The sequence below is a fragment of the Deltaproteobacteria bacterium genome (assembly GCA_019310525.1).
Taxonomy (GTDB): domain Bacteria; phylum Desulfobacterota; class DSM-4660; order Desulfatiglandales; family HGW-15; genus JAFDEE01.
The window spans coordinates 1-42,400 of record JAFDEE010000017.1 but is presented as its reverse complement, the minus strand read 5'-3'; the positions used below and the strand labels follow the sequence as shown (position 1 = coordinate 42,400).

32 protein-coding genes, 1 pseudogene and 1 CRISPR repeat array are annotated in these 42,400 nt (G+C 56.2%); of the genes and pseudogenes, 8 read left to right on the top strand and 25 right to left on the bottom strand.

Annotation, left to right across the window (positions count from 1 at the left end; translation table 11 throughout):
* On the top strand, nucleotides 1-120 hold a 120-nt coding region (locus JRF57_04685), incomplete at its 5' end, for a PEP-CTERM sorting domain-containing protein (GenBank protein MBW2302991.1).
* A 147-nt stretch (nucleotides 121-267) separates the two neighbouring features.
* On the opposite strand, the gene JRF57_04680 is transcribed toward JRF57_04685, so the two are convergent.
* The 10 genes from JRF57_04680 to JRF57_04635 all read right to left on the bottom strand — a co-directional run bounded on the left by JRF57_04680 (nucleotide 268) and on the right by JRF57_04635 (nucleotide 11,389).
* Entirely contained in the window at nucleotides 268-1,743 is a 1,476-nt protein-coding gene (locus JRF57_04680) for a response regulator (GenBank protein ID MBW2302990.1), read from the bottom strand.
* Nucleotides 1,744-1,781: 38 nt separating this feature from the next.
* A complete protein-coding gene (locus JRF57_04675; protein MBW2302989.1) occupies nucleotides 1,782-3,287 on the bottom strand; it encodes a PAS domain S-box protein in 1,506 nt (501 codons plus the stop codon).
* On the bottom strand, nucleotides 3,277-3,888 hold the full coding sequence (locus tag JRF57_04670) for a hypothetical protein (GenBank protein ID MBW2302988.1): 612 nt from the start codon (nucleotides 3,886-3,888) through the stop codon (nucleotides 3,277-3,279). The genes JRF57_04675 and JRF57_04670 overlap by 11 nt, the downstream gene beginning before the upstream one ends.
* 36 nt (nucleotides 3,889-3,924) lie before the next feature.
* Nucleotides 3,925-4,449: a hypothetical protein gene (locus JRF57_04665; protein MBW2302987.1), complete on the bottom strand. Its 525-nt coding sequence runs from the start codon at nucleotides 4,447-4,449 to the stop codon at nucleotides 3,925-3,927.
* Nucleotides 4,450-4,486: 37 nt separating this feature from the next.
* Nucleotides 4,487-4,873: a response regulator gene (locus JRF57_04660; GenBank protein ID MBW2302986.1), complete on the bottom strand. Its 387-nt coding sequence runs from the start codon at nucleotides 4,871-4,873 to the stop codon at nucleotides 4,487-4,489.
* A 65-nt stretch (nucleotides 4,874-4,938) separates the two neighbouring features.
* Nucleotides 4,939-5,862, bottom strand: a complete 924-nt coding sequence (locus tag JRF57_04655; GenBank protein ID MBW2302985.1) for a methylenetetrahydrofolate reductase — start codon at nucleotides 5,860-5,862, stop codon at nucleotides 4,939-4,941.
* Nucleotides 5,859-6,527, bottom strand: a complete 669-nt coding sequence (locus JRF57_04650) for a methylenetetrahydrofolate reductase C-terminal domain-containing protein (protein MBW2302984.1) — start codon at nucleotides 6,525-6,527, stop codon at nucleotides 5,859-5,861. Before JRF57_04650 ends, JRF57_04655 begins: the two co-directional genes overlap by 4 nt.
* Nucleotides 6,528-6,919: 392 nt before the next feature.
* Nucleotides 6,920-7,366 (bottom strand): hydrogenase iron-sulfur subunit, encoded by a 447-nt coding sequence (locus JRF57_04645; protein MBW2302983.1) that lies wholly within the window; start codon nucleotides 7,364-7,366, stop codon nucleotides 6,920-6,922.
* Nucleotides 7,366-10,407, bottom strand: a complete 3,042-nt coding sequence (locus JRF57_04640; GenBank protein MBW2302982.1) for a CoB--CoM heterodisulfide reductase iron-sulfur subunit A family protein — start codon at nucleotides 10,405-10,407, stop codon at nucleotides 7,366-7,368. The genes JRF57_04645 and JRF57_04640 overlap by 1 nt, the downstream gene beginning before the upstream one ends.
* A 109-nt stretch (nucleotides 10,408-10,516) precedes the next feature.
* On the bottom strand, nucleotides 10,517-11,389 hold the full coding sequence (locus JRF57_04635; GenBank protein MBW2302981.1) for a methylenetetrahydrofolate reductase: 873 nt from the start codon (nucleotides 11,387-11,389) through the stop codon (nucleotides 10,517-10,519).
* 627 nt (nucleotides 11,390-12,016) lie between these two features.
* On the opposite strand from JRF57_04635, the gene JRF57_04630 reads away from it, so the two are divergent.
* Nucleotides 12,017-18,109, top strand: coding sequence for a VWA domain-containing protein (locus JRF57_04630; protein MBW2302980.1), 6,093 nt, complete (start codon nucleotides 12,017-12,019; stop codon nucleotides 18,107-18,109).
* 39 nt (nucleotides 18,110-18,148) lie between these two features.
* Here JRF57_04630 and JRF57_04625 read toward each other — a convergent pair whose 3' ends face one another.
* The 4 genes from JRF57_04625 to JRF57_04610 form a co-directional block, all read right to left on the bottom strand.
* Complete coding sequence (locus JRF57_04625; GenBank protein ID MBW2302979.1) at nucleotides 18,149-18,793, bottom strand: DUF3786 domain-containing protein; 645 nt, start codon at nucleotides 18,791-18,793, stop codon at nucleotides 18,149-18,151.
* Between the two features lie 56 nt (nucleotides 18,794-18,849).
* Entirely contained in the window at nucleotides 18,850-19,530 is a 681-nt protein-coding gene (locus JRF57_04620; protein MBW2302978.1) for a lipid-binding SYLF domain-containing protein, read from the bottom strand.
* Nucleotides 19,531-19,587: 57 nt separating this feature from the next.
* Nucleotides 19,588-20,619 carry a zinc-dependent alcohol dehydrogenase family protein gene (locus JRF57_04615; GenBank protein MBW2302977.1) on the bottom strand — a complete coding sequence of 344 codons (1,032 nt, stop codon included), beginning with the start codon at nucleotides 20,617-20,619 and terminating at the stop codon, nucleotides 19,588-19,590.
* A 300-nt stretch (nucleotides 20,620-20,919) separates the two neighbouring features.
* Entirely contained in the window at nucleotides 20,920-22,764 is a 1,845-nt protein-coding gene (locus JRF57_04610) for a LysM peptidoglycan-binding domain-containing protein (GenBank protein ID MBW2302976.1), read from the bottom strand.
* A gap of 327 nt (nucleotides 22,765-23,091) precedes the next feature.
* Between JRF57_04610 and JRF57_04605 the strand changes: the two genes are divergently transcribed.
* Together JRF57_04605 and JRF57_04600 are read left to right on the top strand one after the other, a co-directional pair.
* Nucleotides 23,092-23,865: a DnaJ domain-containing protein gene (locus JRF57_04605; protein ID MBW2302975.1), complete on the top strand. Its 774-nt coding sequence runs from the start codon at nucleotides 23,092-23,094 to the stop codon at nucleotides 23,863-23,865.
* Nucleotides 23,866-23,907: 42 nt separating this feature from the next.
* Nucleotides 23,908-24,966 (top strand): hypothetical protein, encoded by a 1,059-nt coding sequence (locus tag JRF57_04600; protein ID MBW2302974.1) that lies wholly within the window; start codon nucleotides 23,908-23,910, stop codon nucleotides 24,964-24,966.
* 9 nt (nucleotides 24,967-24,975) lie between these two features.
* Here JRF57_04600 and JRF57_04595 read toward each other — a convergent pair whose 3' ends face one another.
* From JRF57_04595 to JRF57_04570, 6 genes and pseudogenes are all read right to left on the bottom strand, one after another.
* Nucleotides 24,976-25,644: a zinc-ribbon domain-containing protein gene (locus JRF57_04595; protein ID MBW2302973.1), complete on the bottom strand. Its 669-nt coding sequence runs from the start codon at nucleotides 25,642-25,644 to the stop codon at nucleotides 24,976-24,978.
* 26 nt (nucleotides 25,645-25,670) lie between these two features.
* Nucleotides 25,671-26,843 carry a PilT/PilU family type 4a pilus ATPase gene (locus tag JRF57_04590; protein MBW2302972.1) on the bottom strand — a complete coding sequence of 391 codons (1,173 nt, stop codon included), beginning with the start codon at nucleotides 26,841-26,843 and terminating at the stop codon, nucleotides 25,671-25,673.
* Nucleotides 26,844-26,896: 53 nt separating this feature from the next.
* Nucleotides 26,897-27,979, bottom strand: coding sequence for a type IV pilus twitching motility protein PilT (locus tag JRF57_04585; protein MBW2302971.1), 1,083 nt, complete (start codon nucleotides 27,977-27,979; stop codon nucleotides 26,897-26,899).
* A 90-nt stretch (nucleotides 27,980-28,069) separates the two neighbouring features.
* Complete coding sequence (locus JRF57_04580; protein ID MBW2302970.1) at nucleotides 28,070-28,690, bottom strand: GNAT family N-acetyltransferase; 621 nt, start codon at nucleotides 28,688-28,690, stop codon at nucleotides 28,070-28,072.
* Nucleotides 28,691-28,805: 115 nt separating this feature from the next.
* On the bottom strand, nucleotides 28,806-29,852 hold the full coding sequence (locus tag JRF57_04575) for a histone deacetylase (GenBank protein MBW2302969.1): 1,047 nt from the start codon (nucleotides 29,850-29,852) through the stop codon (nucleotides 28,806-28,808).
* 636 nt (nucleotides 29,853-30,488) lie between these two features.
* Nucleotides 30,489-30,623: pseudogene (locus JRF57_04570) on the bottom strand (hypothetical protein).
* A gap of 256 nt (nucleotides 30,624-30,879) precedes the next feature.
* Between JRF57_04570 and JRF57_04565 the strand changes: the two are divergent.
* Nucleotides 30,880-31,197 (top strand): zinc ribbon domain-containing protein, encoded by a 318-nt coding sequence (locus tag JRF57_04565; GenBank protein ID MBW2302968.1) that lies wholly within the window; start codon nucleotides 30,880-30,882, stop codon nucleotides 31,195-31,197.
* A 257-nt stretch (nucleotides 31,198-31,454) separates the two neighbouring features.
* Nucleotides 31,455-31,745, top strand: coding sequence for a hypothetical protein (locus JRF57_04560; protein MBW2302967.1), 291 nt, complete (start codon nucleotides 31,455-31,457; stop codon nucleotides 31,743-31,745).
* On the opposite strand, the gene JRF57_04555 is transcribed toward JRF57_04560, so the two are convergent.
* From JRF57_04555 to JRF57_04535, 5 genes are all read right to left on the bottom strand, one after another.
* Nucleotides 31,731-33,593, bottom strand: coding sequence for an acetyl-CoA carboxylase carboxyl transferase subunit alpha/beta (locus tag JRF57_04555; GenBank protein MBW2302966.1), 1,863 nt, complete (start codon nucleotides 33,591-33,593; stop codon nucleotides 31,731-31,733). The two genes, JRF57_04560 and JRF57_04555, sit on opposite strands and share 15 nt — an antisense overlap.
* A 189-nt stretch (nucleotides 33,594-33,782) precedes the next feature.
* Complete coding sequence (locus JRF57_04550) at nucleotides 33,783-37,175, bottom strand: AsmA-like C-terminal domain-containing protein (protein ID MBW2302965.1); 3,393 nt, start codon at nucleotides 37,173-37,175, stop codon at nucleotides 33,783-33,785.
* Nucleotides 37,157-37,603 carry an NUDIX hydrolase gene (locus tag JRF57_04545; protein ID MBW2302964.1) on the bottom strand — a complete coding sequence of 149 codons (447 nt, stop codon included), beginning with the start codon at nucleotides 37,601-37,603 and terminating at the stop codon, nucleotides 37,157-37,159. The genes JRF57_04550 and JRF57_04545 overlap by 19 nt, the downstream gene beginning before the upstream one ends.
* 2 nt (nucleotides 37,604-37,605) lie before the next feature.
* On the bottom strand, nucleotides 37,606-38,277 hold the full coding sequence (locus tag JRF57_04540; protein MBW2302963.1) for a CDP-alcohol phosphatidyltransferase family protein: 672 nt from the start codon (nucleotides 38,275-38,277) through the stop codon (nucleotides 37,606-37,608).
* A 100-nt stretch (nucleotides 38,278-38,377) separates the two neighbouring features.
* Nucleotides 38,378-39,142, bottom strand: coding sequence for a DUF364 domain-containing protein (locus JRF57_04535; GenBank protein MBW2302962.1), 765 nt, complete (start codon nucleotides 39,140-39,142; stop codon nucleotides 38,378-38,380).
* A 292-nt stretch (nucleotides 39,143-39,434) separates the two neighbouring features.
* On the opposite strand from JRF57_04535, the gene JRF57_04530 reads away from it, so the two are divergent.
* Nucleotides 39,435-40,568: an SPFH domain-containing protein gene (locus JRF57_04530; protein ID MBW2302961.1), complete on the top strand. Its 1,134-nt coding sequence runs from the start codon at nucleotides 39,435-39,437 to the stop codon at nucleotides 40,566-40,568.
* A 78-nt stretch (nucleotides 40,569-40,646) separates the two neighbouring features.
* Nucleotides 40,647-41,882 carry a hypothetical protein gene (locus JRF57_04525; GenBank protein MBW2302960.1) on the top strand — a complete coding sequence of 412 codons (1,236 nt, stop codon included), beginning with the start codon at nucleotides 40,647-40,649 and terminating at the stop codon, nucleotides 41,880-41,882.
* A 356-nt stretch (nucleotides 41,883-42,238) separates the two neighbouring features.
* Nucleotides 42,239-42,400: a CRISPR direct-repeat array (repeat unit 29 nt; unit sequence TTCAATCCACGCCCCCGTATGGGGGGCGA).

Here is a 42,400-nt window from a genome sequence, read left to right as displayed (position 1 = left end):
GATGATTTGCAGCACGACGCGTTAGCCCCCGTACCTGAGCCGGCCACAATGCTGCTCGTGGGATCAGGCCTCCTCGGATTAGTTGGTGTCGGCCGCAAGCGCTTCGGCAAGAAGGGCTAAGAAGCACAGAGTTAAATATCCAACCTAATATTTATGAATGAAAAAGCCGCACAAGGGGTGTCCCCTGTGCGGCTTTTTTCAGGATAGGGGAATGGGATAATAAGAAGTGGGTTATGGGTCAAGGGATCAGGAATCGGCACTCCGAACTCAGGATGAAAAGATGGGCAGGTAGACGGTGAAAGTGCTTCCCTCGTCCACCTTGCTCTTGACGATAATCTTTCCGTGGTGGGCCTTGACGATACTGTTCACGATGGCAAGTCCCAGGCCGGTCCCGCTGATAAAGCGGGTTTTATCGTTTTTTACCCGGTAGAAACGTTCCATGATGTGGTCTACTTCTTCCTCCTCGATCCCTATACCCGTATCCTCCACGCGGATAAAGATGGATCCGTTTTCCGTCCCGGCCGAGACGGTTACGCGGCCCTTGTCAGGGGTATATTTGATGGCATTGCTGATCAGGTTGGTAATGACCTCGATTATGCTGTTTTTGTTGGCCAGGACAGGGGGCAGTTCGGGCGGCGCTTCCAGATCCAATTGGATCCCCTTGGCCCCGGCCCTGGGTTGAAAGAAGGCCACCTGGTCCGCCAGAATGGGAGCCAGGTCCACCTTTTCCTTCTCCTGGGTGATCAGGCCGGATTCGATCTTGGCCAGATCCAGTAGTTCCGAAGTGAGATGGACCAACGACTTGAGCCGATCGGATGTTCGATCAAGGATCTCCTTCTGTTTCTCCGTAACGACCCCTGCCAGCCCGTCCACTATCAGCTTGATCTGCATGAGGACCGTGTTCAGAGGCCCCCGGATCTCGTGGGCGACCATGGACACCAGGTCCGATTTCATCTGGTCCATCTTTTTCAGGGTCGTAATGTCATGGAGCAACATGATGGAGCCCAGGTTCCTCCCCACCCTATCCCTGAATGGGACGCACCGCACATCCAGGATCAGCTCCTCGGTTTCATCAAGGGGGTGGTAAGTGATTTCCTCCCTCAATTCGGAGAATTCGTCTTTCGGCATGGAAAGGGCCTGCTCGATCATCCGTTCCATTAACGGGTCCGGAAGGACCTCACCTGCCGGCCTGCCTGTGGCCTCCTTGCCGAAATAGCCGATCATTCTCAGGAACGCCGGGTTGACCAGGGCGATTTTTTTCTCCCTGTCAGTGGCCAGGACACCGTCCGTCAGGTGGTTGATGAGCACGCGCATTCGGGATTTTTCATGGGTGATGTCCCGAAGGGTCTGGAGATGATCTATGGCCTTGGAGATGACCAGCCTGAGGTCCTGGGGAGAAAAGGGCTTGGAAACAAAGTCAAAGGCCCCGTTTTTCATCGTCTCGATGGCATGATCCAAGGTGGCATATCCCGTGATGACGATCACGACCGTATCCGGATGGAGGGACTTTATACGGGCCAATGCCTCAATACCTGAAATGCCCGGCATCATCAGGTCGAGGAGCACAATGTCGAAATGTTCCTGCTCGATTCTTTCCAGGGCCGTTTTCCCGTCCTCTGCCGCCGCGACCTGGAAACCATCCTTGCTGAGCAGTTGGCGGCATCCGTCCCGGATATGTTTCTCATCATCCACCACCAGGACTTTCGTCTTAAACTCGTCGGAGCTGTTTTCCTGCATGCTCATTTGATCCTCGTGCTGTTTTTTTGTTTTATCCAGCGTGCCTATTTGCCGGGGATATCCTCTGACACCCGATAAAGAGGTAATTCAACAAGGAAGGTGGTCCCGTCCGGCCCGGTCTCTTTGACCGAAATGTCCCCGCCGTTTTCCTTGATGATCCCGTAAGAGGTGCTGAGCCCCAGTCCTGTCCCCTTTCCTGGCTCTTTTGTCGTGAAGAAAGGGTCGAATATCCGGGGAAGATTTTCTTCAGGTATTCCGCATCCGGTATCGGAAATCTCCAGGTAGGCCCTTTTCTTGGCAAGGTCCCGATAGGTTCGAAAGGTCAGGGTCCCATGGCCCTCCATGGCGTCGCAGGCGTTCATCACCAGGTTGATGAGCACCTGGGTGATCTGGTTTTTGTCGGCATGGATCAACATCATTTCATTGGACAATTCCTTTTTAACGACGATGTTTCGGAAGAGCCTTTGGTCACGGATGAGGTTTAGGCTCAGGTCCACGAGGGAGTTCAGCTGTATGATGTTTTTGGCGGGATTGGTCTGTCTGCTGTAAGCGAGGAGGTTCTTCACGATGTTCTTGCAGCGGTGGACGTCCTCGGTGATGTTCTTGAGGTTTTCAGTAAGGGGATGTCCCTCCTCGATACTCTCCAGGGCCAATTCAGCGTAAAAAAGGATCCCGGTCAGAGGATTGTTGATCTCGTGAGCGACGCCTGCGGCGAGTTGCCCTAAGGATGCCATCTTCTCGGACTGGGCCAGCTGGATTTGGGTCTCCCGCAGTTCCTGTTCCACGGCGAGCTTTTCCCTGAGGTCATTGAAGATGCCCATGGTGGCCACCTCCCGATCACCCTCGTACAGGATGGTGGCGTTGAGTTCCACAGGAATCTCTTCGCCCCTGGAGTTTATGATGGTTGTCTTTTCCCCCTGGAGTTTTCCTTTTCCTCCATAGTTATCATCCCTCAGTTTTCGCATGATTTCCCTGGCTATCCCGGGAGGATAGATTTGTTCCACGTTTTTCAATCGGTTGGCCTCCTCGAAGGTATACCCGAAGAGTTTCTCTGCAGCCTCGTTCATGATCAGGATGTTACCCTTCAGGTCCGCGGCTACGATGGCGCTGGCGGAATCCTGAATGACTTTTTCGAGAAATTCCTTGGTCTCCTCCAGCTTTTTTTCAAGGGACTTGAGCCGGGTGACGTCCCGTACACTCTCCATGACGTAGATGATTTCGCCATCGTCGTCCAGGATGGGAGAGAATACGCGGTCTTCCCACCGGGTTTCTCCGCTCTCAGAGCGGAGTTCAACCAGGGCTGAGTGTCCTTTCTTGTCTGCCAGGACCCTGGGAAGGGGACATTGCTCCTCCGCACAGGGGTCCTCGGAGTTGTAAAAGATTTCATGGCATTTTCTGCCGATGATTTTCTCCATGGGCCCGTAATGATCCACGAAGACCTGGTTGGCATGAATAATGACCTTATCCGGCCGGAGAATCAGGGTGGGGAAGGAAAGGGAATCGAACACCCTCATCCTCCAGTCTTTTTCTTTACTTAGTTTAGGGTTCATCGGCCGCTCCAGGGGGCCGGCGAGACGGCCCCTGCAAAGGGGTCCTTCTTTTGGGAATGATAAAGGCTTCTTCCAGCAAGGCCTTTGCCTTCTCCGCCCTTTTCGAGGGCAATACGAGATAAATGGAGGCACTGCTGCAAACCGATGCAAGGACGGAAACGCCCCCGTTTTTGAGGATTCGAAAGGTTTGCTGCGCGATGCCGTACCGGTCGCCGAAATGGGGCCCCTGAAAGTGGATCGCCTCAACGGGAGAGGTAATGGTGACGGATTCTCCCTCTCTTTCCGGAAAGAGGGTCTCAAGGGAGGCGGCCGGGATCTTTTTACCGCCTTTATCTAAAACCAGATATAGGCACAAACGGCTGTTCAGGGAGGGTTGAACCCATACAACAGCAAATTGAAGGCCCGTCCCCGTAAAGTACCGGATGGTTTCAGCCCAACCGGACAACCGATCCGGCCTTCCTTCCATCTCCACCAGAGAAAGGTTTCGGAACACTTGAAACCCGTATGTCTTGATCCTGGGTTCCCAGTACACGGCCGCCGTCTCCATGGCCTTTTGCCTGGAAAAACGGTTTCTCTTTTGGGGTTGCTTCAAGGGATCCATGGGGGAACTATACACTCATTGAAGACCGGGTCGGGTTTATACCGGGATCTCCTCCGGATTCTCAGCCGGTTGGGGTATCGGTTGCCTTATGGGGGCTTGGCCCGAGGGCAGTTCCAGGAATTCCAGCATGGCCGCGGCCGCGCTGTCAAGGAGATCGTAGTCGGTCAGAAAGGTCAGGGAAGATACGGAAGAGGCCAGACCGTGTAAAGGAATCCGAGCCTTTCCCAGGGCGGACAAGGACAGGCCGAACATTTCGAAAGAATACTGATGAGGGAATATGGAAAGCGGCCCCACTGCGGGAACAAGCCGCACCCGTGCCTTCAGGCGGCCGTCGGAATGAAGAAGGTCCCAGACGGGACCTTCATTTTCCTGTAAGATACAAAATGCCGTTTCTACGTGTGTGTTGGTACACACGGTGGTGAGATAGAAAAGATTTATTTTTCTTTCGGTCAGCTTCTCCCAGAGGTTCCATCTCAACGGGTCGCCGGTCGGTGGGTGCCGGATTTTTAGCAGATGGAGCCGGGGACCCAGTTTTATCCCTCCTATCGGGATCTTACCCATAACGACCGCTGAAGGACTTTCCCTGTAGAGATCTGGCTCAACCCAGATAATGGCGGATAATTTCCATAAGTTCATCCAGATCAATGGGCTTTGGAATGAATTCGTCAGCAAGGGACGTTTTCCCATCGATGTGGGTGTAATTCGTCGAGGTAACGGCCTCTCCCACCGCCGTCAGAAGAACAACAGTGATGTCCTTGTACTCGGGATCATTTTTCAGTTCATCGCAAACCACATAACCGTTCTTCTTCGGCATCATCACATCAAGGACGATGAGGTCGGGACGTTCTTCCTTGATTTTTTCCCAGGCCATGACTCCGTCATAGGCCTTTGCTACACGAAAGTTTTCACTCTCCAGCTTCATGGAGACGGCTTCCACCAAATCAGGATCGTCATCTACCACCAGGATAAGTTTTTTGTCTCCCATTCCATCTGCCTCCTAAAAGAAACCCGCGAAAAGGATTTTTTCTTGCGGTGAAAAAAACGAACACATTATACCTGAGGCCTGGGAAGGAGTCCAGCCCTCTCGACGATCTCCGGAACTTTCTGTTCCCACTCGATGGCCATGATATGAAATCCTCGAACCCCTTCCACTTCTTTCAGTTCTTCGATCGTCTCCACGCACATCCGAATGCCCTCTTCGGCCTGTTTTTCCTTCGGTACTCCTGCGAGCCGTTTGACGACCTCGTCGGGAACATCCATCCCCGGGACCTTGTTTTTCATGTACTTGGCCATGCCGGCGGATTTCATCGGGGTAATCCCGGCAAGGATGCTGACCTTTTCATGGAGCCCCCGGTCCCGGACTCCCTGCATCCACTGTTTGAACTTGGCTACGTTGTAAATACACTGGGTCTGGATGAAATCCACCCCGGCCTTGATTTTCTTTGCAAGCCGGGCCACGCGCAACTCGAAGGGGTCGGCGAAGGGATTGGCAGCAGCACCGATGAACATTCGTGGGGGGTTGACGATGTCGTCCCCTCCCTGGAACTTTCCCTCGTCCCGCATTTTTTTGACGATTTGGATAAACTGTATGGAATCCACATCATACACGTTGGCTGCCATGGGATGATCACCGAAGGTGGGGTGATCGCCGGAAAGACAGAGCATGGTATTGATGCCGTGGGAATAGGCCCCGAGGATATCGCTCTGGAGGGCCAGGCGGTTCCGGTCTCTCGTCACCATCTGGAGGATGGGATTGAGACCCATCTGTTTAAGGATAATACAGGCCGCCATGCTGGACATTCGTACGACGGCCGTCTGGTTGTCCGTCACGTTCACCGCATCCACGTAACCCTTCAGCAGTTCGGCCTTCGCTTTCACCTTTTCAGGTGCTGCACCCCTTGGAGGTCCACATTCGGATGTGACCGCCAGCTGACCCGATGCCAAAACCTTCTCAAGCGCACTTTCCGTCTTCATTGTGCCAAATCCTCTCTTATGATTTTTCGGGGGCCACCGTCCCTGCTCGTCCGCCAATCTTTGGCTTCCATGATTTCTTCGTACTTGTCCTCCAGGCCGAGGGCCTTGAGGCGATCCCAGATCAGTTGCCAGGCGCAGTCCACCTCAGGGTTGATTTCACATTTCCCGTTGGAAGACCCGCCACAGGGGCCGTTCATGAGTCGCTTCGAACACCTGGCGATGGGGCAGATCCCCCCGGTCAGGCCGAGAATGCAATTCCCGCAACCCTGGCATCGTTCCGCCCAGACTCCCTGGCGTTCCGAGGCCCCCATGAATTCCGTGTTCACGGCCGGGAAAACGGGTTTGTTCTTGAATCGCTTTGCGATTTCCTGAACGCCGCAACCGCAGGCCATGGAAAGAACGGCCTCGACCTGGTCGATGACGTTGACAAGCTCTTCCACGTATTCCGGATCGCATTGCCTCTCGAGGGTTATTTCCTTGATCTCGAGCATCTTGCCGCTCTGCATGGAAGCCATTTGAAGGGCGGAGGCGAGAAGGGCGACTTCCTTTCGGCCTCCAGCCGCGCAAACCGTGACGCACTCGTTGCAACCCACGAGAAGAATACGCCGGTAAGGTTCAATGTATTCCATGATTTCCTCGAGGGGTTTCCGTTCGGCAGTAATCATTGCTTTCGCCTCTCCTTTTTTTCTTGACGACCCTGAAATTTCCTTCCCGGGATCTTGCCGCGTCCCGCGGTGTCATTCTGAGATCTTTGAAAAACGTCCTCTTTTGCCCAATATCAGCGTCAGGCTCAAACCGGGGACCCACCCGAAGGGTGGGGAGTCCAAACGAAGTTCGGACAAATTTAAATCCTCGAAATACTCTGTGTATTCCTGCGGTTAAAATTTTCGCCTTCCTTGATCTTGAATAAAATTGAACATCTTTCAAAGATCTCATTCTGCAGGATCAGCCTGCTTCACGTAACGAGAATCACGGCGAACAGAATCCCGGACCTTTTCATGGGCCGTCCAATTTCAATCATTCCCCGGGGCCACCCCAATTAATTGTGAACCTGTCTTTAGGAGCCAGAAGCCTCACGGGCATGGTCCTGCAAGAATGATTTGACGGGGTTAGGTCCCATTTCCCTTATTTTTTCAGTGAAATCGATCGCTACGCGGGCGAAACGCTCTCCCATTCCGGCAGACATGGTGAACATTTCCAGGCGCTCACCCCCGATGCCGATTTCGTCCAGTAGTTTTTTAAGGTAAGCTACACGCCGGGCCGCGTTCACGTTTCCATTTTTGAAATGGCAATCACCTTCCAGGCACCCGGCCACGTAGACCCCGTCCGCACCCTTTTGAAAGGCCTTCATGATATGAATAGCATCCACCTTTCCGGAACAAGGCACTCGGATGATACGGACGTTGGGCGGATAGGACAACCGCATACTGCCGGCCATGTCCGCGGCAGTATAAGCGCAATAATGGCAACAAAAGGCGACAATGAGGGGTTCGAAGGTTTCCATTATTTTGCAATCCTTTCAAAAAGCCCGTCCAGCTTGGCCATGATCTGGTCGTCTTCAAACTGCATGAGCTGAATGGCCTTGGCCGGGCACTCCGCAGCGCAGACGCCGCATCCATGGCATTTTGCCGGATCGATCTCTGAATAGCCATCGGCGTTGATATAGGGTACGTCGAAGGGACAGGCCCGGACGCAGATAAGACAGGCCGCGCATTTCTTCCCGTCGACCCTGGCCACCACTGCCCCCAGACTGATGGCGTCCCTGGCCAAGAGGGTCTGGGCACGCCCCGCGGCGGCCTGGGCTTGGGTGATGCACTCCCGGATGGTCTTGGGGGAATGGGCCGTGCCTGCCACGAAGAAACCAGGCACAGGCAAGTCCACCGGCCGGAGCTTTACGTGATCTTCCAGGAAAAAGCCATCCAGGGTCCTGGGAAGCCTGAAGATCATCGAAAGGTCTTCAGTACCTTCATCATCGGCCACCAGGCCCGTACTCAGCGCCAGGCAATCCGCCGGGATTTCCACCTCCCTGTTCAGGATCTGTTCACGAAAGGCGACGGTGACCCGATTTCCATCGGCATTGACGACCGGCTTTTCATCGGCGTCATACCGAAAGAATTTAACACCCCGCTCACGGGCCTTCCTGAAATAGTCTTCCTGAAAACCGTATGTCCGCATGTCACGGTATAGGACTGAAATCTGGACCTCGGGATTGAGATCGAGAATCCTCAGAGCATTCTTCACAGCGGACTGACAACAAATCCGGGAACAATTGGGGTTCTCGGGGGTACGGGATCCCACGCACTGGATCATCACCACCTTTTCCCACGCCTTGATCTTATCCGGTTCGTCGTCAATCAGGCGATCAAGGTCGAACTGGGTCAGGACAGCCTCGTGCTGCCCGAGAAGGTATTCGGATGGTCGGTTCGCCAAGGCGCCCGTGGCCAGGATCGTAACTCCATGGTTGATCTGCCGGTAAAACATGCGGCGGCCGACCTGGAGCCCCGTCTTGAAAAATCCAGGCATCCCGGTATGGTCCACGATGATGGCCCGGGTGATGACCTGGATATTCTCATGGTTCAGGGTCCTCTCGACCAGATCCTTCATGTAAGCCTGGACGTCCTCGCCTTCGAGGGTCCGGTGAATATCCTTGGCCAGGCCTCCCAGTTGATCAGATTTTTCAACGAGGTAAACCTTGAAACCCTGGTCCGCCAAGCTCAGGGCGGCGTTCATCCCGGTGACTCCTCCCCCAACGACCAAGACGTCCTTGTTCATGGGGAGGACATGTTCGGTGAGTGGATGGGCCAGGGCCACGGCCGAGACCGCCATACGTATGGCATCCTTGGCCTTGTCCAGGGCCTCTGAGGGATGGTCCTGGTGCACCCACGTATCCTGGTCACGGATGTTGGCCATTTCCAGGAGGTACCTGTTGAGGCCGGCCCGACGCAGGGTGTCCTGGAAAAGGGTTTCGTGGGTCCTCGGGGAGCACCCTCCGATGACTACCCGGTTGAGGCCCTTTTCCCAGATAATTTGCTGGATCCGGCGAAGCGACTCCGCGGAACAACCATGGCCGACTTCCTCCGCCACTACTACTCCAGGGAGCTTTCGGGCATAGGAGACCAGCTTTCCGACAGGGATCACGCCTGCGATGTTGAGGCCGCATTCACAGACGAAGACCCCGATCTTCGGTTCCTCCGAACTCACATCCCTTTCGGGCGGAAATTCTTCCTGCTCTTCCGACCCGGCTTCAAGGCTGCGAATAGTCCGGGAGGCCATGCAGGCAGCGGCACTGGCCTGGACCATGGTTTCGGGAATGTCCTTGGGACTCTCAAAGAGTCCGCAAACGTAAATTCCCGGTTTGGAAGTGGCCACCGGAGAGAATCCCGGGGTCTTGACAAAGTGATGCTCGTTCAATTCGATGCCCAGCTCCCGGGACAGTTCCACCAAGTCCTCCGGAATGCGGAATCCGGTGGAGAGGACCACCATGTCGAAGGCTTCCTGGCTGGGGATAGGGTCTTCATCGGTGGCATAGGTGATGGTCAATTTATGGGTTTCCGGATCGGATTCGACCGTATGGGGGCGGCTTCGGACAAAACGGATGTTGAAATCCTTTTTCGCCCTTTGATAGTAAAGCTCGTAATCCTTGCCGGAAGTCCTCATGTCCATGTAAAAAACAACGGTTTCAATGTCGTTTTGAAACCGTTCCTTTGTGACGATGGCCTCCTTGAGGGCGTACATGCAACAGGCGCTGGAACAATAGGAAACGCATCCCGATTTTATCCCCCGGGAACCCACGCATTGTATCCAGGCGATTTTTTGAGGCTGCCTGCCGTCCGACGGACGCTTCAATTCCCCGTGGGTGGGACCGGAGGCGGAAAGGATGCGTTCGTATTCCAGCCCCGTGACAACGTCGGGGTAAGCCCCGTACCCGTAACCTTCCAGAACGCCGGGATCAAAGAGTTCCGCCCCTGGAGCCAGGACGATCGCCCCGAACTCCATTTCGCGGGTTTTCGGCGTATCTTCCGGAAGAATGGCTCCGTCTCGGCATACCTGGACCAGACCATCCATGTCCTTGCACTTCTCGATATCGACGGAGAAGGCGTTGGGGGTGGACTGGGGGTAACGCATACAGGTAGGGGCACGGTGATCCAGGCCGGGGGTGAATCGGATGCACTCGGGGAATTTTTTCAGGCATTCTCCACAGGCCGTGCATTTTTCCACATCGATGTAACGGGGTTCGGTTTTAAGGCTGACCTTGAAGTTGCCTTCCTCTCCCTCCACCTTGATCACCCGGGTAAGGGTCATCAGTTCAATGTGCAATTTCCTGCCGCTTTCCGCCAGGTGGGGCGAAAGGGTGCACAGATCGCAGTTGTTGGTTGGAAAGGTTCGATCCAACTGAGTCATCAGACCCCCGATGGCCGGGGCCTTGTCCACGATCACCACGTTTTTTCCAGCCTCTGCGAGATCCAGGGCGGCCTTGATGCCCCCGAGGCCCCCTCCTATAACAAGTACTCTATCGCTCGTTGGGTAATCCTTCTTTTCTTCCATGGTATCTTCGTTCTCATATCATTGCATTGATGGTGTCTTTTCGGCCGGGTGCCGGAGTGTTCCGTTTGCCCGGGGCCGGCAAGGGAACCGGCGTTATTTTGATGCCGGTTTAGAGCCCCGCCGCGTCAAGGATTTCCGGCAACCGATGTTCCCATCCCAGGGTGATGATTCGAACTCCCTTGGCCATGTCCTTCAAGCCCTTGATCGTTTCGCCGGCGATAAGGATACCTTCCCTTTCGCGGTCGTCGGCTCCCCGCATGCGCTTGATCAGGTCCTCGGAAATACGGGCCCCGGGCTCGTAGGTGGCCATGTACCTGGCGATTCCAACCGTTTTCAGCAGGAATACGCTTGGAATTATGGGAACTTTCAGGTCTTTTACCTTGTTCAGAAATGAAGAAAACCACTCGAGGTCGAATACCGCAGGGGCGAGAACGAAACTGGCCCCCTCTTCCACCATTTTCCGGATCTTTTCGATTTCCCCCTCCAGTTTGTCTTCATCGGGCCAAGCGGAAATGGCGCACCCTATGCAAAAGGACGGAGTGCCGTTCAGTTCGAAGCCGGCCATGTCCGAACCCTTCTCCAGGGAATGAATCACCCGGATCAACCCCAGTTCGTCCAGGTCGTCCACCGTCCTTGCATCCACATGGTCTCCGGCGTTCATGGGCTCCCCTTCCACCACGACGAGGTTCGGAATGCCCAACACGTAAGCCCCCAGGATATCACCTTGCAAGGCCATGCGGTTTCGGTCCCGCCCGTAAACATGGATGATCGGCTCGATACCGTTCTGCTGCATGAGGGCTCCCCCGGCCAAAGCACTCATCCTCATGACGCCGTTGTCCATGTCCGGAATCACTGCGGCGTCGATGCGTCCTCTGATGCGACGGGCGTTGGTTACGAGTTCCGAGATGTTCACCCCTTTGGGAGTGTTCAACTCGGCCAGGACTACGAATTTTCCTGCCGACAGTCGTTTCTGGAAGCTCATGATTCCCTTTCCTTTTCTAACCTTCCAAGTTTTTCAAACAAAAATGCGTTGGTTGTATATTCTCCGGCAGCGGTCCGAGGCCTTTGAAAAACATCCCCTTTTGCTCAATCTCTGCGTCAGACTCAAATTCCAATCCTCGAAATACTGTAATGTATTCCTGTGGTTGAAATTTCCGTCTTCCTTGACCTTGAACAAAATCGAACGTTTTTCAAAGGCCTCAGTTGATGCCGACGAAGAATTCATACTGTTTTAGTAGTTCTATTTTGCCCCAAAAAAACGACAGGACCGCGTGAACGGTCCGGAAAAGTACTTACTGCTCAAACGGAGCGATCATAAATAATTGGTGCCACGAAATGCAAGAAAAAAATACGGGAAAGGGGCCTGGGCGGATATTCAGAAGGAGGGCTGGAAGGAACGGCGGGGATATTCATGTAAGCGAAGGAGGAGTGGGGCACGCCCTGGAAACCGCGGGTTTTTTCATGGAATCATCCATGCTATATTGTTTTACGGCAGCTTTTCCGGGGTCAGGGCAATAGTGGGGTGCCGAATGTCTTCGGCCCTCCCCTCTTTACCCTTGAATGAAATCACCAGTTTGCGGACGGACCCAAAATCGAAGGAGATTTTCCCATGGGCGCACCAAGAGTCTGTCATCGTTCCATAGTTTTTATCGGGATGATTCTTTTTTTTGCCTTTCCCTTCAACCTTTGGGCAGAAGCGCCTCCCCTCCCCTTCAACCCGGTGGGCGACGGGACGGTGCCCGAAGAAGTGGAGTACAGGGTGGACGGACAAGATACCTTTCCGGATACGACCGGGAGAGAAGGCCTTTCCAGGGATATTTCCGGGTCGTCCTGGAGCTTTTCCTTGCCCTGGATGGACCGTAGTCAAGGCCGGGAGGAATTGCTCCGGAGGCTCCGGGAAAAGGGCGCAGAGATTCTGTCCGAAACGGAAGAAGAGATCGCGGCCCGGCTCAAGGAATCGGAACAGAGGACTCTATGGATGAAATTTTTCCCCACGCAGGATCGTTGCGATGTCCTCATCATCCGGGAGACCGTTCTCAGGGAGGGCGAGGGGCTTACCTTTGTTTTGGAAGAGGATGATCGAGAAGCCTTTGTCTTTTACACGGAGCACCCCGGTGATCGGTATTTGCGACTGGATGTGACCTGCGAAAAGGCTGATATCGAGTTCGAGGGCCGATACGAGCGCTGCGACGGAGAACTCCGGCACGAGGTGGATTATGGTCATGAATGCTACCGGGTCCATGGTCCCAGGCACGAGCTTTCAGATATCCCTCAGTTTGCGGGTCGAACCCTCTGGACGGCGCGATGGGTGGAGGGAGAGGGCGGAGCGGAAGTCTCGGTCAGCCTTGAACCCGGTCCTGCCCTTTCACCACTTAAAAAGGGGGATGCCCTTGGCGGGATCCTGCTCAGGAACGTCCCGTTCGGATCTGCGAGAGCCTTGCCCGAGTTCGACGGAGACTACGAGTACCCCGGGTTTACGGAGGCCTCAATGGAGGGGGACCGCACTCCGACGGGTGAGGCCGTCTTCTGGCTCCCCCCTGGACTTTGGAAGCTCCAGGTGGATCCGAGGAAGCAGGAAAATATCACTTACCTTGAAAGCCACATGATACCGGTACAGGCCGGGCGGACCACCATCGTGGATTGGCCCCCGTCCCTTGCCGAGGCCTTTGTGGAGGAGGGAACGGGCAGACTCGAGATATTGAAGGCGGGGGCCGACGAAGGGAAAGGGGTCGTAGAGATCTCCCTGGTGGGAGAGGAAAGGAAGAAGGTTGTTCCCACCCCCGAGAACCTGACCGTGACCGAGTCAGGGGCGGAGGCCAAAGTCTTGTCGGTCGAGCCCCTGAAGACGCCCCTGGAGGTAACCCTGCTCCTCGACTCCTCCGGGTCCATGAAGGGGCAGATGAAGAAGGCCTTGAAGGCCGCGGCCCGCTTCATCAAGGGCCTTCCGGGGGATGCCCGTATCACAGTGATTGATTTTGATACCAGGCCAAGGAGACTTCCCGGAAAGAGCAAGAAGGACCTGCTGGCAGCCCTCAAAAAGGTCCGTGCAGGCGGGGCCACGGCCCTCTATGATTCCATCTTGATGGGGCTCGAGACACTCCGGGGAAAGAACAGGCCGGCCCTGGTCGTTTTCACCGATGGGGTGGACGCCAATTTCAACGACACGGGTCCCGGCAGCAAGGCCACCCAGGAGGAGGTTCTCGCCGGAGTCCAGGGGGCCGGAATTCCGGTTTTCACCATCGGATTCGGCGAGAAGTCCGACGTGGACACCCTGAAGAGAATCGCCTCCCTGGGAGGAGGGGCCTATTACCGGGCACGGGATCTCGGTGATCTGGAGGTGATCTTCGATCGGATAGCCAGAAACCTCGGCAACCAGTACAGGGTGGTCTTCGAGCGGCCCAGGCGGGCGCAAATCGCTGACATACCGGTCATGAGCCTTGTGATCGACAACAGCGGCTCCATGGATAAATCCCCTGAAAATGAGGGTTGTGACTACCGGATCGAAAAGGTGAGGCAGACCCTGCGATCCTTTGTCACCAAGCTCCCGGAAGACTTCCTGGCCCAGATCATGACCTTTACGGATGAGTGCACGGTCCGTCAGGTGTTGACCCGCGACAAGACCGCCCTGATTCGCGCCCTGTCCCTGATGCGGGGGGAGGGGGGCACCGACATCCTCAACTCGGTCCGTACGGCCCTGTTGACCCTCAAGGCTGTTCCTTCCTCCCGCCGGTACCTGGTCTACCTCACTGATGCCGCATTGAGGGTGGACGAGGAGCAGGAGAAGGAATTCGACGTACTTTTAGGTCAATTAAGGGACGCCAGGATCCGTTGCCTGTGGCTGGGGATGGTGGACGAGGACAAGGACGGAGTCTTCGCCCACGCGGCTGATCGGACCGGGGGACGCTTCGTCATCTCCACGCGGCCGGAGGAGGTGGCCCGGGTTTTCCGGGAACTCGCCTCCAGCATCCAGCAGGAGGTGTCGGAGGAGGGCCGGACCACCCTCCGGGTGGTCCTCTCCCACCACAACCCCGACGGGGAAAACACCCTTTATTCCGCTGCCAGGGAAGTGGATTTTCCCAGAGCGGCCCTGGGCGGAGAGATCGCCGCCCCGGAGGCGGTCACCTGGAAGATCGGCCCGCCCCTCAGGCCCTATGACCCGGAAATAGCACGATCGGTCTCAGGGGAGGACCGGGTGGGATTCGAGGTGCAGGTCACCAAGCGGATCCCCCTGGATTTTACGGCGGCCAACAAGGCCGTCCGGTTTCGTCTCCGGGAGGCCCTATTCCTCTCCCGACTCCGGGGTATCGATGCGCCAGACGGATTTCGGTACCTGGCGCTGACCCTGTCCCTTGAAAACATTCTCCCCTCCCAAAGGGTGGCTGTTTACCCGGACGGGTCCAACCACCCCGCCGCCTGGGTCAAGGGAGGCGGTGAACCCCTCCGCTACGAGGAGCGGGTGCCGACATACCTGATCCCGGACCTCAAGCGGCATCTTTTCCTGAGATGGAACAATGAACGCTCCTACCCGGTCTCCGAGATCACTTGGCTGGCGGAGGCTCCCTTGATCCTACCCGGTGAGACGGCCCTTGCCGTGGAGCCGGGGGAACCGGTGGAGGGGACGATCCTTTTCATGGTCCCATCGGAAAATATGAGGCAGGCCTCCCTTCATTTCTACGATACCCGTTACGGCCACCTGGATCTTCCCATATCCGGAATCATGGCACCGAAAGAAAAGGGCGCCCTGGAGAGACTTCCGACCCGTGAGCCCACGCGCCTCTCCGATGCCTTCTCCTTCAGGGTGACCGGATACGAGGACCTGACGAAGATCGACACGGTCGAGGCAGGGGATGACTGCCTGTTCAGGGTGGTAAGGGGCGTCTTTACTTCAAAGCTCCAGGCGCACCTGAATGTCCACCCTGCCGAGCGGTTTCTCTTGCGGTTGCCGACACCCAAGGGGAGTTTCTTTTTCAGGCTCCACCCTGTAACCGGCTGCATCCCCTTGGGCTATTACAGGCCCACCTTGTTCACGCCGGGCTCCAGCAATCCGGTCCGCCTGGTGTTCCGTATTCCTAAGGAACTGGCCGATACCGGGGTGAAGGGAGAGATAGTCGTGGATCTCAGGGGTGGATCCGTGGCGGTTCCCCTGGGGAACCCCCTCCCGCCCGACCGCCTCCCCCAAAAACCCGATGCCGAAGGCGAAGGTGTGGAAGTGGTGATCCACCGGGCCGGCCCCATCGAGGATATCAGCGGACTTGGAAGCCGTCTTGTGGCCGTTGAGGCGACGATCCGGGATAAAGGGGGCCGGGGACATGCCCGGGTCGGGGAGCTGATCGTTCTCAAGAACAAGAACCGGGCTTTTGATCCGGAAAAGGCCGCGGCACGCGAAAAGGAATTGGAACGGCTCCGGCACGAGGCGGCGATGCTTCCCCACCGGAGTCTTGCAAACTTCGCGGCATCGGTGGGAACGAAGGACATTCCCGGGCTCCTCTTCCCCCTTTCCGCGGAGGATACCCTGATCTTCGGGATGGATGGGAACACGGTGATCCCTGCCGGGCACACCCGCCGGGGGATCTTTTTCTTTTCCATACCGGAAGATACGCAGCTGGATGATTGGGCCGTGGGATCCCTGATGCTCCCGAAACTTTCAAGGCCTCTAAGCAATGAAGCAGTGGATGATGGGATCTTCAGAATCGCCAGGCTCGATGTGGAGGATTCTCTCGGGTCTTCTTTCTGGGAGGAGGTGGAAGAGAAGGTGGAGGCCCTCATGGCCCGGCGAAGGGTGCTGGATTTCAGGCGACCTGGAGGGGTTCGGGCCAAGAAGGTAGGACTGGAGGGGGGAGTTGAGGGGGGAGAATACATCCCGCCGCCGGCCATGACCCTTGCGGGTCGGGAAGACCTCAAATCCCTCAAGAACCTTGGGGATCTCAAGAAGCGGCTTTCAGGCTGTCGCTGGCTGCCCTCAAAGGGGTCGCCCTGGGCGGTACGTTACTGTCCCGAGGCGGTCCTGACCCAGAACTGGGGAACGGAGTCCGATTTCGCCCGGCTGGCTGAGATCGTTCTCAACCGGCAGGGGATACGGACCGAACGGGTGATTGTCAAGCTCACGGAAAAGGGCCGCCAGACCCTGGTACGGCTCGCAGGGCTGGAAAAGATCGCCATGATTGAGTGCCCGGGGCTCCGCTACCGGGACGCTGAAGGCCGGGAGCGGGTGCTGGTCGCCCCTTTCATGAAAAACGTCAGGGAACTCCAGGGCCTTGTGGATTACCGGGTGAAACCCGTTGAGGATGAACAGACGGAAGTGGTGGGTATCTCGGTCGATTTCATCGTGCGTCCAAAGGGAAAAGGCCGGGAGCAGCAGATGCGCGAACTCTCAGGTGCCTTGGCCGGGGGAGGAGAAGAGGAGGAGACGGTAACGGTGCTTACCGCCTCCTTGAAGGTTCCTGATCTCAGCAGGGGGGCATTCGACATAGGATACACCAAGGCTCCGGGAAAGGGGCGGATCCTTTACAAGGCCGTCCTGGACGGGCCCTCGGGGCGGATCGTAACGGACGATGAATCCGCGGTGGACACCTCCGCGTACCAGGTCTTGGGATGCGCCGTTCAAGTGGACGCCGACGGCGATACCTTTCGGCGGGTGATGAGACTCAAGGAGAACACCGATATCACGGGGGTGTTCCATACCCTGGGAATCAACCTCCCGGACCTGCCGGGTTACGCCCTTGCCGGGCTGGAGCAGGCCCGCAGGCGGTTCCGGAGGCAGATCCCGGGCCGGCCCGACGCCCTATCAGCCCTCAGGTGGTACGCCCGGGGTGTGCTGGCCCGCTTCATTGCCGCCCAGACGCGCTACGAGGAGGATTTGGAAAAAACCCTCGGCCTGGTGACGGGCCGTACGTCACTGGGGCGGTGTATCATGGTGACCTTGGTCAAACCGGAAGGAGAAACCCCGTTGGAAACCACTATGGACTTAATCCGCCCCTTTAACGAGATCCATCGTTCTCCGGATCCAAGGGCCGCCCGGGCCTTCAATATCCTCTCCGGTCTGGCCTCCGCCCGTTTTGAGGCAAGCGCCCTCTCCGGGGAAGCCAAGGGCCTTTTCCAGATCTGGAACCATTGCCCCGAAGGCACCCGCTTGATCGCCGTGGATTCCGAGAACCAGGAGGACTTCCTGCGTCAACTCAAGGAGAGGAAGTACCCAGAGCCCATCATCAGACATCTCACGGAGACGGATCGGATCGTCCTGTTTCCGAGCCGGCCGGCCTTTATCCACGGGAAACCGCGATGGGCCTGGCTGGAGGTGGATCCAGAGACATACAGGGTCGTAGCAGTACTGGATACAGGAGCCCAAGGGGCCATACTGGAGAGCCTGATCGGAAATCTCTACGAACAGGCCACGAGCTACCTGGTGGGTGCACTGGTGGGGATCGACGTCTCCATCTGGTCCGTGGCGGCGTTCAGCCTGGAACTGGAGGATTACGGGGAGATCGTGAAAGCGGCACGGAAATTCGCCGAAGACCTTGGGAAGAATTTCAGCCTGGGAGGCGATTCCGCCGGGATGGGGGTTGGGGGAAAGCCCGGAGTCAGCCTCGGCCGTGCAGTTCAGTTTGAATTGGATCCGAGCGGCGTTTCCATGGGCAACAATCTCCTGGGATTCGGAAATGGATACAACGACGGTGTGGCCTACTATTTCCAGCATGCAAAGTGAAGGGTGGGGAGGTTTCGCTAAGCGCAGACGAATTTTAATTCACGGTTGAAGGTGGAGGGTGGGCGGTTTGGTTTCATAGGCGCTGATCAAGGAAGTGAAAAGGAGCCTTCCCAGGATTGCCAGGCATTCACCGTCCAGGTATTTTTCAGCCCTTTTCTCGAAAAGGACGGAACAGGCGGCGGGAAATTCATCGTCCTCGTCGTTGAAAAGCATCAAGAGCGGGACCCGAGGGAGGGCCTGGAACCGTACGGTGATGTCATGGGGGTATTCCTCCGTGAGAGGTACCCCCCCCAATAAACCACTTGCCTTGGCCAAATCCCGGGTTTTCCGGGTAAATTCCTTTGTAATGGCCCCTTCTACCTCCTGCTTGAAGTAATTCCTCAAAGGGGCCGTATCCCTGAAATCCCTGAAGGATACCCACTCTGATTTTTTCGGCTCCTCCTCCGGGCACATAAGGAGGTATCGGCAGAGGATCACGCTGACTTCCAAGGGCGGCTGTTTCCCGAGGGGATCATAAACACCCTCGCCCGATACCCTGTAAGGTCTCCCGAACAAGGGGATGACGGCGCTCTCCCCCCGGACCTCAATGCCGAGCCTCTCCTGGAGGGCAGGAAGGGAGAGGTCCCGGATCCGTGAGAGGTAGTGTTCGTAAGTCTTGTCGAACACACTTTTTGGCCTTGTCATGGCAGATCACCGGCCGAAGGAAAGGGGTGGGATACCCGATTTTAAAAATCCTTCACTTACTTGATCTTGTTCAGGACGGCGATCAGCTCTTGCGCGGCTGGAGGGGCCTCGTGATCACCGAACAGGATATCCCTGGTGGTGCTCACGGAAGTATAGAGGGCCCGGTTCAGGTCAAAGTCGGTACCGATGCCTGCCCCTTCCAGGGAGATACCGGCAAAGAGGCCCTTTGCCCGGGAATAGGAGTAGATGCCCCCTTTAAGCATGATCTCGGTGGCCGCCGTTGCCTGGGCTCCTACGGGGCCGGCGGCGACGGCTACGTCCGCGCCCAGCTTGAACTGGGATTGCAAGAAGGATTCCAGGGTCTTTTGCCCGACTATGACCAGGATCAGGTCCGTTGACTGGACGCCGATCTGGAATCCGAAGCTCCCTGCACCGAGATAGATGAAGGCCGGCCCGGTCCATTTCCCGTCCTTATGGGCCATCACGATGCCCTTCCCATAGGAACCCCCTACCACGAAACCCCCCTTTATCATGTCGGGTATGATCGCGAGCCCGGCACATTTCTTGATGAGCCAGGTGGGAATTCCCCCGTCTCTGCTGAGCATCATCTCCTCCAGCACGATGCGGGCCTTTTCCACAATGACTTCCGCGTTCTCTTTTGTCTCGGCCCGCACGTCCCGGCAGAAAAGGGCGATCGGCAAAAGGGCTAAAACCAGGAGACAAGCGATCCTTTTCATGGGCGTCTCTCCTTTTGGATAAAAGTTTTTTAAGGTGAAAGCGGGGTTTCGGGCGCGTCAGGACCCGATCTTCAGCACCTTGGCCCCTCGGATCTTCCTGTCCTTGAGTTCAGCCAGAGCGTGGTTGGCCTCTTCCAGAGGAAACTCCTGGATTTCCGGTCTGATGGCCGTCTCGGCCGCAACCTGAAGGAATTCGGTGATGTCGATCCGAGCCACGTTGGCCACACTCTTGATCTCCTTCTCGAGCCAGAGGTGTTCCGGGTAGTCCAGACCCAGAAGGACCTCCTTGTCCACCGCTTCCTTTCGGATGGCGTTGATCACGAGCCTTCCTCCCCTCTCCAGGTTTTTCAGGGCCTCAAGAATGGGCTTCCACACCGGTGTGGTATCGATGATGGCATGGAGTTTTTCCGGCGAAGCATCTTCTGTGGCCCCGGCCCAGACTGCCCCCAGCTCCCTTGCAAAATCCCGCTCCTTTTTGCTTCGGGCGAAGACGAATATCTTTGAATTGGGGTACTTGTAAGCGGCCATCTTCAACACCAGATGGGCGGAGGCCCCAAAACCCGTCAGTCCCAGATTCTGGCCGTCCTGGAGTCCTGAAAGCCTCAGGGACCGGTACCCGATGGCTCCGGCACACATGAGGGGGGCCGCCTCGGAGTCCGACAGGTACTCCGGAATGGGGTAGGCGAAATCCTCCGGAACCGTTGTATATTCTGCGTATCCCCCGTGGGCGTCTCTTCCCGTGGCCTTGAAAGCGTGGCACAGGTTCTCCTTTCCATCAACGCAGAACTCGCACCTCCCGCAGGCCGAATGGATCCAGCCGATGCCCACCCTGTCTCCGACCCTGAACCTGCGGGCCCCGGGACCCATTTTCTCCACCCTACCGATGATTTCATGTCCCAGGACCATAGGAAAAGAGGGTGGAGGAGTCCTTCCCTCGATTTCGTCAATCTCGGTGTGGCAGACCCCGCAGGCCGCGACACGCACAAGGATGTCCCGGTCCGAAAGTTCGGGTTCCGGTAAATCAACAAGACGCAAGGGTGTCCGGTTTTCACTCAACCGGGTGATTCGTTCCAGTACCATCGCCTTCATTTCTCTACCTCCTCACGGCTGTCTCTTAGAAGGAAAATGGTTCCGGCGAAGGAGCTTAGATGGTGTCCATCTATAAATGGCCCTTTCACCCAATCTCTGCGCCTGCCTATGCCAGACCTATCTGCCATTCCAAGGGACAGGCAGGCACGGCAGACAGGTCAGGCTCAGATTTTAATCCTCGAAATACTTCAATGTATGGATGCCTGTCCCGTTTGGGATGCCTAGCGGGGCGGTTAAAATCTTCGCCTTCCTTGACCTTGAACAAAATTGCCTGCTTTATGGATGAACACCGGATTGTCATTATTCCCGGATCCGGAGCACCTGTCCAGGGAAAATAGTGCTCCGGGGAGTCAGGTTGTTCAGCTTCAGAAAGGCTGCAAGATCCATCCCGTACCGTCTGGCAATGAGGTAAGGGGAATCCCCGGGCCGCACGGTATACTGCCTGGTCGAGGGTGGGGGACCTGCGGGTGTGGGTTTTGGAATCAGGAGAATCTGTCCGGTTTTCAACCGGGTGCCCCGGAGTTGGTTGATGGACTGAATGGCCCTGGTGGTTGTGTTGTACCGGCGGGCGATGGTCCAAAGGGAGTCCCCCCGCCTGACCTTGTATTTTACGAGGCGTTCCCCGGGCTTGAGGATATAGGCCCGGGTCCCCTTTCGCGATGAGATGTATCCGCCTTTCCCGGTCGGGATTTTCAGCCTCCATCCCACCTTCAGATAGCTCCTGCTTTTTAATCCGTTGGCGGCCATGATGGAACGAACCGAGGAGCCGTACCGCTTCGCGATCCCTGAGAGGGTATCTCCGCTCCGCACGCGATGGATAAGGTATCTGGGCTGAGGGGGGCGCCAGGCCGGGATGTCCTGGAGTTCGGCGAGGAGCACGTCCCCCTTGCCCTTGGGGACCTTGAGCTCGTAAGCAGAGTTCGGTGTGAGCTCCCTGCGAAGCTCTGCGTTAAGCTCTTTCAATAGTCGATAGTTTATCCCAAGGCGTTTCGCAATGGTCCGCAGGTGTACCTGCTTGTCGATGGTAACCTTTTCAGTTTCAATAGGTTGATCGAGGGGAGGGAGGTTGAAACCATACGCAGCGGGATTATTCAGGATGTGGAGCACGGCCATGAACCTGGGCACGTAAGAGGCCGTCTCCCTGGGAAGCTTTTCATACAGGTCCCAGAAGTGGTCCAGGTAATTGATCCGCTGGGATCGAATCTTTTTTAACACCGTTCCTTCGCCGCAATTGTAAGCGGCCAGGACTGTTGTCCAGTCCCCGAAGATCTGATGCAGTTCCTTGAGATATGCGATGGCGGCCTGTGTGGATTTTTCAGGGTCCATCCTTTCATCGATCCAGGAGTTCCGTTTCAACCCGTACTTGTAACCGGTCGAGGCGATGAACTGCCATATCCCCAGGGCCCGGGCCCGTGACATGGCCCTCACCTTGAATCCGCTTTCGATCAGGGGCAGCCAAGAGAGTTCCTCAGGGAGTCCGGCCTCCCTTAATGCCTTGACAATGGCCGGGCGGTACCTCCCGGAGCGGCGGTAGGCATCCAGGAAGAATTTTTTCTCCCTCCCCTTGAAGGAATTGATGGCCCGCTTCACGTGCTTGTTCATAACAAGGGGAATGGCCTTGTGGAGCCCGTTGGCGACCGTGAACCGGGAGCTGTAAACTTCGATGATCCGCTTGGAAATGGTGAAACGCAGGTCTTCCTTCTGTTGAAGGGCCTCAGGATCGTCATCGGTGTTTACCTTCAAGATCAAGGAATAGGCCTTGTCCAGGGCATCCAGGGCGTTGTCCAGGTCTCCGCGCTCCCAGAAATCATTGGATGCCTGGCAATACTCCAGCGCGGAATCCAGCAATTCCTGATTCGTCAGGGTAACGGGCGCGTGTACCGGATAGATTTCGCAAGATTTTTCTTCTTTTTCGGGTGGATGAGCCTGTTCTTTTTCTTTTGTTTCGTTTTCCGCCGGGCGAGGCAACGGCTTGGTTTCATGTTTTTGGGGAGGAAGAGGGGCGGAAGGTTTGGATTCTCGTTCTTCGGGTACACTTTTCGTAACGGGCTGCGTGACCACTTGAGTCCTGGTTGGAGTGCAACCTGCGGAGTAAAGAGAGAAGCAGAAGGAGACCGCGACCAGTAATCGGCTTATCCTACCCATATTGACCTTTCCTTGTTCCCCGGTCTATGCCGGGGAGGGAGTGTAACACCGCCGTCCCCTTCCTGATAAACAGGCAGAGAGGGAAGAACGGATCTTTGGACCTTGTTTAAGGGTGGGAGTATAAAAGAACCCTCCCTCAAGGTCAATAAAGGATTCAGGAAAGAGGGCAGCCCGGCGGGGCACCGGGGCAGGGCGGAAGCCGGGATCATGGGAAGATTGTGAGCCCTGCGCCTTGATTATTGGGCCGTTTCAGGCTATAGTTTGAATCCGCTCCCTTAAAATCATGGATTGTTCCCTGATTTCGGGAGAAGTTTTTTTCAAGGAGGAATGGAAAATCCCCGTTGCTCCCCCTTGCGGGGCCCCGTGGATATCATGAAAAGTCTGACCGCCATAACCCCCTCATCGCGTCCGTCCAGGACCAGGCGGTGCCTCGCCTGCGGCACGGAGGACCTGAAAGGCCGAAGGCGATACTGTTCCGATGAGTGTCGCCAGCAGATGCTCTGGGTCCTGTCCCTTTCCAAAGGATTGCTCAGGGTGTTCAACGCCCGGTATGCGGCTTTCTCCTTTGACCGCCATCACGTGATCCTGGATGTCCTGCCCGTTTGGTCCGGTGCCATTTCCAGGTTCCTCCTGGCACGCACTTCCGGAAAGAAGCCCGCCGACGACCTGAAGCGGCTCATCCTTGAAGCGAGCGAGGAGTGGTATCAGATTATTGAGAACAGGAACTCCAAGAGCTATGCTTCCCTCTTTCTCCTGAACAAGAACCACCAAAAGGATTTGCCTCCTGAATCCATCAAGCCCTGCCGAAGGGTTCGGCCCCGTTTTTCGAAACGGGAAAAACGGGCGTTGGAACGGCTTCACATCAAGATGGAGGAGCTTTACGCCGGGGGTCAGGTGGAGAGGATCAAGGCGGCCTACAAGAGGCTCGCTAAGGTGCATCATCCCGATATGGGGGGAGATGCCGAAAAATTCAAGAAACTCAACGAGGCCCACCAACAGATGCTTACCTGGGCGGCCAACCCGCAGTATACCACCAGAAAGGCCCTCAACGACTGCTGGTCTTACGACGGTGCAACCAACAAGTGGAGCCCGCCCCTTTAGAAGCTGCCCTAAAATTTGAGACGTTGGGGTTTTCGAGGACCCATGAAGCCGCTCTCCATAAAAGGGATACTGGAAGAACAATTTCTGGAGGCCTCAGCCCCCTGCCGCATCGACGCAGGCGGCACCTGGGACATCAAGAGCCTTGCCCTCCCCCTGGAAGGGGAAGGCCCTGTAACGGTCAATATGGCCTTGGGATTGCGGACCAGGGTATCGTTGCGCCCCTTTCAGGAAGGGTGGGTGCGGATCGCTTCAAAAGGTTTCAGCCGGGTGGAGACCGCTCCTTTCGAGAAACTCCCTTTTCATTCTCCCTTCGGAATCTTTTTTGCCGCCGTATCCCACTTTGGGTTCCACGGCCTGGATGTCCGGATCGAGGCAGCCGTACCGGTGAAATCCGCCTTGGGAGGCTCCAGCACGGCCCTGGTGGCCCTTTTGAAAGCCCTGGACAAGGCCTCTGTCCGGTTCGAGGGAAAAAAGGCCAGGGCCCCCAGGGAGATCCTACATCTCGGGTACCAACTCGAAGACGCCGTGAGCCCGGGAAAATGCGGACTCCAGGACCAGGCGGCGGCCGTATACGGGGGGGTGCATTGCTGGAGGTGGCGATACGGGGACCCGGCGAGGCCTCTCTGGAGGGAATCCCTGCTCGATCGAAAAGGCCTGGTTTCCCTTTCCCGCAGAATCCTGGTAGCTTACAGCGGAAAGGGCCATGTTTCCTCACGTATCAATAAGGGATGGATCCACGACTTTTTCACGGGTGCCACCCGGGAAGGATGGATCCGGGCCAACCGGATCGTCACCGGGTTCGCCAGTGCCCTCAAGAGGGAGGATTGGGAGGAGGCTGAGCACCTCCTCAGGGAAGAAATGGCCGTGCGGAGGAAGATTACTCCCGGGGCCTTGATTCCCTTGACCGAAGAGTTGATCACTTCCGCTGAAAGGGCGGGTTGCGGGGCGCGTTTCGCCGGGGCAGGGGGCGGGGGTTCGGTGTGGGCCCTCGGAGATCCGGATCGGATCGAAGAGGTCAGGAAGATCTGGGGGCGACTGCTCGAGTCCGTCCAGGGGGCCCTGATCCTGCCTTCCCGGCTTGACCCGGTGGGAGTCCGGTAAGGGGTTCCCTTAGATTTTCCCCAGTTCCCTCAGCTCGTCCATGAAAATCTTGTAGAATTTGTCGTTTTCCGAGACCGCCTTTTTGAGGACGAGGGTCAGCCTTTCCAGGTCTTTCTTGTTGATCACCACGTTGGCGCTCATGGCGAAGGCCATCATGTGGTCCATGGTCTTGAAGCGGTCTCCCAGGAGGGCCACGAACATCCGGCGGCGGACCGACATGGACATCCGGTTAAGGTAGTTCAGCACGGGACTCCTTTCCAGCGTCTGGCCGTCGAATCCGTCTGAGAGTATCACGAGATCAAACCGGTGGAACCGCATTTTCCCCGTTGCATCACGGGTGTCGGGCGCTGGAATACATTGATATCCTAATTCCTTCAAGGCCCCGGTGATCTTTTCCAGATGCTCGGGGTTGTTCTCCAGGACCAGGGCCAACAGGGTTCCTTCTTCGAAGAAGACGAGTTCCTCGTCCTCCGCATAGTCCCTGTATCCATAAGAATCAGGCTCCCTGTCCGCCCCTTGTCCACCTTGTGAAAGATCGTCCAGTTGCGGTCCTCTCGGGGAAGGAAGGGGAAACTTTTGCCCGCACTTGGGACAGGTCAATTTAATCCGTTTGTCCCGGGGGATCTTCTCATCGGGCACCTTGATTTTCACCCCGCAGTGTTCGCAGGTCACCTCCATGGGACAGTCTCCTCAAAATCTGGATTTCAGGGCCGGTCTTTCTTCCCGTACTCTTTGTCGATGGCCAGGCCCTCGATGCTCGTCGTTTTTTCACCCCTGGCAGCCTTGATGGCGTCGATGGCGCGGCCCACCACGGCCCTTCGGGAAGCGTAGCTTATGGCCGTCTCCTCGGTGATCAGTCCCTCTTTGTAAAGATCCGCGATACATTGGTCAAAGGTCATCATGCCGAAGGGGCGGCTCTGTTCTATGATCTCGTAAAAGGTCTTTCCCTCGGATTCTCCGTTCAGGATGGTGTCCTTGACCCTGAGGCTGGTCCCCAGGATTTCGAAGGCCGCGATGCGCCCTCCTCCCACTTTGGGGAGCAGCCTCTGGCAGGCGATCCAGCGGATGGTATCCGCCAGGCGGATCCGGATCTGTTTTTCCTCTTCCTGTTCGAACATGCCTACGATCCGGTTGACGGTCTGGCCCGCATCCACCGTGTGCAAGGTGCTCAGGACGAGGTGCCCGGTTTCGGCGGCTGAGAGCCCGATCTCGACGGTCTCCCTGTCCCGCATCTCCCCCACGAGGATCACCTTGGGCGCCTGCCGCAAGGCGGCACGGAGACCCGAGGCAAAGGAATCGAAATCCACCCCCAGCTCTCTCTGGTTGAAAGTGGCCTTTTTCTGAGAGTGTACGTATTCTACGGGGTCTTCCAGGGTGACCACGTGAACCGACTTCGTCTCGTTTATAAGGTTCAGGACGGCGGCCAGCGAGGTCGATTTCCCTGTTCCGGTGGCCCCCGTAACCAGAATGATCCCGTTTCGTTCCTGGGCCATCTTGCGGAAGGCCCCCGGCAGTTTCAGTTCCTCGATAGTAGGCACCCGGGTGGCCAACTGCCTCATTACAGTGGAGTAATACCCTTTCTGGGAAAAAATGTTCACCCTGAACCGGGCCTTGCCCGCCAACTGGTAAGAGGTGTCGCAGGAACCTTCCCTGAGGAGATTCCGGGTCAATCTCCGATCCCCGTTGATCAGGTTGAGGGCGAAGATCTCCGCCTGGAAGGGGGTCAGCCTCTCGATGGGAGGGTTAAGGGAGACCGGTTTCAGCTCCCCGGCGGATTCCACCTGGAAGGGCTTGTCGACCGTGATGTTGAGATCTGAGACATTGTCATAGGATTCCAACATGGCCGTCAGTATATGATCGATCTGTTGTTGTCTCATTTTTGGATGCCTCCTATCGAAAAAAGGAATCCTTTTCCGTTACAGAATCCCCCTTAGATTTCCGTGAAGTCGGCGGGCGGGTTCTTCAAAAAGGGTAAAAACTTGCTCTTCTCAACGCATTTGCTGTAGGCATCGTCCGGGGAGATGATTTTTTTCTGGAGAAGTTCCATGATGGCATCGTCCAGGGTCTGCATTCCGTACTTTTTCCCGGTTTGGATCATGGAGGGGATCTGGAAGGTCTTCCCCTCCCGAATGAGGTTTCGAACGGCTGGGTTGGCGATCATGATTTCGAGGGCCGCCACCCGGCCTTTCTTGTCGATGCGCTTGAACAGGGTCTGGGCCACCACAGCCCTGAGACCGTCGGCAAGGGTGTTTCGGATCTGTTCTTGTTGGTTTACGGGAAACACCTCGATTATCCGGTCAACGGTCTTGGCGGCGCTGGTGGTATGCAGGGTGCCGAAAACCAGATGTCCTGTGGCCGAGGCCTCGATGGCCAGGGAGATGGTCTCCAGATCCCTCATTTCCCCCACCATGATGATGTCCGGGTCTTCCCGAAGGGCCCCTCTCAGGGCTGCGGCGAAGGAGCGTGTGTGTATTCCGACTTCCCGATGGTTGACCACGGCCTTCTCGCTTTTATGAACGAATTCGATCGGGTCTTCGATGGTCAGGATGTGTTCTTTTCGGGTGATGTTGGCCTCATGGATGATGGCCGCGAGGGTCGTGGATTTCCCGCTGCCTGTCGGACCGGTTACGAGGACCAAACCCCTGGGCAGGGTGGCAAGGCGTTTAACCACGGGGGGAAGCCCCAATTGTTCGCAGGTCAGGATCGTTGAGGGAATCTCCCGGAAGACCGCTCCTATGCCGTATTTCTGCTGGAAAAAGTTGGCCCTGTATCGGGCGAGCCCCGGGATCTCGTAAGCAAAATCCACATCCCCCGTCTCCTCGAATTCTTTGATCTTGGGCTCGGGGGTGATCTCATAAAGCATGGATTTCAGAGTGTCGTTGTCCAGGGGCTTGAATTTGACCCTTTCCAGTTCGCCCCCTATTCTCAGGACGGGTTGCTGCCCTGAGACGAGATGGAGGTCTGAGGCACCTTGTTCGTTCATCAGCTTGAAAAAGGCATCTATCTGAGCCATTTTTTCCCTCCCGAAAAGGCATCGTATCCTTGGTTCAACATGGGGCTTTGGAAACCCGTTCCACTTTGAAAGGATAACCCCACGTTTTCCCTATCGGCCGATCAAGTCCTTTACGAAAGTGAGAGCATCTTGCCCCTTAGGATAAAAATTTTTCTTTCTCGAAAGGGGCCGGAACCCGTGTTTCAGGAACAGTTCCTGGGCTGGAATGTTTTCGGCGGCGGTATGGAGATAAACCCTCGGTATGTGAAGCCGCCGGGCCTCCTTTTCCGTTTTTTCCAGAAGCGCTTCCCCTATACCCCGGCGCCGGTTTTCTGGCCTCACCGCGATGGCTAGGATCTCGAAACGCTCCACAGGACCCTCTTCGACGGAAAGGGGGCCCGACATCACAAAACCCACCGGTTTTCCCCGCAACAGGGCCACAAAGGCCATCGCCCGCCCCGAATCGAACCAGTGGGTGACGGTCTCTTCATAGGGACCATAAAGAGAGAACGCCTCACGGCTCAACTCGGTGATGAATCTCCGTTCCCTGTGACGCGCCCGGCGGACCCGGATCCGGGATTTCCCTGCCTGATCCTTCCCGATCCGCATCTCTTCTGTACCCATGCCGGGCGGACTCTTCATGGTTGGGAAAAAGATCCTTTTACCACCCTGGCGGAGACGGTTGAGACGCTTGGTCTCACCGTATTTCCCATAGCGGCCCCTGTTTGTCATGACTTGCAATTTACCGGATTTGTTACGCTTTCATCGATTCGCTGATTCCCGAGAGGTCCTCCCACTGGAGAAAGACAACTCCGCGTAAGTGAAGAGGTTTTCCAACGACCTGCCGCTAGAGGTTTTTCCAGTAAGGTTGTTGTATCCCTTTCACTCTTTCGATCAAGGGATCAAGGGCCCGGCCCCCGGATTCGGCCGACAGTTCCTCTATGCTCCTATCGGACTGTCCGGCCAATACCTTTAGCACCTCCTTGACCGATGCCGCCTGGCCATGGACGTCGTATCCTCCCTCCAGGGTCAGGACGATTCGCCCCTGGCAGCAATCTTCCGCGATTTCCATGAGAATGCGGGTGAGGGCTGCGAAACCTTCGGAAGATACCTTCATGGCCCCCAGAGGATCTGCGATATAGCAGTCGAAACCAGCGGAAACGAGAATAAAATCAGGGGCGAATTCAAGGGCAACAGGGCGGAGGATCTTTTTGAAAACGGCAATGTATTCCGGGTCGCCGCAACCCCCGGGAAGAGGGACATTCACGGTGAATCCCTCCCCCATTCCCCTGCCGGTCTCTTCCATGGCACCGGTTCCGGGATAGTAAGGGTACTGGTGGGTGGAAAAGTAAAGAATGGTGGGATCTTCCTCAAAGGAGTGCTGGGTCCCGTTGCCGTGATGCAGGTCCCAGTCTACGATGAGCACACGTTTCACCCCCAGTCGATCCTGGGCATATCGGGCTCCCACGGCGACATTATTGAAAAGGCAGAAGCCCATGGCCCGGCTCCTTTCGGCATGATGACCGGGAGGCCGCACCAGGGCGAAGGCGTTGCTCAATGCCCCCGAATGGACCGCGGAGATGGCGTTACACAGGCCTCCTGCCGCAAGGAGGGCCGCATCATAGGAATCCGCCGAGGTGGAGGTGTCCGGGTCCAGGTAGGTGTGTTCCTTTCCACGGGTATCGGCCAGGCGGTTTACGTATTCAGGAGAATGGATACGAAGGAGGTCTTCCCTTTCAACCGGAGATGCGGGGATCTCCGTCCAGATTCCTGTCATGTCCGATTCATCGAGCATGGCGTAGATAGCCTCCAGGCGCTCGGGAGATTCCGGGTGGTAGAGGCCCATGACATGTTTCATGAATCTTTCATCCCTGACGATACCTGTCTTGTCCACGGCATTCCCTCATGGTGTTTAATGAAGCATGGAGGTGGATCCCCCGTTGTCACCCTTTCAATCACGCTTGGGGTGCGAGGGAATTTTTTCAAACCAGATGAAAATATATCACATTCGACCGGATTCAAAAAAGGCGAAAGTTGGCAAGGAAATGCATCAGTTCAATTCCAAGGCATCGCATGTTTCATGGGGGCAGGCTGAAGTTGCGTCAGGCCCTGACTTCGATGCTCCGGTTTTTGTGGATGGAAAGATTTTTTCCGGCAGCGATTTTAAAGGAGTACCGGATGTGTCTGAGATATGGCTTTCCGCATTGATGTGATCCCCGACAAGAGCAAGCAACTCCTCGATGAAGGAGTCAAGGCGGTCGGCCTGACAGTTGATTTCCTCGGATGTTGAAGCCAGCTGTTGAACCTTGACGACGTTTTGATTGACGATCTCGTCCACTTCTCCCACGGCCTGATTGATTTGCACGATACCATGGGCCTGTTCATTGGAAGCCTCTGCAATTTCACTGACCAACTCTCCTGCCTTGCTCGTCGTAGTCGTTACAGATCCAAAAGCTTCACTGGCGGTGATGACAAGATCCGATCCTTCCTTGACCTTGTTCGCCGTTTCTTGGATCAAGGCGGCCGTGTTTTGGGCGGCTTCGGCGGCCCGCATCGCAAGATTTCTGACCTCATCGGCTACAACTGCGAAACCGCTTCCCGCCTCTCCGGCCCTGGCGGCCTCTACAGCGGCATTCAATGCAAGCAGGTTGGTCTGGAAGGCGATCTCGTCTATGGTTTTATTCTCGTCGGTGGGTTCCGGCAAATGTCTCACACAAATATTGTTCCGGTTTTCCCGGAAGATCCTGATGTTTGGAAAAACGCAATGACCATGGATAGGTGGTTCGAGATGGAAACCATCTGTTGACAAATGAATAAAAAATGAGAAAATTTGGCTCCTTTACAGTCTATCAACGCCGCCTGTCCCAGGTGTTTCGATTCGGAAGTTGAGTTTCTATTCCGGGTATGAGGAGGGGAGGAAGGTGTTTTTTTTCATTGCCGGTATTCAGCCTAAAACGGTCGATCTTGACGACCAACCCATGATGTGCCCCTCTTGTGGGCTCTTTGGGGCACGTCTTAGAAGGGTTGACCATTACCTTTCCCTGTTTTTCATTCCCCTCTTCCCGGTAAAAAGGGGTGTTCCCTTTCTGGCTTGCAACCGGTGCGGGAACATCCCCCGGGAACCCGGGAGGGAATGGAGCGCGGGATCAGTCAGCAAAAAGGATGAATGCCCCTCTTGCGGGGGGAAATTGGATTCTTCCTTCAACTATTGCCCCTCTTGCGGTAAGCGGATTCGGTAAAGGGGCTGCTTAACCGTTCCCTGAACGGAAAGATGTTCATATCTTTTAACCCGGATTATGCAATTGCCAAGTTTGCCGAAGATACAAGGCGAGACCTTTGAGAAGCGTTCAATAGTCTATAATCATTGAATAAATAGCTTCTTTCAAAATTTGTCATGCATGATCTGGGTTCAATACCCGTGCAATCACTTCGCCCTGGGGAAAGGGAATCCGCTCCAGGTGAGAAGGCTTGATTTTGTGTTGGTGGAGGGTTTTCTTTGGAAGAAAATGCGTTGCTGGGTCAATTGGAGGAGGTTGCACGCGCTCTTTCGATCGAGATCCGTTACGAGATTATCAAAAAGGACGGCCGGTTCTATCCGGGAGGGCTTTGCCGGATAAAGGGGAACTGGCTCCTCATCATCCATTCCAAGGCCAACACCCGGGACAAGATCAAGACCCTGGCCAAGGCCTTGAATCGGTTTGACCTCAGCGAAATCTATCTCAAGCCGGGCCTGAGGGAGTATCTGTCGACTTTTCAAGAAGAGGGACGGTCCCTAGAAAATAAATGACTTCCTCGTTTTTTTCCGGGCTCTTCTCCTGGGGCGGTGATTCAGGCGTGAGTACAGCTCCAGGTATTTGGCCACGGTCATCTTCATGTGTTTCCGCTCGCAAATCTCTTGTATGCCCCTGATCCCGTGGTAATAATCGACCTGGTCGTAAATGCCCGAGGATATCTGATACAGGGAGGAGGAACGAACCAGCTTTTCGTCCACCTCGAAACCGCGCGATTTCATGACCCTGGGACCAGCGAATATCACCAGAGCCCCCGGCTCCGCAATGGTGATATCCCCCAGGGCCGCGTAGCTGGCGATGGCCCCGCCGGTGGAGGGATCTGTAAGGATGGACAAATAAAGCAGCCCCTGGCGTTTAAGCCGGATCACGGATTCTATGGTTTTGACCATCTGCATGAGGCCCGAGATTCCCTCATAGAGACGGGCTCCTCCTGAGCAGCAGAGGCTGATGAAAGGCAGGTTCTCCTGAATTGCATAGTCCACGGCCCTTCTGAACTTTTCTCCGAAGACCACTCCCATGGAACCCCCGCAGTAATAAAATTCCCCGATGGCCATGACAACCGGAAAATTGTGAATCCTGGCGCTTCCCACGACCAGGGATTCCTTGAAGTGGGACCTTCCCACCTGGCGCGCCAGGAACTCACGGTAATAACTCGTGATTGCGTCTTCTTCCAGGAGTTGATCAACGGTGAGGTTCCTGTAGAGTTCATGGAAGCTTCCCGGATCCGCCAGACAATCGATCCATCCCGTTGCGCCGAGGGTGTAAGAGTAACCGCATTCCGGGCAGACATGGTAATTCTCCAGGAAGGTGTTCAGGGGGATCAGTTTCCCGCATCCTTTCACCCGTTTCTCCTGGCCGTTCACTGCACCGCAGACAATGAATTCCTTGGTGGTTTCTTTGGTGTGGACCTTCCCGTAATCGTCCGCGACTTCAGTAAGACTTGAGTAATTCACGATCTTGATGTCCGGAGGAGCCTTGTAAAAGGCTCGTTTGATGGGCTTCTCGATGTATCGCTTGATATCGTAAAATTTACCGCTTTGTTTGGAGACCCCGTATTTTTTTGCTCGGTTGCAGCGTTTTCTTATCAGTTTCTTTATTTTTGCCCGGGAGAGTTCCTTGATGGATTTTGTCAGGAACTGCTTGATGTTTTCGGCCATCTCATCGGCGTTTGTTACATCCTTCGGGGAGGGTACGATTCGGTCGATCACCCCGAGGCTTTTCAGCTCTTTGGCCGTCGGTTTCAGGATTGTCAAGGCGTCTCCCACGCGGCTGGCGTCCCTGAAGATGATGGAGGCCATACTTTCAGGAGGAGCGGTGGCATAAAGAGCGTCATCCAATTGGCCCCGAATATCCGTCACCTGGATGGCAAGCGCTCCGCCGCTGCCCCCTTCGCCCAGCACCAGGGAAATGGTTCGAAGGGGTATGGTCAGGAATTCTCGAATAAGATGGGCGATGAAAAAGGCCTGGAAGCGCTGTGCGGAATACATGGAGATGTCCGCGCCGTAAGTATCCACCAGGGTGAAGATAAAAGTCTTTTCCCTTTCGGAGGCCTGGGCCTCCTTCAGAATGCTGAGAATCTGGGAATGTCCATCGGAGGTCAACATCCCGTAGTTGAGGGTCTGGAGGTCTTCCCTGCTTTTCAGGTCTTCGGGTTTGGGCTTTTGTTGGCCTATGATGAAAAGACGCTTGTCCAGGAATTCACATTGTCCCGCAATCAGGGACTTGTCCGAAGAGGGGTATGGCTTGAAATCGGGAAAGATCCTTTCGATGATGTCCGAGGATCTCGGCCGGAAAGGGTGCCTGGTTCGTGTCTTGAAGATCTCTACGAGTTCTTGCTTCGACATGATGAATATCCCTCTCATCCCCCAAGGCCCGGGGAATACTTTATCAACGGCGTCATCCCCGGTTTTGTCCTGGTGGGGTTAGTCTTTTTTCCCGGGTTCGCACCCCAGGTTGAGCGGCGAATGTAGCATGGTTTCACGGGCTGATCAAGCACCTCCATGGGATATAGATTCCAGTTTTGTCCGGCATCTTTATTCGCCTTTCCCGGAGCCGTTTCCTTCACCTGAAAGATCCTTGTAAATGCGCCCGGGTGTGGAAAACAGGCGTTTGAATGCATCTGCGACCCCTTTCCCCATGTGTTTGAAAGGCAGATATTCAACCCGGGGGTCTTTCCAGGGGCCCCTGACCTTGAAAAAGTATGTCAGGAAGGATTTGTCGGGCCCCGTAACGATGTAGCCCAGGAGAGGGATCTTGCTTACCACGGTGTCCACGGTCTCCAAGGGTCTTATCCCCATTTCCAGGTCAAAGGTCCTTCGGGCCAGATTCAGGTCCCCGGTGGCGACCGCGTTCATTACCGGACTCTTCATGAGGAGGTCCCGGGTGTGGAGGATACCCTTGTTGAGGACCGCATTGGCCCGGATGCTCTCGTAGTAGAAACCTTCTTTTGAGAGATCAGGAGGCCTTTTTTTGAAGATTTTCTGAATGCTCAGGAGATTCAGAACCTTGATGAGCACGTTGGATTTCCGGATTACTCCCTTCTCTAGCAGGAAGTCGCCGCCCCCTTCAAGGCTGGATATGAATTCTTCCCTGGATCTTCCCTTAAAGCTCAGAAGTGCCCGGAAGGTAAGGTCGCCCTCGATCTGGGTGTCCCGGATACCCAGGCTGGTAAGAAGGGTTTTCAGGGGTTGATCTTTTAGCTGGATATGGGTCGAAAGTAGTATCTCCGGCCTCGCTCCCCTCCAGTATCGCCCGGTGGCGTCAAGGAGTCCATGGGGGAGTCTGAGGCGGGCGCGGCGCAGATACAGGTCACCGCCCTGGTAGCAGAGTGTGGCTTTGAGAGGCCCCCAGTCCAAGGACTTCCACCGGCCGCGGTTCACGGTGATCTCCATTCGGATGTCCGTTCTTCCCAGGAAATCGCCGGGCTGAGTGTCCGGAGTCGTACCCGGCCGGCTATCCTTGGGAGGGGAAAAATCGGCCGTATCCAGGAAGTCGGAATGGATGGTGAGTTCTCCCTGAAGACCCTTCCAGCCCGTAAGAGCACCGCGGACGGAAAAAGATCTGTTTCCGATCCTTATGGTCCCTGAGTTCAAGGTTATTTTTTTCCCGGAAAAGCCCCCTTCAAAGCTGCAGTCTTTTACGGAGGAGGAAGCCCAGGGAGCGGGAAAGGAGAGATCCATTCCTCGGATCTCTCCGTAAATTTCCTCAAGTGAAAATTGCCCGGGACGGAAACGGATCTCCAGGGACCCCTTCAGGATTCCCCGGATCATGTCTCGCCCCGGGCCGTACCTGAGCCCCGCTTCGGCAAGGGAGAGACGGGGAAAGACCGCCCGAATGGGAGAAAGCTCCCGGGTACGGGTGTTATAGTTTCCTGAAAAGGTCAGGGAGGATTGTCCCGGGGTGTAACGGAGGGATTTCAGCTCAATCCAACCCCCGGGCCTGGAGTTCAGGTCAACGGAAATTTCCCCTTCCTTTTCAGGGGGATCCAGGATCAATTCCCCGATCTTGATGCGCATGCCCTCTAGGGCGATTTTACCATTGCAGGACCAACCGCCCCTGTCGCGTTCAAGGATCCATCGGCAGGATACAGGCCGGCTGAAAGTGAGGGGCGGGTTGGGTTGGGAAAACAAGAGGGGAAGCACTTCTCCGGTATCGACCTCGGCCGAGAGGTTGGCCCACTGCAAAGGAAAGCCATCGGCCGCACCCCCGAGAAGTCCCAAGGCGTGGAAGGTGGTTTTTCCCAGGGAGCCGGAGCCCTTGAAACGATTCTCGCCATCTCCGCCAAGAGAAAAGGAGATCATGTCGAGGCTCAGGGGGAGCCCCAGGCGTTCCTGACGGATCAGGACGTCCCTGAAAACGAACTCTCCTTTCGCCGGCCGGGGGTAGGGCCAACCCTTCTCATAACGGAAATCAGCGCGGCACTCCACCCGGCCCGCCCTTATACCCAGCCGGTCGAGGTTCCCGGGGATCTCGGACCCCAGCACGGACAGGCCTTTAAGGTCCATGAGCCCTGGAAGATCAAAGGTGCCGTCAATGTGCACATCATAGGCCGGGTTTTTGTCGGTTACCCTTCGAACAAGGAGAGCGGCCTCCCGGATGACGGATTTCCCGAAGGTGGCCTTCAATCGGGAAATCCGGAAATCCCCCTTCTCGTAAATTACATCCGCGGAGACATTTTCAAAGGGGACGGTCGTTTCCTTGCCGGAAACCTTGAAATCCCGGCAAAGCAATCGAAGGGAGAAGGCCTCGGAATCGGCCGGGGTCCCCAAGTGCCCGAGCCGGGAGATAGGGCCCTTTAGCGCCAACCGGGCGAGCTGGACCTTTCCATCCTTCAGCATGGGGAAGAGATGGGTTTGGATCCATCCGGGCAGCAAGGGAGAGGGGTACAAGATCTTGGAAACAGAAAGATCCATCGGGGCGCTTTCGGCTTCAAGCAGTATGGAGGGGTCCTGCGGGTTTTCGAGGTCTAATTCGAGATTCAGGGAAAAGGATGTCCCCCCGATCTCCAGCTTAATATCGGGAACCGTGATCTTGGATCCCATGATGACGGAACGAAAGTCCAGGGAGACCCGGGGGAATAGGTAGGTCTTGGAGTCACTTCCACTGAGGAGGTCGAAGCGGGGCCTTTCCAGGAACGCCTGCCCCTTAACCGAGAGGGACCCATCCGGGCGGAATCTCAACTCGGCTTTTACTCCCGCGCGGCCGTCCTTCAAGGAGAGTTTCTTTGGATGAGGAATCCAGGGTAACGGGATCTTCTCGGCGCTGACGCTCAGTTGGATCTCCGGGCGGGTCGGCTTGTTCGGATTTTGTGTGATTTCACCTTTCCATCGGATACGGGCCTTCCTGCCATTCTGTTCCAGGTCACTGTGTCCTCCTGTTTTGATCCGGGCCGGGAAGGACGGGTCTTCCATGGATGCGTGGCCCTGGAGATGGGTGAGTGTGAAGGGGCTCTGTTTAAAGTGGATTTCAGCATCACTGACCGACAGGGTTTTAAGGCCCCTGGGCCAGGCAACGGTAAGGCCGACAGAAGGCGAGGGAGGGGCAAGGGAAGATTTCTTGCCCTTCGGGGCCTGGAGGTCAAGGTATATAACGGGACGCTCCAGGTGAACTCCGGCGGGTGTTATATCTCCTTTGAGGAGCCGGCCCAGGTCCATGATGATCCTGACTCTGGGGGCCCGGATGGACCCCAGGCCGCTTTTTGATCGGGCCTCAAGGTCGTGGACCAGGAGTCCGAAACCCTTCCAAAAGTTCATTTCGATCCTGGAGGTGCGGATCGTGAAGGGGGCGGTTTCCGAAAGCTTTTTTATAAAATAGGCCTGAAACCCGGGCCGCTGGACAAGGAGGTTTAAGAAGAGGATACAGGAGAGGAATAGCAGGAAAAGTAGCAGGCCGGTTTTGATGATCCGTTTTATTTTCTGGATGGACATGCCTTGAAATAGTCCTGAAGAATCCTTTCGTGATCAAAGGCGAGGGGCCCAGGGATGGTGTCTCGGGTGAATACCCCGGTGCCGGCCGCGTCATCCCGGGCAACGGGCCGTCCATCGGCCCTGGCCACAAAAACGGTGGTGATGGTGTGGTGGCGGGGATCCCTGGCTGGATCAGAATAAGTTCCGAGTTGGTATACGAGTTGCACCTCCAGGGAGGTCTCCTCTCTGGCCTCCCGGACCGCAGCCGCCTCACAGCTTTCCCCGTAATCCACGAACCCGCCGGGAAGGGCCCAACCATGGGGCGGGTTTTTCCGTTCCACGAGGACTATCCCTCCCTCCACCTCGATGATGATGTCGACGGTGGGAACCGGATTGCGGTATCTTTCCACCACTTTTCCGCAGTGGGGACACAGGATCTGTTCTTTCATGTTCAGGGGTTTCCTTTAAGGATACGATTCCTCACGTGGATGATGCGGTAAACGGCTGTCAGGTTGGTTGAAACGGCCAGGAGCAGCAGCACGAATTTGAGCAACCAGGGACCGACTTGGGGGATGGCGCCAAGGAGGGATCCTATGATCAGGAGGGTGATCCTTTCCGGTCTCTGCATCATCCCTTCTTTACATGGGATTCCCAGTCCCTCGGCTCGGGCCCTGGCGTAGCTTACCATGAAGGACCCCGTAAGGGCCAGGAAGATGACCATGACCGTCCAGGGGCTGGCCTCCCCTCCCAATACCCGGGGCATCCCTGGGAAGAAGAAGGGAATGCCTCCGGCAAAGTGGTAAGCCAGGCCCAGCAAAAGGAACATGTCCCCGTATCGGTCCAGGGTGCTGTCAAAAAAGGCCCCAAACGTGCTGGTCTTTTGGGTCTGCCTGGCGATGAGGCCGTCCAGGCTGTCGCAAACACCCGCAAGGACAACCACCCAGGCCGCCCAGAAGAAAGCGCCCGTACTGTACAGGAGCCCTGCAAGGGCACTGAACACGAGGCCTGCAAAGGAAAGGACATTGGGGTGAATCCCCATACGGGCCAGGAATTTCCCGGCGGGTGCGATGATTTTCAGGTACCTTTCCCTGTTTCTGTCATTGATGAAGACGAATTGCGCCATTCTGTCCTTTTCGGCCTCCCGCAAATGTAGGATGTGAAGATACCAAAGAGGTGCCTTCCTGTCAAAAACGCTGTTCAAGGTGAAAGGATTCAACCGGAGGTCAATATGCCTCTTGTCTCTTCAAATCCAGGTTCACCTTTTTTACATGGCCCTTGAAGTAACGCATGCCGCGCCCTTCGCTCACGATCCTGAGGATTTCCCCGGGGTTGGTCACGATGACTCCGGAGAGTCGGGTGACGGGCGTCTCCCGGAAGGTCTCCGGAAGCAAAGGTGTAGAGGCACCGAGGAGGACCACCTCGCGGCAGGGGGAGGCGGCCTCAAGGAGGCGTTCGAGAGTATGATTGAGGAGGGTGGTGGAAGTGATCAACGCCACCTGGCATCGAGGAAGCAACCGGTAGGCCTCCTGTTCGGGTAAAATGTCTCCCTGCTTCTCCGGGATCTTCTCGAAAATGAAGATGGAGGATGTCCTCTTTTTGAGTTTTGGAAGGATGGGGGCGAAAAAGCCCACCATCCCGACCTGGTCATCGGAACGGAGGGGAAGAATTTCCAGGATATCTCCTTCGTGGAGATTCTCCTTCGGAGTATTACTCAGGGCATTGGCGGTGGCCAGGCCAACCGCCGCTTCCACCGTGTCCCCCGAGTCTAAAAAGTCGAGCAGTTCTGAGGCACTCCCGCCGGCTAGAGGATAATGTCCCTTGAATACCGTGCATCCCCTTCTCGGCCCTTCATGAAAGGTCAGGGCCACGCCGGCGCGGCCGTCCTCAAGCAAAACAGCCGTATACCCCAGTCCGATGCGGACCTCATCTACACGGATCTTGTCCGCCTCGTGAACGAGGGAATCCTTTATCCGCTTGTAAATATTCATTCAGGACTCTCCATCAATTTCCCCCACCAGGATTCAATGGTAAACGAAGGTCCCAGGCAAATCAACCGGCTATTTGCCGTGCCGCTCAAGGGATCGGAAGAAAATCCCTGCCTTCAGCCAAAGACATCATTGTGAATTCCTCGATTTGACGAGTTCGAGGGGCAGAGGATTCAGGGTGCATACATAAAACAGGTTCCATCGCTCGACACCTTCACTATGGGGATTAACGTTGAAGGTCATCTTTTCCGATAGATATGGGAAATAATCGGTGCAAAAACAATGGAGGGCCGGCATGGGAACAAACAACGTGGTCTTTCTGGAGGTTATTGAGTGGTTCGACGAGACGGGCAGGGAACTGGTTCACCGGATACCTGAGGGAGGTTCCGGAGAGATCAAATACGGGGCCCAATTGACCGTCCGGGAGAGCCAGGCCGGGGTCTTTTTCTACCAGGGAAGGGCCGTTGAGGCCTTCGGGCCGGGCCGGCATACCCTCAAGACGGCAAACATCCCGATACTTACCAAGATCGCCAGTATCCCCTGGGGACTTTCAAGCCCCCTGAGGGCTGAGGTCTATTTCGTCAACCTGAAGATCTTCACCAATCTCAAGTGGGGTACGCGGGATCCCGTGGCCTTCAAAGACTCGGAGTTGGGTCTGATCCGGTTGCGGGCCTTTGGTGTCTTCAACGTCCAGGTGGTACAGCCCGTTCTCTTCATAAACAGCCTGGTGGGGACCCAGGGCATGATGAGCACGGAGGCCGTCGAGGGATACCTGAACCGGGTGATCGTCTCGCGATTCAACGATTACATGGGGGAGACCATGGATTCCATCCTCGATCTTCCCGCCAAGTATGATGAGTTGTCCGAAGGCCTCGCCAAGCGACTTCAAGAGGATTTCAGCCGCTTCGGGCTGGCCTTGAGCGGCCTGTATGTGAACGCCATTACCCCTCCTCCGGAAGTGCAGGCGGCCATCGACGACCGGGCCCGCATGGGGGTTTTCAAGGACATGAACAAGCTCATGCAGATGAAGGCGGCCATGGCCATGGAGAAGGCCTCGGAAGCGGGGAGTGAATCCGGCCAGGGCATGGGTCTGGGCATGGGCCTCATGATGCCGGCCATGTTCGCCCAGTACTTTGCCGGGGCCAGACCGCACACCCCGAACGGCGGCGATGAAACACCTGGCTCTCTTTGCCCCGATTGCAAGCATCCCGTTCCCGTGGATGCCAGATTCTGCCCCAGTTGCGGGCACCAGCTCCTGGTCTTCAAAAAGTGCGCGAGTTGCGGGAAGAACCTGACTCCGAACGCCAGGTTCTGCCCCCGCTGCGGCAAGCCGGTCGAAGACACGCCGGGCACCGTTAATTGCCCCAAGTGCGGGAGCGAAAACCTGAGGGGTGCCCATTTCTGCAACCAGTGCGGAGAGAGGCTGTAACCCTCACGGTGGCCCGTCTTTGTCTTCGGGCATTCTTGGCCGGGACCAAAAGGCCGGGCGTGACTCTTCCTGACCCGTATGAACCCAACTGGATTCCAGATCGAACATCAATGCCCCCAGTGCGGGGCTCCGGTCATCCTCCAGGAGACGGACCGCCTCCTGACCTGCGGGTTTTGCCGGGTCAAATCTTTCCTGGTGAGCCGGGACGTGTTCCGCTATGTGCTTCCACACAGGGTCCCGGAGGGAAAGGAATTGCTCTACGTGCCGTACTGGCGGTTCAAGGGCATGGCCTTTTCCTGCCTCAATGAAGGGATTCGTCACCGAATCATTGATATCAGCCGTCTTGCCCTGCCGAGCCCCTTCTTTCCCCCCTCCCTCGGGCTCAGGACCCAGACCCTTAAACTCCGGTTCCTTGCCTCCGATACAGGAGGTGTTTTCCTGAAATCCCGTCTGTCCCACGAGGATTTCATCGATTTCATAGAGCGACAGACCAGGGAATCCCTCCCAACCCCCCTTTTTCTCCAGAGCTTTATCGGCGAAAGCCTGAGCCAGATCTATGCCCCTTTCTATGTCGATTCCCGGATCTATGACGGGGTCCTGAATCGGCCTTTGGTACAAGATCCGCCTGAGGATTTTGACAAGGAATTGTTGAAGGGGCCGCCTCCCGGATGGCGGATTCGGTTTGTTCCAGCCCTCTGTCCGGTCTGTGGCTGGGATCTGGAAGGAGATCGGGACTCCCTGATCCTGGTGTGCCGAAACTGCAAATCAGCCTGGCAGGCAGGCAAAGGAACGTTTCAAGGGGTGAAGGCCGTTCATCTCCCCGTGGAAGGAGGGGAGGTCTCCTATCTTCCCTTTTACCGTATCAACGCTGAAGTCAGGGGAATTCAGCTTGCTTCATATGCAGATCTGGTAAAGGCGGCCAACCTTCCCAAGGCCCCTCGGCCCGAATGGGCGGAGATTCCCTTCCGGTTCTGGTTCCCGGCCTTCAAGGTAAGGCCTCTGGACCTGCTTCGATTTTCCTCCCACCTCACGCTCGGTCAGCCTCGGGAAAAATTTTCCTCCGGGTTTCCTGAGGGCCGTCTCCACCCCGTAACGCTTTCCATCCGGGAGGCGGTGGAAGGTTTGAAGATGACCCTTGCGGATTTCTTGAAACCCGCGAAAACTATGTATCCGATGCTTTCCGGGATCCAAATAATCCCCCAGAGCTACCTGTTGGTCTACATCCCGTTTCGCCGCAGAGGGAACGAGTTGTATCAGTCCGATTACCGTCTCCGGATCAACCGGAACCTGCTGGCCTTTGCACGGCACCTATAAACTAGAAACTAGAGGCTGGAGACGGGGAGAGGCCTTGATCCACGGCCTGGTACGAAGGGGCTGTCCTTTTCGGCCCTTCCGTTTATGCTGCCCGTGAGACCCCCTGTGAGCCTTTGCCGTATGAGCACTTTGTGGCCCTTTCTGTTCGTCAGGGTCGCGGGAGAGTAGAGTTTCCAGCAGGGCCTCCTTTAATCTCCTTGTCTTTTGTTTTTACCTTTATAGCAGCATCCGCCACTTGATTTTCCTTTCTAATTGCGTAATTATTGACCATCAATGGTGCCGGTCGGCCGCTCCCGTTAACCGGTGCCGGGCGCTACGGCCTGAGCGGAGGCCGGGAGCTCTTCTTCTTTCCGTAAGCTTCAATCCACGCCCCCGTATGGGGGGCGACCGGGGTAGGCCAGGGCCTCCTTTACATGCGGGGTGTTTCAATCCACGCCCCCGTATGGGGGGCGACTGCCAAGCCAGGCAAATCAAACTCGATCCACTGGTTTCAATCCACGCCCCCGTATGGGGGGCGA

Bases quoted from the DNA above. Each gene is read 5' to 3' on its own strand.
- JRF57_04645 (MBW2302983.1), bottom strand. From the start codon at position 7,366: ATGGAAACCTTCGAACCCCTCATTGTCGCCTTTTGTTGCCATTATTGC.
- JRF57_04540 (MBW2302963.1), bottom strand. From the start codon at position 38,277: ATGGCGCAATTCGTCTTCATCAATGACAGAAACAGGGAAAGGTACCTG.
- JRF57_04660 (MBW2302986.1), bottom strand. From the start codon at position 4,873: ATGGGAGACAAAAAACTTATCCTGGTGGTAGATGACGATCCTGATTTG.
- JRF57_04625 (MBW2302979.1), bottom strand. From the start codon at position 18,793: ATGACAAGGCCAAAAAGTGTGTTCGACAAGACTTACGAACACTACCTC.
- JRF57_04680 (MBW2302990.1), bottom strand. From the start codon at position 1,743: ATGAGCATGCAGGAAAACAGCTCCGACGAGTTTAAGACGAAAGTCCTG.
- JRF57_04550 (MBW2302965.1), bottom strand. From the start codon at position 37,175: ATGTCCATCCAGAAAATAAAACGGATCATCAAAACCGGCCTGCTACTT.
- JRF57_04635 (MBW2302981.1), bottom strand. From the start codon at position 11,389: ATGAGCTTCCAGAAACGACTGTCGGCAGGAAAATTCGTAGTCCTGGCC.
- JRF57_04585 (MBW2302971.1), bottom strand. From the start codon at position 27,979: ATGGCTCAGATAGATGCCTTTTTCAAGCTGATGAACGAACAAGGTGCC.
- JRF57_04610 (MBW2302976.1), bottom strand. From the start codon at position 22,764: ATGGGTAGGATAAGCCGATTACTGGTCGCGGTCTCCTTCTGCTTCTCT.
- JRF57_04525 (MBW2302960.1), top strand. From the start codon at position 40,647: ATGAACCCAACTGGATTCCAGATCGAACATCAATGCCCCCAGTGCGGG.
- JRF57_04655 (MBW2302985.1), bottom strand. From the start codon at position 5,862: ATGAAGACGGAAAGTGCGCTTGAGAAGGTTTTGGCATCGGGTCAGCTG.
- JRF57_04620 (MBW2302978.1), bottom strand. From the start codon at position 19,530: ATGAAAAGGATCGCTTGTCTCCTGGTTTTAGCCCTTTTGCCGATCGCC.
- JRF57_04595 (MBW2302973.1), bottom strand. From the start codon at position 25,644: ATGGAGGTGACCTGCGAACACTGCGGGGTGAAAATCAAGGTGCCCGAT.
- JRF57_04545 (MBW2302964.1), bottom strand. From the start codon at position 37,603: ATGAAAGAACAGATCCTGTGTCCCCACTGCGGAAAAGTGGTGGAAAGA.
- JRF57_04590 (MBW2302972.1), bottom strand. From the start codon at position 26,843: ATGAGACAACAACAGATCGATCATATACTGACGGCCATGTTGGAATCC.
- JRF57_04665 (MBW2302987.1), bottom strand. From the start codon at position 4,449: ATGGGTAAGATCCCGATAGGAGGGATAAAACTGGGTCCCCGGCTCCAT.
- JRF57_04605 (MBW2302975.1), top strand. From the start codon at position 23,092: ATGGAAAATCCCCGTTGCTCCCCCTTGCGGGGCCCCGTGGATATCATG.
- JRF57_04600 (MBW2302974.1), top strand. From the start codon at position 23,908: ATGAAGCCGCTCTCCATAAAAGGGATACTGGAAGAACAATTTCTGGAG.
- JRF57_04650 (MBW2302984.1), bottom strand. From the start codon at position 6,527: ATGATTACTGCCGAACGGAAACCCCTCGAGGAAATCATGGAATACATT.
- JRF57_04615 (MBW2302977.1), bottom strand. From the start codon at position 20,619: ATGAAGGCGATGGTACTGGAACGAATCACCCGGTTGAGTGAAAACCGG.
- JRF57_04580 (MBW2302970.1), bottom strand. From the start codon at position 28,690: ATGACAAACAGGGGCCGCTATGGGAAATACGGTGAGACCAAGCGTCTC.
- JRF57_04535 (MBW2302962.1), bottom strand. From the start codon at position 39,142: ATGAATATTTACAAGCGGATAAAGGATTCCCTCGTTCACGAGGCGGAC.
- JRF57_04630 (MBW2302980.1), top strand. From the start codon at position 12,017: ATGGGCGCACCAAGAGTCTGTCATCGTTCCATAGTTTTTATCGGGATG.
- JRF57_04640 (MBW2302982.1), bottom strand. From the start codon at position 10,407: ATGGAAGAAAAGAAGGATTACCCAACGAGCGATAGAGTACTTGTTATA.
- JRF57_04675 (MBW2302989.1), bottom strand. From the start codon at position 3,287: ATGAACCCTAAACTAAGTAAAGAAAAAGACTGGAGGATGAGGGTGTTC.
- JRF57_04670 (MBW2302988.1), bottom strand. From the start codon at position 3,888: ATGGATCCCTTGAAGCAACCCCAAAAGAGAAACCGTTTTTCCAGGCAA.
- JRF57_04530 (MBW2302961.1), top strand. From the start codon at position 39,435: ATGGGAACAAACAACGTGGTCTTTCTGGAGGTTATTGAGTGGTTCGAC.
- JRF57_04555 (MBW2302966.1), bottom strand. From the start codon at position 33,593: ATGTCGAAGCAAGAACTCGTAGAGATCTTCAAGACACGAACCAGGCAC.